Here is a 51,022-nt window from a genome sequence, read left to right on the forward strand (position 1 = left end):
ACACGAATGAGACGTTCTTGACCCGGCCGTCCACAGTCCAGATGGACACGGTCTGCTGGTCGTACTGCCAGCTCAAACACCGGTCGTCATACGGCCGCGCAGCCTGCGGCCGAAACGTGACCGGCTTGGACTCGGCCTTGCGGCGACGCTTAGAACCTTCCTTCGTCCGCCAGTAGGTTGGCCGCCACCAGCCCGTTGGGGCCAGCTCCGATCACCACCGCGTCAGGCATGGCCGCCGCCGGTGCTGTGAGCTGCTGACCTTTGCCCCCTGTGCAGGCCTTCCAGCTGTTCGGCCTCGGGTTGCGCCTCGCAGATCCGAGCGAGGCGGGCCAGCATTGCGCGATGCCGTAGTTGGATCAGCACCTCCACCGTTACGTTGTGGAGCAGTCCGCTCACTCCCTGCAGTGGGTGCTCGTCAGCGATGACCAGGCAGTACCTTCCCCAGGGGTGGAGCTCGATTGCGATCCGTGCCGTTCCCAGCGCGCCTGCCTTTGCCTCCAATCCGAGAACGGAGCCCTCTTCGCACTGTCGGACAACCGTCTCGTTGGTGAGCCGCAGAGGGCCCACGCGAACTTCGTAGCTGATCGCCGAGTCCACCTGTGGCCACTGCCCCCGCACCGGCTCGGAGGTCGACGTTCCTACTACCCACTCCGCGTATCGGCTGCCGTCCGAGAGGACGGACCAAACAGTCTGCGGAGTCACCTTGATCAGACGATGCCGTACCGCCACGCCGCACCTCCAGCGAGTTCGGCCCCAGTTCACAACCAAGTGCCCAGATCGATGCGGGTGAATCGGAAAATGGCTATGTCTTCGCAGCAGATCGGCCACTGAGGTGTGTCGGCAGTCAGGGTTGCCGTCCGGGGTCGGATCGACTGTTGGGTCGCTGCCCGCGGGACAAGTGGCTGCGGCGAAGCCGGGAATCGACTTACGACCTTGGGATCTATTAGCGGCGGGGAGGTCTGCTGCTTGAGGGGCGTGCCAGGTTACTCCTGGACCCCCAAGGCCGGGTGTCAGTGGCTCGTGCAAGGGTGCCTCCCATGGAGTCTTCAGGAGTGGTTGCGGCATTGTGGGATCGGATCCAGGCGCGCGATTGGTCAGCTGTCGCCGGTTTGGTCGCAGAGGACGTCGTGGTGGAGTGGCCGATCAGCGCGGAGCGCATCGTTGGCAACAAGAACTTCGTCGCGGTGAACAGCGAATACCCGGGAGGTTGGTCGATTCGGGTGCTGCGGATTGTGGCTGACGGCAACGAGGTGGTCTCCGAGGTCGAGGTGCCGCATGACGAGTTCGGCGTGTTCCGCGCAGCCTCATTCTGGACCGTCGAGCAGGGACAGATCGTGCGCGGCCGGGAGTACTGGACAAGCGTTGGGGCTGATCCGCGCCCGGAGTGGCGGGCGGCTCTGGTCGAACCCATGTGAGGTGGCTCTGTCGCTCGCATCGACGGCCCGGCTGATTTGGCCGTGACATGAGAAGGGCCGTGCGGGTTGGGCTGGTTGTGAAGCTGACCTGGGCTCGCACGGCCTGCTCCCATCTTGCCCTGTCCGGTGTTTCCCGCGCACACTTCGGCGAGTTGTTCGCCGAACTCGCCGCCCCGTGGGAAGCAGCGCGACAGTCTGCACTTCGCGAAGCCAGGGGCGGTGAACGCCGTAGGGCGCCGGGCGCAAGCCGAAGCTGATCCTCTGCGACCGGCTGCTTCTCACCCTGGTGCACCTGCGCCATCAGCTGCCGCACGAGGTTCTCGCCGAGCTGTACGACGTCGACCGCTCGACCGTTTCGACGGCGATCCGGCAGGTCCGCTCGTCGCTTGCGGCCCGTGGTTTCGCGGTGCCCGACCGACCCGGAATGCGTCTGCGGACACTGGAGGACCTCTTCGCTTACGCTGAGGCCGAAGGGGTCGAGCCTCGACTCGACGGCGCCGAGACCCAGGTCAGACGCCCACAGGCGGGCCGTCCTCGGGCGCCGGGCCTTCATCTCGGGCAAACGTCGGCAGAATATGATCAAGACCACCACGTTCAGCGACGGGCAGGGCCGAATGCTGCTGTCCGGGGTCGTGCGGCCCGGCCGGATGCACGACCAGACCGCCCTACGCACCGAGGGCATCGCCAAACAGCTCCGGCTCCACCCATCGGTGAAGTCTCAGGTCGACGCCGGGTATGCCGGGCTGGCCAAGGAGTTCCCCGACCAGGTCACCGCCCCGCCGAAGAAGCCGAAGGGCGAGGCGAGCGACGGTGACAAACGGGCCTGGAACGAAGCGCGGCGGCGCCAGTCCTCGGCCCGGATCTGTGTCGAGCACACCAACGCCGAGCTGCAGCAGTGGACACCCTTGCGACGCTTTACCGGACGCCGTGACACCTACGCCGAGACACATCTGGCGATCGCCAGCCTCGTCTCCGACCGGTCCGCACGGCGCCCCACCCAACGCCGGGCAAGCACCGAACTCGTCCTCGTCCGCAACAGCGCCTGCTGATCACACACCAGCCGAACCTTCAGGCCAACACGTCCAGACCTCAATTTTCCCCGAGGCCGATAGCCGAGAGAGTACGGCCGTGGGTCCGTCTGCAGGCTGCTGCGAAAGCGCGGGGAGGCGCATTCTGTGACTGGTCTCGGACCCCCGCTGTGCCTCGCGGGGCGTTGGTGCCCAGGCCTGGTGCCGTGAGGGATCACGTCCGGGCGACGCGGACAGCGCCCGCCGACCCCCGCCATGTTCTCGCCAGAAGGCCGCCCCATAAGCAGCGGTCTCATCGGCTTCGGCTGAGGGGCAACTGGATGACACGGCGCCGCCTACGTCGTGGCTCCTTTGCCCGTCGATTACAGGGGCGTACGAAGAGCAAGTGGGCCGGCCCGGTTCGGCGAAGACCGGGCCGGTACCTCCGCGGCCGGAGACCGGTGCGGACCACGTCACGGCCGCTCGAGAAACCATGCTGTGGAGCCGAGTGAGTAGCCTTCCGCGCTGAGGTGGAGGTGACGCCGGTGAAGCTGGCGCGGGTTACGTCATCTCATGCCTGTGCGGTGGAAGATGACAGTGCCGATAGTGCCGGGGAAGGCGAGGCAGTGCTCGGCTATACGCGCGCATCACACCGACCTGACCTCCTGGCCGACCGGCTAGCTCCCTCAATGGAGTGCATTGCGAGCAGGCTGCGGCTGTCTCCTGCATGCCTCGGGCAGGACTTTCGGTACAGGCGCCCGTCGGCCGTCACCCAGCCTTCGGGGACGGCCCCCTTCCACGAAAGGAGATCCCCATGACCGAAGTCCTCGGTCACGGCACGGATCCGGTCAGTGCCCTGATGCACCTGATCAGCGCGGACAACCAGCGATGGCTGAAGGAGCAGTCACTGTCGAAGCAGAAGGAGATCGCCGGGCGGTATTTCGACAGCACAGGCGTAGACGTGGCCGACGTCATGGGCGGCCTGGCGGACGAGCCGAGCTCGCAGCAGAAGGCCAACCAGCTCATCGAACAAGAGAGGAACGCCAAGCAGGGCTAGAGGCGTTTTCGAAACCTGCGGGCCAGATGAAGACACCCACGATGTTTCAGTGCGGCCAGGCCGCGCCATCGCTTCAGCTTGATGCACCGCTCCACAGAGTTGCCCGGTAGGCAGTTGTCGAAAGCAGGGATCCTGCCACCGACCGGCCATGGTTCTTGCGCCTGGCGAACTTGTCGGTGTGTGGGGACCTGGGCGGGAGAGATGTCTGATGCATGGGCGTCCGGTTCCCCGGCAGGGGCGCCTTCGGTCGGGGGCCCTGCCGGGGATGGTGGGCACGGGGGGATCGTGCAGTCGACGGCGTCGGCGCAGTCGCCTCGGAGTCGGCCTGGACGAGCAGAGCGGTGAACGTTCCTCCCAGGGGCCGTCAGCTGGCCACTTGCGCAGCCGGTTGTGAACGCCTTCCCTGACCCGAACGTCTTGGGCAGGGGGCGGTCCACGGCGTCCCGGGGCTGTGTTTGAGTGGAAGCGCGTCGATCACCTTTCGGTACCGGCGCCTCAACTCGCCTTGAGTGCGGGTCTATTGGGACCCGACGCGCCGGAGGTGCGGACCGTCGCCCGTGGCCTACCGGTGTTCGCGGCAAACCTGTCGCCCCGTATCAGAGACGGCGATCTCGCTCTTCGTCGATGAGGGAAGTGGACGATGGCACGACGACCCGCCTGCGTTTGGCGATGCTGGTGAAAGCCAGTACACCGATGACGCCGACGATCATCATGATCGTGCCGACCACATCGAGGTTGACGCTCCGCATCTGCCAGTCGGTGCCGAACGTGAGAATGGCGCCTGCGCCGATGAGCAGAATGCATCCGCCTAATCCCATGGGATTCGCCTCCAGTGTTGGATGGTGTCGGTCGCCTTCGGGTACCCGCTGCGTTCGCCGACATGCGTGATCCGGGGGTCTCTTGACGACCGCTCGGATGCGCGCATGCGCCGGGCCAGGAGAGGAACCCACGTGCACCGGAGTTCACCGCTGTTTCCGTTTCCGTGATTCCAGCCATGTGTGAACGGGTTTGTTTAGCGGCTGGGAGCTCGGACAGTCGGAGGGTGTCGCCGGACAGGACGCACGGTGCAGTCCGCACCGCCTGTGCGTGCGGCTGAAGTACGGAGGCACCCCAATGACCGAGAACATCTGGAGTTACCCGGCCAGTGCTGGTCACACTCAGGAAGCCGATCTGACGGGCTATGAGGTCGAGGCCACGGACGGGCACATCGGCAAGGTCGACAAGCACTCCAACGACGTCGGCTCGCAGTACATCGTGGTCGACACCGGCGTGTGGATCTTCGGCAAGGAGGTCCTGCTGCCGACGGACACCATCACCGGCATCGACGCCGAGGCGACGACGATTCAGGTCGCGCGTACCAAGGCCCAGATCAAGAGCGCGCCGGAGTTCGACAAGGACAAACACCTGGGCGACGCCGGCTGTCACGAGCAGGTCGGCAGGTACTACGACGCTCCGGGGACTCCGGGCGCGGGGCTGATGCCCCCTGGTCGCCCCACGATCTGACCAGACATCGGCACAGAACGGGGGCGTGTGGGTGGCCCCTCGCTGTGCCCACGACAGCAGTGACGCGGACTCGCCGGAGCCGCGGACCGGTTGGACGAGGACGACGAGGACCAATGACGCGTTTCGCAACGGTGGGGCTGTTGACGGCCTGCGCGCTGGGCAGTTCGCTTCTCGCTGTCTCGGCATCTCAGTGGTGGTGGTTCGCTGCGGCCCCTCTCACGGCCGTGGCACTGACCGGTGTGTACGACCTGGTCCAGCGTCGGCACTCTGTGCTGCGCAACTATCCCGTGCTCGGCCACCTGCGCTTCCTCATGGAGAGACTGCGCCCGGAACTGCAGCAGTACTTCGTGGAGCGCAACTACGACGGCAGGCCCTTCGACCGGGACACCCGCAGCATCGTCTACGAGCGGGCCAAGGGCGTCGCTGCCGAGGAACCGTTCGGCAGTGAGCGCGACATGAATGAGCGTGGCTACGAGTTCCTCGTGCCGTCCATGGCCCCGGTGGATGTGCCCGACACGCCGCCCCGCGTCGGGATCGGCGGCCCCGACTGCACGGATCCGTACGACATGGCCCTGCTCAATGTCTCGGCGATGAGCTTCGGCTCGCTCTCGGCAAACGCCGTCGTGGCTCTGAACACGGGTGCGGCACGCGGCGGGTTCGCACACGACACCGGCGAGGGAGGCCTGTCGACGTACCATCTGCGCCCCGGCGGCGACCTCGTCTGGGAGATCGGCACGGGTTACTTCGGCTGCCGCACCAGTGACGGGGACTTCGACGCGCGGCAGTTCGCCGAGAAGGCCGCCCATCCGTCCGTGCGCTGTGTGTCGCTCAAGCTGTCGCAGGGGGCCAAACCCGGGATCGGAGGTGTCCTCCCGGGCAGCAAGGTGAACGGCGAGATCGCTTCGGTGCGAGGTGTCCCCGAAGGCGAGACCGTCGTGTCGCCGCCGTACCACCGCGTCTTCTCCACTCCGCGCGAGCTCGTCCGGTTCCTGGCCCGGATGCGGGAACTGGCGAGGGGCAAACCGGTGGGTTTCAAGCTGTGCCCCGGATCCAGGACACAGTTCCTCGCCGTGTGCAAAGCCATGGGGGAGGAAGGGATCGCTCCGGACTTCATCGTGGTGGACGGCGCGGAGGGCGGCACCGGCGCGGCGCCGCTCGAATTCGCCGACCATCTCGGCATGCCGCTCACCGATGGCCTCTTCACCGTGCACAGCGCCCTGACCGGCACAGGGCTGAGGGAAGGGATCCGGATCGGTGCGAGCGGCAAGGTGGCGACGGGTTCCGACATCGTCAAGCGCCTGGCCATGGGCGCCGACTACACCAACGCGGCCCGGGCGATGATGTTCGCTGTCGGGTGCATCCAAGCCCAGCGCTGTCACACCAACCATTGCCCGACCGGTGTGACCACCCAGGATCCGCGCCGGGCCCGCGCCCTCGACGTCGTAGACAAGGCCGCGCGCGTCGCGCGCTACCAACAGGCCACCGTGGAAAGCGCGCTGCAGATCATGGCCGCGATGGGCGTACGGGACACCGCGGAACTGGGCCCTCGGCTGCTGCGGCGCCGAGAGGACCATGGTGGGTTCCGGTCCTACGCCGAACTGTACGAGTGGCTGTCCCCGGGCGAACTGCTCGCCGAACCGCCCGAGAGCTGGGCCGCTGACTGGCAGGCAGCGGATCCGGACACCTTTGCCTCCTGACGGCGATGTCCGAGGAAGCGTGGACGGCAACGCGCACCGATCATTCGAGTTTTTCGAGTCGTTCGAGAGGAGACACACCCGATGAGTCGAACCGTGGCCCGCGTCATGATCGACGCCTTGGAGGAACTCGGAGTACGCCATGTCTTCGGCGTGGTGGGGGATGCCCTCAATCCCCTCACCGATGCCATCCGCGCGTCCGGGTCCGTCGAATGGGTCGGATGTCGGCACGAGGAGGCCGCTGCGTTCGCCGCCGGGGCCCAGTCCCAGCTCACCGACACCCTAGGGGTCTGCATGGGCACCGTGGGACCTGGCTCCGTGCACCTGCTGAACGGTCTGTACGACGCGGCGAAGAGCGGAACCCCGGTGCTTGCCGTCGCCGGCCAGGTGCCTCTCGCGGAGGTGGGCACGGATTACTTCCAGGAGGTCGACAACGATCTGCTCTTCCGCGACGTCGCCGTGTTCCGCGCCACCGTCACGTCTGCGGAGCAGATGCCCGGTCTGCTGGAGATCGCGGTGCGGACCGCGATCGGGCGGCGCGGTGTGGCCGTGCTGACCGTCCCCGGCGACATCGGCGACCAGGAACTGCCGGCGGACCGGCCGGCCCGGCTCTCCGTGGCCGGTTCCGCCAACCGGCCCGACGATCCGGTACTGGACGAGGCGGCCGATGCCCTCCGCGACGGCGGCAAGGTCACGATGCTTGTCGGCCGCGGAGCGCGCGGTGCCCGCGAGGACGTTCTCGCCCTCGCCGAGCGGCTGGCCGCGCCCATGGTGCTCACGCTCAAGGCGAAGGAAGGCTTCGAGGGCGACAACCCGTACCAAGTCGGCCAGACCGGTCTGATCGGCAATCCGGCCGCCGCGCACGCGATGGACGCGGCGGACACCCTGTTGCTGCTCGGCACCGACTTTCCCTACCGGGAGTGGTACCCGCAGGGCAAGAACGTCGTCCAGGTCGATCGGGTCGCCGAGCACATCGGCCGACGTGTCCCGGTCGACGTGGCTCTCGCCGCCGACGTCGGTCCCACGGTGCGGGGGCTCCTGGAACGGCTGGAGCGGCGCACGGACCGCGAACACCTGGACGACGCGCGCGAGAAGTTCGGCACATGGCAGGAAGGACAGCAGCGGCTGGCAGCGCCAGGCCACGACCGCGGGCTGATCGGCAAGGTGCGGTCCGCCTTCGACAACCGCGACCACCTGGTACGCCCGGAGGCGCTGGCCGCCGCCGTGGACGCCCTGGCGGCCGACGACGCGGTCTTCACCTCGGACACCGGCATGGCCACCGTCTGGCTGTCACGCTTCGTCGAGATGCGTGGATCCCGCCGCCTGCTCGGCTCCTACAACCTCGGCTCGATGGCCAACGCGATGCCGCAGGCGATCGGCGCACAACTCCTGGACCCCGACCGGCAGGTCGTCGCCTTCTGCGGTGACGGCGGACTCGGGATGCTCCTCGGCGATCTCATGACCGTCCGCAGCCGGCGGCTGCCGGTGAAGCTCGTCGTCTTCGACAACCAGCGCCTCGGGATGGTGAAGCTGGAGCAGGAGCAGGCGGGCCTGCCGGAATTCGGGACGGAGCTCGACAACCCGGATTTCGCCGCGGTCGCCGAGGCGCTCGGCATCACCGGCATCCGGGTGAGCCGGGGCGAGGACCTGGCCGAGGGCGTCAGCCGGGCCTTCGCCACACAGGGACCGGTGCTCCTGGACGTCCTGACCAACCCGGAGGAGATCGCCGTGCCCGCCAAGGCGACCGTCCAGCAGGGCTGGGGCTTCGCCATCGCCAAGATCCGCGAGAACCTCACCAGTCCCGGCGGACGCTGACGTCAGCCCCGGGAAACCGGGCCCCGCACGTTTCGGCGGCATGGACGGGCCACTCGGATCCCGGCCGCCGAGAGATCACCCAGTAGGAGGCCGAGCAGGAAAAAGAGCCGAATAGGCGAAAAAGCCGCAGGCTGGATGTGAACCAGCACGCCCACGTATCTGCCGATCAGCCGCGAAACTGCCCTGCCGCGACCCTCCGTAGCAGCGGGCCCGACCTCGCGGCGCGACGGACACACCGATCGAAAGGCGCACGCAGCTCATGAACGACGTCACAGGCAAGGCGACCACCACGGATGCCGGCGTTCCGGTCGAGAGCGACGAGCACTCGCTCACCGTCGGTGCCGGTGGCCCGATCCTCCTGCAGGACTCCTATCTGATCGAGCAGATGGCGCAGTTCAACCGGGAGCGCATTCCTGAGCGGCAGCCGCACGCCAAGGGCAGCGGCGCCTTCGGCCACTTCGAAGTCACCGCAGACGTGAGCGCCTACACGAAGGCCGCCCTCTTCCAGCCGGGCACGCGCACCGATCTGGTGACCCGGTTCTCGACCGTCGCCGGCGAGCGCGGGAGCCCCGACACCTGGCGTGACCCGCGCGGATTCGCGGTGAAGTTCTACACCGCCGATGGCAACTACGACATGGTGGGGAACAACACCCCGGTCTTCTTCGTGAAGGATCCGATGAAGTTCCAGCACTTCATCCGCTCCCAGAAACGCCGTGCGGACAACAACCTCCGCGACCACGACATGCAGTGGGACTTCTGGACCCTCTCACCCGAGTCCGCGCACCAGGTCACCTGGCTCATGGGCGACCGGGGCATCCCGCGCACCTGGCGCCACATGAACGGCTACACCTCGCACACGTACATGTGGATCAACGCGCAGGGCGAGCGGTTCTGGGTGAAATACCACTTCAAGACCGACCAGGGCATCGAGTTCTTCACCCAGGACGAGGGTGACCAGATGTGTGCGGTCGACACCGACTACCACACCCGGGATCTCTTCGAGCACATCCGGGACGGCGAGTACCCGAGCTGGACGCTCAAGGTGCAGGTCATGCCGTACGACGACGCGGCCACCTACCGCTTCAACCCGTTCGACCTGACCAAGGTGTGGCCGCACAGCGACTACCCGCTGATCGAGGTCGGCCGGATGACCCTCGACCGCAACCCCACGGACCATCACGCCGAGATCGAACAGGCCGCGTTCCAGCCCAACAACCTCGTCCCCGGTATCGGCCCCAGCCCCGACCGCATGCTGCTGGCGCGACTCTTCTCGTACGCCGACGCGCACCGTCACCGCATTGGCGGCAACTACCAGCAGCTTCCGGTCAACGCTCCCATCGCGCCGCTGAACACATACTCCAAAGACGGAGCCATGGCCTACCGAAAGACCGAGGACCCGGTCTACGCCCCCAACTCCAAGGGCGGCCCGGCAGCCGACACGGGCCGCTACGCGCCGCCCAGCTGGCACGCGGACGGCGACATCACGCGCGCCGCGTACGTCGACCATGTCGATGACGACGACTGGGGTCAGGCGGGCACGTTGGTGCGCGAGGTCCTCGACGATGCCGCGCGCGAACGTCTCGTGGACAACGTCGTCGGGCACCTGCTCAACGGGGTGAGTGAACCCGTCCTCGCCAGGGCCCTGGAGTACTGGTCCAACATCGACAAGTCCCTCGGCGACCGCATCCAGCAGGGCGTGCGAGCCAAGGCGGACGACAAGGACCCCAAAGCGGCGGAGCAGGCCAACCCTGCCCGGAGCAGCATGCAGAGGAAAGCCTGAGCGGGCTTTGGGTGATCCTGTGACGCGCCCGTGTGAGCTGGAGGGACGGGGAGTGTGAACTACCAACGAAGCGCACCGGTTTGAGGCAAGGGTCGCGGAGCCTCCTTTGGCGGGCGGCGGGCGGCGGGCGGCGGGCGGATGGGCGGTGGCGGTGGACCGCCACCAGCCCGGGGGATCTCCGGTTTCGGATACCGGGGATCCCCCGCAATGGCGCCTGCATGCCGGCAAGGGACCTGATCGAATTGGCGCGCAGCTCTGGTCGAGCAGCTCCATCTGGTCGGCCAGGACGGCCTTGGAGAGGGCCATGTCCACGACATCGCGCGCGGTGAAGGCGGCCCGGATGTTCACCGACACCCCGGGATACCGGCCGCTGAACGCGCGGATCATCGTGGTCGGCGGCTCCACGGCCTGGGACGGCATCGCGGCGATGTCCAGTCGCCCCTGGCGCAGTTCGTGCACGGCCGCGACGCTGGCGCGAGCCGTCTGCAGGCTCCGCACAGCCGCCCGGGCCGGTTCGATCAACGCTGTCCCCGCCTCGGTGAGAACGGCCCGGCGGCCGATCCGATGGAACAGATTGCTGCCCAGATCCCGCTCCAGAGCCTGAACAGCCTGGGAAAGTGAAGGCTGAGAAATGTACAGAGCTGACGCCGCCCGGTTGAAACCCTCGTGATCAACAATCGCGAGGAAGTACTCAAGCTGCCGGATATCCATGACCACCATCCTCCACATCCTGAAGACCGCCTCGCCCCGGCTGCTCACCCGATGGCTTGTCGCACAGCCGTGGCCGCGCACGCGGTTCGTCTACGGAGGTGATGTAGGACGGGGGCAGGCTGCCATCGCCTTTGTGCAACTGTCGTCGACCAGCAGATGGCTGCAGGAGCGGACATCGACGAGCGGTTCGTCGCAGTCCTGGATAGTGATGCCGGCTACGCGCGGGTCGGACATCAGGGTGACGTTCAACTGCATCCCCTTGAGGGGCCCTTTGGGTACTTGGGCGCGGGGGGCACGGAGTGGATTCAGGCGAGGGCGCGCAGGAGGCCAGACCTGTAGGTTCGCATTCTCTGTGTCCCTGTCTCACAGGCGATGTCCCTTGCCCGGCCCAAAGGACACAGAAGTGAGACGAACGGCTGGGGTTTGACCTCGCGAGAGCGCAACGCTTCAGGCCGTCCCCGGACGTGCCCGTGGCGGGCTCACTATTGCACCTGCCCCGCCGCGAGCGCGTCCAGCTGCTCCTTCGATGACGAGAGGCTGCCGGCTCGCAGGTCTTCGACCACCGCGCGCACCCACTCCAGCTCTGCGGCCGTCACGGCCTGCAGGTACTCGGTCTCCAGACGGGTGATGCGCGGCAGCCCTTGATCTGTCTCTGCGGCCATGGCCGCTTCCAGTCCGTCGAGCTTCTCCGCGAGGGCGTCGGCCCGCCGCTCCAGTACGTCTGCCATCTCTTCGGGCGTGAGCAGCAGCAGATTCGAGAGGGCGGCCGGGAACTCCGGGAACTCCTGCTTGGGTGTGGAGAGCATCTCCTCCAGCCAGGCGTGGGCGATCTCGCGCCCCGTGTCAGTGACTTCGTACACGGTCCGCTCGGGGTACTGCTGATCGCGCCCGGTCTCGCGTACCGCGATCAGCCCGTCGCCATTGAGTCGCTCGATCGTGCGGTAGAGGCTCGCACGCTGCCTGACGTTGACGACTTGCTCCTTGCCCCAGTCCTTGACCAGGCGCTGGATGCCGTACGGGTGCAGCGGCTTGTAGTGCAGCAAAGCCAGGACGGTCAGGGCGAGCGGGGAGCTGCGGGGAGCAGATGTGGTCATGGACGTCATTTTAGCCCCAGCATAACTAGTTGACGAGAAACTAGTTTCAGTGCAACTATCGAATCGTCAGCGCAACACCGTCCAGAGAGGAACCACCGAGATGTCCCTCACCGAGCGCATCCACTCCGACCACGGCCTCGTCAAGCACCTGGGCAACTGGACCGAGGCCGGACACTTCGAGATCAAGGCCCGCCATGGCGCTGCCGTCCTCGACCTCCGTTCCCCCGACCTCCCCGACGACGTCGAGATTCACCTCGACATGGACCGGGCCATGGTCAAGCTGCTCGTCGACGACGGCACCGCCATCGACCACTGGAACCTGAGGTGGACCGCTCGCGGCAAGATCAAGGACTCCCAGTCCTCATCCGACGGCGACAAGGCGGCTGGCCGCCTTGTCCATCTGTCCGGCTCCGCGACGAACAGCGAGATCCGCATCCACCGCGGTGGCATCGCGCTCCTGTCGGCGATGTTCTCCCGTGCGTACGTCCAGGATGTGCGCCGTGCACACAAGACCGGCGACGTTCCGACGATCGACGACCCCGCGAGGGGGCACCAGTCATGACTCGCATCGGCAAAGCCCGCACCGCGCTCGTCATCGGCGGCGGTATCGCAGGCCCGGTCGCCGCCATGGCCCTCCGCCGTGCAGGCATTGAGGCCGTGGTCTACGAGGCGTACGACTCCACGGCCGATGGGGCCGGAGGCGGCATGACCATCGCCCCGAACGGCCAGAACGCCCTCGACGCGATCGGCGCGGGCGACATCGTCCGCGCCATCGGCACACCAGTCACCGAGATGGGTCTACGGAGCTGGACGGGTAAGCACCTCGCGCAGTTCGCCCCGCCCTCCCGCCTCCCGTCCCTGCAGTTCGTCTGGCGCGCCGATCTCTACCGTGCGCTCTACGACGAGGCGGAGCGCCGCTCCGTCCCCATCCACCACGGCAAGCGGCTGACCGGGACGACGGACACCGGCTCCGGCGTCACCGCGCACTTCGCGGACGGTACGCAGGCGAACGCCGATATCCTCATCGGCGCCGACGGCATCCGCTCCACGGTCCGCACCCTGATCGACCCGGCTGCACCAGAGCCGAACTACGCCGGCCTGGTCTGCTTCGGCGCGCGGATGCACCAATCAGGGATGCCCTCCACCAACGGCGTCATGTACATGTGTTTCGGCAAGCGTGCATTCTTCGGATACCAGATCTTCGACGACTCCTCGGCGGTATGGTTCGCGAACCTGCCTCACCGTGCCCCGATGACAGTCGCCGAGGCCCAGGTGTTCGGCGCGAACGAGTGGATGCGCACCCTGCTGACCGCCTTCGCCGACGACCGCACCCCGGCCCTCGAGATGATCAGCCGCACCGACGTCGGCCAGCTCCTCATCACCGGCCCGATGGAGAACATGCCGAGGGTTACGACCTGGACCCGCGGCCGCATGACCCTGATCGGCGACGCGGCCCATGCCGCGTCGTCCAGCTCCGGGCAGGGCGCCTCCATCGCCGCCGAAAGCGCCGTCGAACTGGCGCGCTGCCTGAGGGACCTGCCCTACAACCAGGCCTTCGCGGCCTACGAACAACTGCGCCGCCCCCGCGTCGAACGCATCATCAAGCTCGGCGCCCGCACGAACAGCAACAAGACCGCGGGCCCGGTCGGCCGTGTACTGCGCGACCTCGTGATGCCGGCGACCATGAAGCTGATCAACCCGGAGAAGATGGCCTGGCAGTTTGACCACCACATCGACTGGGTCGCGAAGGCAGCCCCGCTCACGTAACTCCAGCCCGTCCGCCGGGAACCGGCTGGCGCCCGTGCACAGGTCCGGCACCGCGCCTGGCACCTGCCGGGTGGGGTCCGATCGGTCACTGACCCGGGCTATGGCCGCGGCCGGCTCCCTTCGTTCGTCCGGACTCCCGCCGGAGAGCTCGGAAAAGAACACGGAAGTGAGACGAACGCGCGGGGGACCGCCCGTGAGACGCGAGCATCGGTGCTGGTCAGTGTCACGCTAGGGGACATCGGAAACGAGAACCTACAAGACCGCCGGAGGGGGCGTGGATGACGTAGGCCAGGGCGTCGCCGTCCGGGGCCGGCCGGGAAGCCAGGTTGTCCGTACAGATCGCGAACCGGCCTTCGTCGAGGGGTTGGGACAGCAGGAGTTCGGACCGGAGCCTGGTGATCTCGCCGGCGTCGGCGGGAGTGGCGAGTCGGGCGGTGGCCATGGAGTGCCCTCCTCGGCGGCGGTGGCACGGTCGGAGCTCGGGTCGGGGCGCTTCGTCATGATGCCGGTGTGGTGGCGAGGCTCAGGGTGCGCAACGGGGTGAGCACAAGCCGGATCGGCGGCAGGACGAGCAGGCAGGCGCCGATGGTCAAGATGGTGTGCAGGCTGATACCGGTGCTGGCGGCGCCGGCGAGAGGGGCCGCGACCGGGCGCAGACCGAAAGCGGTCCACTGCCCTGTGGCCTGCATCCGTCCTTGCATCTCTGCCGCGTAGGCGCGCTGGCGTACGGTCCGCTGGGTCAGGCCGTGCGTGACGGCACCGAAGAGCTGAACGAACAGACCACAGCCGATGGTCAGTTGGCCGGAAGGGCCGGGCCGTGCCATCAGCAGTGGGAGCTGGCCGGCAGGGGCGAGTGCGAGCGCGCTGATCATGACGGGACCGGCTCCGAGCCGATCGGTCAGGCGTTTGGCGACGAGGGAGGCGAGGAAGCCGCCGCTCGCGCCGATCGCCGTGACGACGGCGAATACCTGTGGGGACCAGTGGAGGTCGCGTAGCAGGTAGACGACCCAGATCGCGTTGGTGCCGGCCAGGACGGTCGAGGTGAGCATGTTCGTGGTGACCAGCGGTCCGATCGCGGGGTGTCGCCAGGTGTAGGAGAGCCCTTCGTGGATTTCCCGGCGCAGGGAGCGCCTGGTGGCCGTCGGTTGTGGTTCGGGATCGGGCGTGCGGATCCTGAAGGTGCACCAGGCGCTGACGATGTAGGAGGCGGCGTCGACGGCGACCGCGCGGGCGGCGCCGATGACGCCGATCAGCGCGCCGGCGAGAGCCGGGCCGCCGACGTCCGCCAGAGTGTTCGCGCTGGCCAACTTCGAGTGTGCCTGCAGTAGTTGGTCGGGGTACAGCAGGCCGGGGATGTCCGACAGGCTCGCCGCCATGCCGATGACCTGGCAGGACCCGATCGTGAACGCCACGAGCCACAGCTGCACCAGCGTGAGCCGGTCGGTCGCGGCGGCGAGCGGGATGGTGGCCATCGCCGCGGCGCAGCCGAGGTCCGCGGCGATCATCAACGGCCGTTTGCGGAGCCGGTCGGCCCAGGCGCCGGCCGGGAGGGAGAACAGCAGAGGCGGGGTCTTCTGCACGGCGGCGAGCACGGCCGCCTCCCAGGCGGTGGCGTGCAGGGTGACGACCGCGACCAGGGGGATGGCGACCGAGCTGAGCGATGACCCCCAGGACGTCGGTGGCCTGCCCGGTCCAGTAGAGACGGAAGTCGCGGTGCCGCCACAGACTCGTGTTCACGGACCGGCTCATGCACCCGCGGCTCTCGGGTCGGACGACGGCGTCGTGCGGTGGGCGTAGGGGGTGAAGTGGGCCGGGGGGTGGTCGATGGGCAGGCCGGGGCTCCATGCCGTGAGGATTTGCGCGCTGCACTCGAACAACTCGGAGGGTAGATCGTCGAGCGGCCACCAGTTCCAGTCGCCGACGCTTTCGTCCGGCTGCGTGGCGGGCTCGCCCTCCCAGGTGGTGACGACGGCGCCGATGGTGACACGTACGACATCGCCGACGTGATCGACGAGTGTGCCCAGGAGGATGACGTCCTCGGGGCGTGCGCTCAGTCCGGTCTCCTCGGCGAGTTCGCGCACGACCGTCTGCTCCGGGGCTTCGCCGGCTTCCAGGGTGCCGCCGGGCAGCTCGATGGTGCCGAGGCGGTGGCCCTGTTCGCCGAGGACGATGGCGCCCACGCCGACCGCCGCATGCGGGGCAGGAGGCCGTCGGGTGCGTGGCCGACTGGAGATCCGTGTACGCCGATCCGGTAGCCGCCGCGCACGGATGAGCTGATGGACTACCAGGTTGTCCGCTGCGGGTGCGGTCAGCAGGTTCATGACGTCGACCTGGAAGCCGTACGAGGTCAGCAGGTCTTCCCACAGGTGCGGGACGAGGACGAACATGTCGACGGGGATAGCCGGCGCCTTGCGTAGGAGGAGCTGCTGCTCGCGCGGTGCGACGGTGGTGGACGGCCCGTGGCCGTGCAGGTCGGTGTGGAGGACAGAGAAGACCAGGGGGGCGCCCGTGGCCAGGGCGTCACGGAGGGCGGGCAGCGATACGTGCGGATCGAGGTACGCGAGACTGCCGATCGCGTACGCGGCCTCGTACGGCTCGGCCGCCGTTCGCAGGTGTCCGATGACGTCCCCGTGCACCCAGTCGACACCTGTTTCGGCGCCGTAGTGGCGGGTGGCGCGGGCGTGCTGGGTGGCGGACAGTTCGATCGCGGTGACGCGGGCGCCGTGGGCGCGGGCCAGATGGACGGCGTGGTGGCCGGCACCGGATCCGATGTCCAGCACCCGCTTGCCGGCGAGGTCGCCGAGAATCTCGCTGCCCGGTCCGACGCCTTCCCACGGAGCCCACATGATGGCCTCGGGCACGGGTGGCATGTGGCCGCGGTCGAGCTGGCGTTGGCCGTACTCGGTCCAGGCTTGCTCGTTGCGGGCTTCAACGGACATGACGACTCCTGGGGTATGTGGTCGGGCTTCAGGTGCGGTTGGTGACGAGGTACTGCGGTCCGTGGCCGGTCCGAGCCCGCTCGACGGCCTCCAGGCGGGCGTACGGTCCCTCGCCCATCAGGTGCCGCCAGTTGTCAAGGTCGTGGACCGCCCACAGATCGTGCTCGGTCGGATCGAGGTGAATCTGCCGAAGCTGCTCGGAGGTGAGGGTTCCTCCGTCGAAGATGAAACCGATCTTGCCCATCGGGCGGCGGGGGCCAGGGTGGATGTAGTGCGACAACAGCAAGCGGGGCCGACCCCGGCCGAGGCGGAGTCCGGTCTCCTCCACCGCCTCGCGGCGTGCGGTCTCCAGGGGATCCTCGTTGGCGTCTGTGTTACCGCCGGGGAACTGCCAGAGCCGCCTGCCGTACACCGAGCGCAGCTGCACCGGACGGTCGTGCTCGTCGCGCACGTACAGGCACGCGTACACCGTGTGGTGAGGCAGTGTCTGCACGTACTCCTCGGCGGGCATCGGCATAGGGTGCCCCGCACGCGCCGGCCGGTGGTCGAACTCGATCGCGAGTGGCCCCAGTGCCTCCTTCTCGGGCGGATAGATCTGGCGCAGGTTGAGAAGCTGTTCCTCACGGGTGGCATCAGGATCGATCCGTGAGGGGTCTTCGGTGTTCAGCAGCTCCTCGAACGACGCGTATCGGGTGATGCGTTGGGCGATGGCGTCGAGCTCACGGCCGGAATCCTCGCCGTGGAAGATGAGGGCATCGTCAACGCGGATGTCGGCCTTCCGCGGCGTGTTCACCCGGATCTCCACGGTCTTGCGGCCGGACGCCATCTGCGCGTAGTACCGCTCCCGGAGGCCGAGGTGGTGTTCCCGTCCCGTACCACCGGGCATCGTGTCCTGGGGCGCCACCGCGAGGGGCGCACGCCGCAGGACGAGGAGTGCCAAGCCGGCGACGTCCGTGCGTTCGACGCGCGCCCAGTCGGCCCCCAGTTCGCGCAGTTCGTCCTCGTCGAGAGCGATGCCGCGGCGCTCTGCCGGAGTTTCGGCAGCGAGCGGAGTGATGACGACAAGGGCGCCGCCGGGACGCAGACGGTGCCCAAGGTCGCGCAGAATCCGCGTACGGCCTTCCAGGAATGCGGCTACGAGCCGGAGGGTGATCAGGTCGTACCCGGACGCGTGCAGCTGTCCCCAGTCGTCGCGCTCGACATCGAGTTTCAGCCACCGTTCCACCTCGGGGTGGTTTGCCGCGCCCTCGGCGAGAGCGTGCTCGGCCCAGTCAGCGGCGTCCACGGAGTAGCCCGACGAGACCAGGAACGCGGCGAGCTCGCCCACTCCGCACCCCACGTCGAGGGCCCTGCCCGTTGGCGGAGCGGGCACCTGCTGGGCGAGCCAGGTCCGCTCGGCATCGTCCAGGTTCCGGTAGCGGCGTCCGTCGGCGTAGCCGCGATTCCAGTCGTCCTGCGTGGTGAACAAGGGGACACACCCTTCTGCGAACACGGTGGTGAACCGGGGTCAGCGCCAGCCCATTTCGGAGTACGTCTCACCGCGGGCGATGGCCGCGAGCACCACGCGGGTGTACTCGACGAGCGACTCGGGCAGGGCATCCAGGGGCCACCACCGCCACTGCGTGCAGCGGTCCGGTTCCAGCACGCGTGGCTCGCCCACCCAGCGGGAGGCGGAGAAGAACAGTCCCATACGCGAGATGCTGCTGCCCGGATCGCGAAGGTCCAGTGTGTGAGCGAGCCGGAGATCCTTCTCCCTGATGGCCAGGCCGGTCTCCTCACCGACTTCACTCACGAGGCAGGCGCGCGTGGACTCGCCTTCTTCACGGTGCCCGGCAGGCAGATGCCAGGTGTCGGGGGCGAAGGCGCTGTCGGGATGACGCTTGCCGAGCAGGACCTTCCCGTCGCGGACCAGGACGAGGTGAGCGCCGATGATGCTCCGGTCCCGATGCGCGGCCGGTTCACGGACCTCCACGGTGGCGAGGGTGTCGTCTGCGTACTGGGGGTGCGGGTGCTGTTGGTGTTCGTGCAGGACCGCTGTGGTGCCGGGGTCCAACGCCATCTCGGCCATCTCGTCGGGGCGGGTCCAGCGCAGTTGAATGCCCTCGGTGAGTCGGATCTCGTGAGCCGGCGCATTGAGGGTGCCGGTGTACACGCGGACGCGGTCCTTGAAGGCACCTGTGGCCTCGAGCGTGTCCAACGTGACGAACGGGGCCAGGTCGGGGATCGTGAGGCCGGTCTCTTCGCGCAGTTCACGGGCGATGGCCTCGTCGCAGCCCTCCCCACGCTCGGTGTTGCCGCCGGGGAGGGCCCACATCCCCGGCCGCCAGATGGGCTTGTGCGCCGAGCGCAGGTGCAGCAGGTACTCGCCCCGGTCGTTCGTGAGGAGCGCGGCCGTACCGGGGATGATCGGCCAGCCGATCGACAGCCTCACGTGCTCCTTGTTCACGCGGTGCGCCGCGCTGTCGGTAGGGGAGACGGTGGTGTGGGGCTCGGCGGTGATCTTTGGGCACGCGGCGGCTCGGTGGTTACGCTGCCAGTGCAGGACCTGCTCGGCCATCTCCGTGGCGGCCCGCCGGCCGCCGGGGCCGTAGCCGTGGATGACGAACTCGTAGACGCCTTTGCCGCGTTCGTCGTCGCCGATCCGGTCGGTGACGAGCCGTGCCAGAGCCGTGCCGCGCACGATCGCGGCTCCGGGCCAGCGCGGCGGCGGCGGATCGAGGACTCCGCTGTGCTGGTCGGGATCGACGGACAGGCGGCAAAACCCGGGAAGCGCCCCGGACAGGTACAACGTGAGGTCGTCGAAGGGCTCTTCACTGCCGACGGCGACGTTCGTACGGACTTGTTGCGGGGCGTGGTCGAACGCTCCGGCGAGCTGGTCCACGGGCTGCGCCGGTCCGTCTTCGAAGGCCAGGCGGACGCCGGTGCCGGGCACGGTGTGCCACGGGGTGTGCCATGCGCCGGCCCCTTGCATCGGCACGAAGCCGCACGTGGTGAGCGGCTCGTCGCTGACGAGCACGCCGTCGCGTTTGGTGAAGCCGATGGACCAGACGTAGCCATGGATGCGGAGCGGGGCGACGAGACGTCCACCGTCCGCGACGAGGTCGAACCAGGGGAGATCCGTGGTCTCGACGGTGACGATCACAGCGTCGAAGCCGGTCTCCGGGACGACATCGGCCGGCAGATGGGCAGCATCCGCTGTGACGACGTGTACGCGGTCATATCCCGTGGTGGCGAGGAAACGTGTTGCGCGGTCGGTGACTGTGGGGTCGATGTCGACCGTGAGGACGGTGCCGGTGGCGCCGACGAGTTCAGCAGCGAGGGCGGCGTTGTAGCCGCCCGAGCCGATCTCCAGTACCCGGTTGCCGGGGCGGATGCGGGCGGTTTCCAGCATGTTGGCCTGCAGCCAGGGGGCGGAGACGGAGCTGGTGGCCCGTCCCTCACTGTTCTTGCGTACGCCCACGATGTCGTTGGCATAGGCGTCGGCCAATTCGGCCTCGGGCGCGAATTTGTGGCGAGGGACCTTTCGGAAGGCTGACTCGACGGCGGGCGTGCGGATCCAGCGGTCGGCGAGCAGTTGGTCGATGAGGGCGGTACGCAGCTGATCGGGGCTGGCGTCGGCGGGCATGTCGGTGGTGGGCACGGAGGTCACGGGGCTCCTCGGGGTGGGGCGTTCAGTTCGATTCGGCGGCGGTCGGCTGGTCGGGCCTGGGCACGATGCCCCTGGATTCGTACTGGGCTGCCTGAGTGCGGAACATGGCGGCGTAGCGGCCGTTGGCTGCGAGCAGCTCGGCGTGACTGCCCTGCTAGATCACCTGCCCCTTCTGCAGGACATAGATGAGGTCGGCCCGGCGCACTCCGGACATTCGGTGGGTGACCAGCACAACGGCGCGGTTGGGGGCGGTCAGATCACGGATGCGGTCGAACGCCTCGGTCTCACTCTCTGGGCCGAGCGCCGAGGTCGGTTCGTCGACGATGAGTACGCCGTGCGCGGTGCAGGTCTGCGTACGCCAGTGCGTGCGTGCCAAGCCGATCTTCTGCCACTCTCCGCCGGACAGTTCGCCGCCGCGGCGAAACTGCCGGGCCGGGAGCGTGTCCATTCCGGCAGGGAGTTTGTCGATGACCGGTGAGGCCGTGGCGTACTGCACGGAGGTGTCCAGCTCTTCTGGCGTCCCGGCATGATGCGGTCGGCCGATGCGGACGTTCATGGCCGCGGTGAACGGCCACCGCGGGAAGTCCTGGGTCAACTGGCTGAAGCGCTTGAACAGGCGGGCGCGGTCGAGGTCCTGTACGGGGGTGCCGCCCCAAGTCATGTAGCCGGACTGCGGGTTGATGAGCTCCAATGATCTTCATGAGGGTGGACTTGCCGCTGCCGTTCTCGTAGGCGATGTCGAGCAGTCGGCGGTAGGCGGGATCCTCGATCGCCTCCAACTCGGCTGCCTGCGCGCTCTCCAGGTACTCGACCGTGACGACGTGCTCGACCAGCGGCTCCAGGCGCCCGGCGCGCGATGTGGACAGGTTCCCAAGCACCGCGGCTGACACCGTGGGCTCCGCCATACGAGGGCGGCGCAGCGCCCTCATGTGACATCACCGGTCACGGTCGGGTCGGCGCTGATGACCCCGTACATCGAGCCTGCGACGAAGTGGCGTAGAACCCCCCGGGTGTAAGGGTGGCAGTCCTCGGGCGGATCACCCGGTTCCGCCCACAGCAACTCCGCGTGCTTCTGGGGCTCGTTGTTGATCGGAGTTCCCTGCCACGATCGGGTGACCCAGACCGTTCCGAGCCGCCGAGTCCCGTCGGCAGCGACGAACTGGAAGAGGCCGCAGAACTCCGCGTCGCGCTGGCTGATCTGAATGCCCAGCTCCTCCTCGGCTTCCCGGATCGCCCCCTCCAGGGGCGACTCGTCCTCCTCCAAATGGCCGCCCACAACGGTGAGTTGGCCTGCCGCATACTGACCCTGCGCGCGGCGCAGCAGCGGCATGCGTCCGTCCTCGCGGTACGGGAGCATGAGCACGTCGACGACGCTCGTGTAGCGCTCACTCACGCGAGCACCCCCTCGCGCACCCCTCCGGTCGTGCCGCGTACCGCGATGTCCGGGTGGGTTGGCTGCGACGTCTCCCCCGAGAACACCGCGTTCGCCGCGGTAGCACTTGCCGATTGCGCTGAGGTACGTGGACAGCAGCCATGGAGGGGAGGACCGAGAAGCGCAGACACGGGGCAATCGAGCGTGGTGTGCGCGCCAGGTGTGTTGTTGTGGCGGGGCATACGGCCTCCTCGGTGTGCGTGCTTCTCGGACAGGTGCTCGGAATAACGGTCCGTCGGGCCAGCTGTTCGGGGCAAGGAGGGGGTATTTCTTGGAACGCATGTGCTGTTCTGGCGGTTTGGCCAGGCGGCACCGCGTCCACCTGCGGCTGGCTGGCGCCTCTGTCACGCGTGTGGGGGGACGCCCGGCCCTGCCGTCGTGTCGGGGGTTGCGCCCACCAAAAGTGACGGCTTGTCAGAGATTAGCGAGGCCGGCCGCAGGGGGAAGGGAAGGCGGGGCGCGCTGCTGTACGGCAGGTGCTGGAATGAGGCCAGGTGACCCACATGATGATGTCTCGAGGCTCAACCGGACAGCGGCGGCCGCCACCGCCAGGCCGGGACGCGCACGTACACCGCCAGACCGGGACGCGCACGTACGCCGCAGGGCCTCCGCGTACGCGCGCGTCCCGTTTCCGGAAGTTCGGCGCTGTCAGGGCTTCTCGGTGGAACGATGAGTGGTACGAGTTCCGCAGCAACCCGAGCCGGTCCGGCGTACACGTCCTCGCCACCATCGACGAGTCCGGCTATGAGGGGGGCGGCATGGGCGGCGATCACCCCTTGGTGTGGTGCAGGGCGTTCGGCGACGGCCGCTCCTTCGGCACGGCACTGGGGCACGCGGCCGAGGCCTACACCGACCCGGGCTTCCGCCGCGCCCTGGCCCCGACGGGAGAGCGGGTATCCACAAGCGCGCCAGGTAACCAGCACCCGTCAGGCCGAGCGCTCCCGACGACAAGGGGCGCTCGCCGCCGTGAACAGCCCCTTTCAGGCCACCATCCATCTGCCCACCCCGAGACTTCAGTACCGAGCAGCTGATCTCCCCGTACTTCTCGTACCCGAACCATCTCGTCGGACGGTCGAGTCCGTCGCCGATAGGGTGAGGCGGCGCTGCGGTCAGGTCCGGTCGCGCGCAGCGGACCCTAGGTGCAGAGGTGTAGCGAGCGCATGAAGCGACCTGGACGGCTGTGGAAGATACCCGGAACGGGAAGCCGGTTGGCCGGGGCCCTCGCCAGGAGTCGTGCCGTGAGGGGGAACCCGACGACGGACCTGCTGCGCAGCATTGCGGGGCACGATGCGGTATGGCTGGCCGCCGCTACCGTACTCGGGATGGCAGGCGGCAGGAATGCCCGCAGGGCCGCGCTACGCGGCATCGGCTCCGTGGCGATCGTCGTGGCGATCGATCGCGCGCTGGCCAAACCAGCCGTCCGAAACACGCGCCCTGTCCTGAACGCGCTCCCTGGCTTTCCCCGCCCGAAGACCGTTTCCCTGCCCTCGAGTCCGATGGCGTCGGCCGCCGCTTTCGCGTCCGGGGTTGTCCTGGAGTCGCCCCGCTACGGGCTCGCGGTGCTGCCGTTCGCCGCAGGACTGACCTACGTACGCGGCCGTGAAGGTCTCGACCACCGAGGCCGTGCGGCAGTCGGCGTCATCGTAGGCGTGGGTGCCGCACTGCTCACGTGTCGCTGGTGGCCGGTGAAGCCGGAGGCTGCGGCCGCCGCAGCTCCTCCCCGCAGGCCGGCTCCGGCGCTCATGGCGGGCAAGGGCCTGCATCTGGTGGTCAATCCGTCGTCGGGCATCTCCTGGAACCAGGACACCGCCGAGACCCTGCGCGCCATGCTTCCCGAGGCAGCGATCACCGTATTCGAGCCGGGCGACGACCTCGTAGCGTTGCTCGACGAGGCGGCGACGCGCGCCGTCGCCGACGGTGGTGCGCTGGGGGTGTGTGGCGGGGACGGCACCGTCAACGCGGGCAGTGCGACGGCGGCCCGCCATCACGTTCCCCTGGCTGTCTTCCCTGGCGGCACGTTCAACCATTTCGCCGTGGACCTCGGGAATCAGACGCTGGAGGATGTGGCCCGCGCGATTCGGGCGGGCGACGCGGTCACCGCCGACGTGGGCCGGGCATCGTCACCCAAGAGCGCCCGCACGCGCCCCGAGACGGATGCTCCGGACGGTTCGGCCGACGACTCGGCCGGCGTCTTCCCGAGCGGTGGAGAACAGCAACTCTTCCTCAACACGTTCAGCATCGGGGTGTACTCGGAACTCGTCCATGCCAGGGAACGCATGGAGAAGCGCATCGGTAAATGGCCTGCGCTGGCCGTGGGCCTGGCGAAGGTCCTGGCCACGGGCACCCCGCTCTCCGTGGTCATCAACGGCCGCCCCCGCAGCATATGGCTGCTCTTCGCGGGTAACGGGATCTACCACCCGGCCGGTTTCGCCCCGACCTACCGCACCCAGCTCGACGACGGGCTCCTCGACGTCCGTGCGGTGGAGGCCGGTACCCCGCTGGCCCGCACACGGCTGCTCCTCGCCGTCCTGACCGGGACCCTGCACAACTCCCGGGTGCTGACGACAGCGCAGGTGCGTCGGCTGGACCTGGAGGTCCTGGAAGGCGAACCGCACTTCGCCTACGACGGCGAGGTCACGGACGCCACCTACCGGCGCTTGGTCCTTGACAAGATACCCAGGGCGGTCACCCTGTACCGCCCTGCTGACCAGGACCAGTGGCTGCGCTGACACCAGGCTCAAACGCAGGAAGGCGGCGGGGGCGACGGGATGATCCCGCCGCCCCCGCCGCCCTCGCGTACCGGGTGTGCTGCGTTCGTGTCTGTCAGAGCTTGCGCCAGCGGGCGTTGGCCCAGGAGAAGACACCGAAGGCCATGAGACCGAGCGCTATCAGCGCCAGCACCCAGCGACCGGCTGGAACATCGGCGAAGGAACGCAGGGTGTTGTCCATGCCCTTGGCTTTGCCGGGCTTGTGCTGGACGGCCGCCGCAATCGCGAAGGTACCCGCGACAGCGAAGACGACGCCACGGACCGTACCGCCGAAGACCCCGACGAAGTCGACAGCCTTACGCACCCTCCTGGACATCTCGGATACCCTCAGACGCTTCTGGAACTTGCGCATGAGTGCCCTGGCGGCGATCCACACGCCGATACCGGCCACGCCGGCGCCGGCGATTCCGACGATCCACTGCCCGCCGGGCCATTCCAGTACCTTCGCCGTGACGTCCCGGGAACTCCTGTCAGAACTTCCGCTTCCACTGCCCTTGTCCCCGGCCGCGTAGGACAGCACGGAGTACGAGACAAATCCGTAGAAGAGGCAACGGCCCGCGGCCATCGTCCTCTTACTCGCCTTCCGGCCGTCGGGCCCCGCCTGCCCGACGGCCGCTTCGGTCAGCCGCCACACGGCCATCCCCGCCAGGGCTGTTCCGAGCAGCCACAGCAGTACGGTGCCGAAGGGCCTGTGGGCTATCTCGGCGATCGCACCACCCCGATCCGCCTGCCCACCTCTGCTGCTGGAGAAGGCGATCCGCAAGGAGAGGACGCCGATCAGGCCGTAGATGACTCCGCGGGCGACGAAGCCCGCCCGGGCTCCCGCTGCGACTGCCGTGCTGTTCGCCGCGCGTCGGGCCTGCCCGCGTCCGCGTGCCACTGCCGCTCCACCAGTCATGTCATTCCGAATGCCCCCGGCAGGCGAAGCAATGCATTGGGCTGACTACTGGCCTTGTCTCCTGACCCGCCGCCCAGGTGGTCGCGGGCCCAACACACGTACAAAGAGCGCCACTGGAGAATTGCCCGACCACTGGTTCTTGCTCGCTTTGCCGGACCGTAAGTCACCGAAGTCCTCAGGCGTCCCTGAACGGTAGGACCTGACACACGGCGAGTGCATAGGCCCGAAGGTGCATGCGACGGTCGCTGCTTCAGCGCGTCGAGGAGGCGGCCGCACCGTCGATTCAATGCCTTGTCTTACCTGTCGGACTGGATGTGCGGACCGGGCCGTCCCTAGCCGTGGACCTGAATCTCGCCCAGGAACCAGCCGCTGACCTCGTCGAGTCCGATGCGGAACAGTCCGCCGTGTTCGGGGAAGGCGGCCCCGACGCTGACGACCTTGCCGCCGTTCAGCAGGATTTAGCGCGGAACCCGGGGCGTTCACGCCCGGGAGGAAGCGCTTCTCTGGACTGCTGTGATCCGCAGGTTCCCAGGGGTCCGCACGGTTGACCTCAGCCGGGACGTTTCTGGTTGTCGATGTACTCCTTGTTGATCGACAGCGGGGCGCCCCCGCACGAGGCGGCAAAGTACGAGGGCGACCAGAAGTGGTCGCCCCACAGGTACTTGCGGATATGTCCGGGAAACTCCTGCCGGCGCCTGCGGGCACAGACGCCTTTGAGGGAGCCGACCAGCTGGGATGGGGAGAGCTTCGGCGGGTAGTGCACCAGCAGGTGCACGTGATCGGTCTCGCCGTTGAACTCGACCAGCTCTGTTTCGAAGTCCGCGCAGACGGCGTGCATGACTTTCTCGCAGCGCCGGAGGATCTCGTCGGTGAACGGTCCGTGCCGGTATTTGGGTGTGAAGACCAGGTGGGTGTGGAGGGTGTGGACGACCGTGCGACCCCTGCGAATATGGGGGTTTGGCTCCCAGCGTGGTGACATACGTCGATACGATCACCCGCGTGAAGACCGTCGTGCAAGTGAAGCTGATGCCGCAGGCCGAGCAGGCCGCCGCGCTGTCGGTGACGCTGCACACGGTCAACGAGGCCGCGAACTGGGTGTCGGCGGTGGCGTTCGAGCACGGTGTCCCGCGTGAGTACGAGCTGCGCAAGCACACTTATGGCGAACTGCGGGCGCGGGGACTGGGGGCGCAGGCCGCCCAGCACATCATCAAGAAGACCCGCGATGCCTACACGACGCTCAAGGCCAACATCCGTGCCGGGAATCTCGGCAAGGAAGGCTCTCAGCGTCGCCGCAAGGCGGAGTCCAAGCCGATCACGTTTCGGCCCCGGGCTGCGCAGCCGTATGACGACCGGTGTTTGAGCTGGCAGTACGACGCGCAGACGGTGAGCATCTGGACAACCTCCGGGCGCATCAAGAATGTCCGCTTCGCCTGCTCGTCTGACGCACTCAAGACGCTCCGGGACCACCGGCAGGGCGAGTCGGACCTGATCGAACGCGACGGCGTGTTCTACCTGATCGCGACCTGCGACGTTGCTGAGGCCGAGCAGTACGAGCCCGGCCACTTCATCGGGGTGGACCTTGGAATTGCCAACATCGCCACCACATCCACCGGCCACAAATCTGCCGGGCGCGGCCTGAACCGCCACCGCAAGCGGCAACTCGACCTGCGCAGGAAACTCCAGGCCAAGGGCACCAAGTCCGCGAAGCGGCTGTTGAAGAAGCGCAACCGGCGCGAACAGCGCCACGCGAAGAACCAGAACCACATCATCGCCAAGACGATCGTGACCGAGGCTGAACGCACCTCGGCCGGAATCTCCCTGGAAGAACTCAGGGGAATCCGGCAGAGGGTACGGCTCCGCAAGCCCCAACGGGTCGCACTCCATTCCTGGGCCTTTGCCCAGCTCGCAGATTTCATCGTCTACAAGGCCCGCAGGGCCGGCGTCCACGTGGTCTTCGTCGATCCCGCCTACACCTCGCAGCAGTGCTGCGAGTGCGGCCACATCGACAAGAAGAACCGGGCAAGCCAGGCCCGCTTCACCTGCCGGAACTGCGGGGTCGTTGCCCACGCAGACCGGAACGCTTCCCACAACATCGCCCGCAAGGGCGAGGCTGTGTGGACTGCGGGGCGTGAGTCACGCGTCCCTGCCACCCCATAAGGGTGTCTGGACGGAGGAGCCCACCCAGCAGCCAGTCGGGCGCTACCTCCAAACCCGGTCCCTTCAGGGCCGGGTCAAGTTGACCAGGGGATCCACTTGGCTCATGCCTGGACAGTAGCCCGCTGTCAGCTACGGCGAGCCGTCGGTCCACGAACTGGCGTGCTCCAGCGACAGAGTTCCGCCCGCCTTCTGTTATGGCGCGGCGATGATGGCGTTCTACGGGCCGTTCACCTGCTGTCCAGGGGCACGGGAAGCTGATCGCTGCTCCGGCCAACGGGAGCCTCCCGTCGGTTGGTTCGAGGGTGGGGCTTGGCGTGGTCCGTGACCTTGTGGCCGACCGGTCGCCTTGGGCGAGGGGCCGCGCCCGGCACGGCGTCGTCCTGGCGTCCGGCGGTGTCTCCCACTACCCGGGACTACGGCGCCCGGTGATTCCTGCCAACTCGCGGGGGACAAGCAGCACTTCCCGCATCCTGCACGGCACTCTGATCAGGCTCCGCTGCGACGCGCTCGCCCCACCTGGCCCCTTGGCGGGTCAGGGCTGGAGACGCGGTGCGGGCGTCAATCCACAGCCTCGCACCGCGTTCTGCGTGCCTCGGTCACACGCTGAGGCGGCCGACTTCCTGCGGGTCCAAGTCCGCTTCCGATTCCTCTTTGGGCTGTTCCCGCCGAGTCGGGCTCCGCAGCTGTTCAGGCAGTGAGCAGGCGGTTGAAGAAGGACCGATAGTGGCGCAGCGCCATGCGCAGGTCTTCGGTGTCCGCCCGCTCGCCTCGGCTCCATTGCTCTTCGAGCTCCTGTTTGCGCTCGGCGAAGGTCGTGGCCAGGGTCTGCATGACGTCCGCGACCAAGGTGTCAGCGGAATGCACGGCGTCACGCGGATCATCCACGAACTTGCTCTGGATCTCTTGCCAGCGTGAGCGGAAGCCTTCCTCGTCCTCCGCGCTGAGGAGCTGGGTGGCTTCCTCCTCGGCCGGTGCGTTCGTTTCCGTTTTCTCGTCCTCGGTCTCGGAGCGTTCGGCCGACGGAACGGGGGTGCTCTCGCCGGGGAAGGCAGGCGCCTCGGTCCGCGCTTCTACGGCTTCGTCCTGTGATCGGTCGGTACGGTCCCGGGTCTGGGCGAGGTCCTCCGTTGACAGCCCGCTCGATCGGTCAGATTTGCCGTCGCTCTGCATGTCTCCTCCGTCGCTGGCCGCGTGGATGGCCGCATCTAACGAGGGTGAGGTCGTTCAGGTACGGGCGTGGCGGGCTTGGCCGCCGCCGTTGGAGAGCAACTCGTTGAACAGGGCGCGGTAGTGCACCATGGCGCCCCGCAGCTGCTCGGTGGTCGCCCTGTGCTCAGTGCTTTGTGCGTCGATTTCGTGGGCTGCCCGATAGTGCTCCAACGTGCGCCCGTGTTCGACCGAGAGATCCTTGAGCTGTTGGTCGAAGTCCTCGGTGGGGTAGCCGCGCTCGCGCATCAGGGAAGTCACCAGATGGTCCGCATCGTGCACCGCGTCCTCGGGCCGGTCCACGAACTCTTGCTGGACATTGGTCCAGTCCCGGCTGTATCGGTCTCGGACGCCCGTGTCCAAGGGCTTGATGTCCAGCGAGTCGTGGTGTTTCTCGCGTGCTCTGAGCTCGCTTTCGCCGGCCCTGCGACTGTCCGCGTCCTCGATCGTTCGCTCGTATTCCGGACCGAAGCGCTCGCGCAGACGGCGACGGCGCACAAGCAGAGAGCCCGCCACTGCGAGCAGCGCAAGCACCACCACGACGGGGATGATGATCGCCAGAAGTGTCCCAGTCGACATGAGGTTGAACCTTCCTCGATGCGCCAGTTGGGCCTATTTTAGCTGTTTCTCGTAATATGGGCGATGTGTGCATGTGGCGTGGCATTCGACTGCTGGCAGGCGGGGGTACGCCCGGCGAGTGCCACGACGTCGGGCCTACATGGGCGTGCGCGCCCTTGTCTTCGAGGGGAGCGATGAGGCCCTGTGATCCCGCTCGGCGATGTCCAGATCGTTGATTCACCTGGCCAGTAACGGCAGTCGCCGTCCACTGGCGGTTCTGATAACCCCCGGACAGAGGGGTGACGCCCCACGGCTGATCATGGTCTTGAATCGCATCCGTGTTCCTCGTCCGGCTGGTGGCTGTCCGCGTCAGCCCGGCGCGGGGCTGGTCGACTTCCTTCGTGAAACACGGAGGCGGCTTTCAGGATCTCGTTTGACCGCTTCAACTCGTCTATTTCTTGGCGGAGTTGGTTCGTTTCGGTCCGCCCTGTGTGCAGGAACTCCCAGATCGTGGATGGCGCGATCGGGTGGCCCAGGCGGGCGAGTTCGCCCTGGATTCGGCGGTGGCCTCAGGTGTTGTTATCCCGGGCCAGGCGCAGGATGAGCTGGAAGGTGGTGTGTGCGCTGGACGGTCTGCCGGGGTGGCGGTGCGGAGGGAACATCCACTGCGGCGCCGCGAGGGCCGCTTCCGCGTAATGAGTTGGCGGTGCCGGGCCGGCAGCGTGGTCGGCGTGACTGCGAATACGTGGCGCCGGTGTTTGCGTGGGAGCAGCCGGGAAGGGTGGAGAGTCAGATCCGGTCGGCGGGCACGTAGCGGACTCGGGCGATCTGGCGGCGCAGCACCGCGTTCTCGTCCCGTAACGCCAAGACTTCTGCGTCCTTGGCCACGCGGCACGGCAGCGGGCATCTTGATCAGGTTTCGGGCGGGCGCGGTGCCGATCGACAGTGGCATCGTCGGATCGTCCCAGGTGCTGTGCAGGTCGGTGCCCTGTGCGGAGAAGCTCTGGGACAGGTCTGGACTCGGATCCCGGGCGGGACAGGCTTCGCCGTCAACGCCGTGATGCCCGGCAACGTCGGCGAGATCGGCCTGGCCCGGTACAGGACATGGAGCCGATGGCCGCCGCGATGGCGGGTGAACTCGCGCTGCCGCCCGGCAAGGCCGTGCAGCAGAGTGCCGCGAACTCCGTCCTGATGGCCGCCTCGCCGGCGATCGAAGGCGTCCGCGGGCGCTACTGCCCTCGACCGGGGCAACGCGGCACGCCTGTGGGCCTTGTCCGCGGACCTCGTGCGCGCGGCGTAGGCCTCGTGGGCGGGCGAACCGTCTCGGCTACGGACCTCTCGCGCGGTGACCTTCTTGCTACCGAGCGAGGGTTGTCTTCGCGTGAAATCTATAGCATTCTTTCGGCCGAGCGCAGTTCCTATATGAAATGGATGGGCTGTGGGTGTGAGTGGAAGCGAGCCGAGCGGTTCGGATCCGGTCGCGATCGTCGGACCGGGAGCTGTCGGCCTCGCGCTGGCGGCGCGACTGGCACTGGAGGGGCATCCGGTCACACTGTGCGGGCGATCCGGCTCGGCAGCCGTAGCCGAAATCGAGCTGACCGACCATCAAGGCATCCGGACCGTGGCGGTCGACTGGCAGGACGACCCGGCACGGGTGAGCCCCTTCCGCTGGGTCGTCGTGGCGACCAAGCTGCATCAGCGCGACGCGGCACGCTCCTGGCTGGAGGGGCTGGTCGATCGCGGCACCGTGCTGGTCGTCGCGCAGAACGGTGTCGAGCACCGGGACTGGGTGTCGCCGCACGCCGCGGGCGGTCAAGTGGCGCCTGCCCTGGTCCACTTCAACGCCGAGCGGCTGGGCAGGGGCCGGGTGGAGGTCCGGCAGGACGGGGCGGGTCTGGTGATCGGTGACGACGCTCCCGGGCGCCGTGCTCACCCGCTCCTTGAGCGGACCGGGCTCGGCGTGCAGGTGGTCGCCGACTTCACCACCGCGGCCTGGCACAAGCTCATGGTCAACGCTGTCGCCAACCCCCTCACCGCCCTCACCTCCCGTCGCGTCGAGGTCTTCCGGGACTCGTCCGTACGGGACCTGGCGGCCGCCATGCTCGCTGAAGTGGCCGCTGTGGGCCGGGTCGAAGGCGCTCGGCTGCCCGACGACGCCGTCGACGACGTCCTGGCGTGGATCGATGCCCGTCCGCCCGGGGCCGGTTCGTCGATGCTCGCCGACCGCCTCGCCGGCCGGCCGATGGAGCACGACGGGCTCCTCGGGGCCGTGGTCCGCAAGGCGCGCACGCACGGGATCGCGGTCCCGCTGTGCGCGGCGGTCCTGGCGCTCGTCGCGGCGCTGGACGGCCCTGGACCACTGAGCCGCATCACGCCATGAGGGCGGGCAGGCGCGCCCCGCTCAGCCGTCGAGTGCCGAACGGGACAACCGCGGCAACGCGACGCAACGACTTCAAGTGACCGTAAGTACAAGGCTGGAGAGCAGCAGTGGCGAAAGTGATCAAGGCGGAGGCCTACCTCGTCGACATCGAGGTGGAGACGGTGCGCACCGACGCGTCCCAAGCCTTCCTCAAGCAGGAGACCCTCTTCGTCGAAGTGGCGACGGACGACGGCCTGACCGGCACCGGGTACTCGTACACGATCGGCAGCGGCGGCCGGGCGGTGCTCGCGATGCTGCGCGACCACCTGCTGCCCTCGCTCATCGGCCACGACTCCCGCGAGGTCGAGGGAGCCTGGCGGACGATGTACGACAGCACGCGCGCCACGATGGTCGGCGCGATCACCGCACTCGGTCTGGCCGCGGTGGACCTCGCCCTGTGGGACCTGCGCTGTCTGCGGGCCGGGGAGCCGCTGTGGCGCGTGGCGGGCGGGCACCGGTCGGCCACCCCTGTGTACGACACCGAGCGCGGCTGGCTCCAGCTCGACGAGGGCGAGTTGGTCGCGGGGGCCCTTGAGGCGCGTGACCAGGGGTTCTCGGGCGTGAAGATCAAGGTGGGCAAGCCGTCGGCGGGGGAGGACGCGGCCCGCATCCGGGCCGTGCGTGAGGCCGTCGGGCCCGGCATGGACATCATGGTGGACGCCAACCAGGCCTTCACCGCCGCCGAGGCCGTACGTCGCGCGGCGCTCCTCGAACCGTACGACGTGGGCTGGTTCGAGGAGCCGCTGCCCGCCGACGACGTGGCCGGGCACGAGCGTCTGGCCGCCTCGACGACCGTGCCGGTGGCGGTCGGCGAGTCCATGTACTCCCTCGGCCACTTCCGTGAGTACCTCCAGCGCGGGGCCGCCGGGATCGTGCAGCCCGACGTGTCCCGGATCGGGGGCATCACCCCGTGGCTCAAGGTCGCCCATCTCGCGGAGGCCTTCGGTGTGGAGGTCTGCCCGCACTTCCTGATGGAGATCCACGTCAGCCTCACCGCTGCCGTACCCAACGCCCGTTACGTCGAGTACATCCCGCAGCTCCGCGCGGTGACGAACCGTCAGGTACACATCGCCGACGGGCTCGCCCACGCCCCGTCCGAGCCCGGTCTCGGCATCGCCTGGAACCGCGACGCCATCGACGACCGGCGAGTCGCCTGACCCGCATCGACCCCTATTCGCCGCCCCCCCACGCCCAGCACGCCACCGGTCCCGTCCCGCTGCCCGCTTCAGCACACCGGAGGACGACGATGTCCATCCTGACCACAGTCAAGCCCGCCCACACGGCTGTTGCGCACCGCCGCAGAGTCCTGTTGGCCTCGCTCGTGGGCTCCGCCCTCGAGTGGTACGACTTCTACCTCTACGGCACCGCCGCCGCGCTCGTCTTCAACAAGATCATTTTTCCGTCCTTCGACGCCACGGCGTCGCTCCTCGCCTCGTTCGGCACGCTGGCCATCGGATACTTCGTGCGTCCGCTCGGTGGCGTCATCTTCGGCCGTCTGGGCGACCTGTTCGGCCGTAAACGCGTCCTGGTCCTCACCCTGCTGGTGATGGGGGCCTCGACCGTCGGCATGGCGCTCGTTCCGACATACGGGCAAGTGGGCGTGCTCGCCCCGATTCTGCTGGTCGTCCTGCGCGCCATCCAGGGGCTCGGAGCCGGCGCCGAGTACGGCGGAGCCGCCGTGCTGGCCGCGGAGTTCTCCGAGCCGCGACGGCGTGGCCTGTTCGGGTCGGCGCCCAGCATCGGCGTCTACATCGGCATTCTCATGGCGTCGGGCGCTTTCGCGCTGGTCACTCAGCTTCCCGAGGACCAGTTCCTGGCCTGGGGCTGGCGGATCCCGTTCGCTGCCAGCGTGCTGGTCATCGGCGTGGCTCTGGTCATCCGGCTGCGGCTGACGGAGAGTCCCGCGTTCGAGGCGGCGCAGGAGCGCTCCGAGGCGTCGGAGGTCTCGCCGGTGCGGGACGTCGTGCGCAAGGAGTGGAAGGCCGGCCTGGTCGTCTTCGGCCTGCAGACCGCGCAGAACGTCGTCGCGTACCTAAACCTGACGTTCCTGGCCGCCTACCTCACCGACACCCTCAAGCTGTCCAGCTCCACCGGACCCGTCGCGGTCACGGTGGGGGACAGCGGTGACGGCCCTGTCCCTGCCGTTCTTCGGCTGGCTCACCGACCGCGTCGGGCGCAAGCCGGTGGCCCTGGCCGGGACCGTCTTCTCCGCCGCCTTCGCCTTCCCGTACTTCTATGTGATCGACCACGCGCACACCTCGCTCGCCGTCACCCTGGTCGTCGTGGTGAGCATGGCCATCGGCGTGGGCTGCATGTTCGCCCCGCAGGCCGCCTACTACAGCGAGCTGTTCACGGCGCGCTCCCGCTTCACCGGCCTTGCCCTGTACCGGGAGATGGCCGGCGCCGTCACGGGCGGACTGACCCCGCTCATCGCCGTCGCCCTGGTCGCCGCGGCAGGGGGCCGCTCCTGGGGCGTCGCCCTGTTCGTCGTCGGCTCCTGCGTCGTCGGGGGCGTCGCGGTCGCCCTCGGACCCGAGACACGGGGCCGCGACCTGGCCGCCACGACCGTCGCCGAACTTCGTGCCTCGACCGGCACCTACCGCTGAACCAACTCTCGGGAAAGCGTCCTCAGGAAGGCTCCCAGGGAGACTTTCAGGAAGGCTTTCAGGAAAGGCAACATGCGTATCGCCCGCCTCGGCCGCCCAGGCCAGGAGATTCCCGTCGTCCTCGACGGCGACCGCGTACTCGATCTGCGCGCTGTGACCTCGGACGTGACACCGGAGTTCCTCGAACACGGCCTGCCCGCAATCGACGTGACCACCCTGCCGGAACTCCCGGACGCCGCAGGCCTGCGCTTCGGCCCGCCGGTCACCCGGCCCACCGCGGTCGTCTGCGTCGGCATGAACTACGCCAAGCACGCTGCGGAGTCCGGCGCCGAACCGCCCACCGAGCCGGTCGTGTTCCTCAAGCACCCCAACACGGTGGTCGGCCCGGACGATCCGGTCACCATCCCCCGGGGCAGCACCATGACGGACTGGGAGGTCGAGCTCGGCGTCGTGATCTCAAGGCGCACCAGCTACCTCGACTCGCCCGCTGACGCCCCCGCCCACATCGCCGGGTACGTCCTCGTCAACGACGTCTCCGAACGGGAGCTGCAACTGCACACCTCGGGCGGCCAGTGGTCCAAGGGCAAGTGCGCGCCCACGTTCACACCGGTCGGGCCGTGGCTGGTCACCGCTGACGTACTGGACCCGCCGGCCGTACAGCTGCGCAGCCGGGTCAACGGGGAGAAGCGCCAGGACTCCAGCACCGCCGACCTGATCTTCTCCGTGCCCGAAATCCTGTACCGGCTCAGCCAGTTCATGACTCTGGAGCCCGGCGACCTGATCCTCACCGGCACCCCCGAGGGCGTCGCCCTGTCCGGTCGCTTCCCCTACCTGAGTGCCGGGGACGTCGTGGAGCTGGAGGGCGAGGGGCTCGGAAGGCAGCGCCAGACCATGGCCGCCGAAGGAAACCGATGACCGACGAGAGGATGCCGATGACAGCGCCGACGCCGCACACCCCCGAGTACGCGGGCCTGGTCGCCGTGGTGACGGGCGGAGCGTCCGGGATCGGCCTGGCCACCGCGCGTGAACTGCACGCGCGGGGCGCCGAGGTGGCCGTGCTTGACCTGGCCGAATCGGACGGGCCGTTCCTGCATGTGCGCTGCGACGTGACGGACGACGCGGCCGTGCGTGCGGCCATCGACACGGTGACGGACCGCCTGGGTGGAGTGAACGTCCTGGTCAACAATGCGGGGATGGGCGCCCAGGGCACCGTCGAGGACAACGCCCCCGACGAGTGGCACCGGGTGCTCGACGTCAACGTCGTCGGCGTCGCCCGCGTGACAGCGGCGGCCCTGCCCGCCCTGCGCAAGGCGGCCGCCGGGGGAGAAGGACACGCGGCGATCGTCAACATGTGCTCGATCGCCGCGACCGCCGGACTGCCCCAGCGCGCTCTCTACTCGGCGAGCAAGGGCGCGGTCCTGGCCCTGACCCGCGCGATGGCCGCCGACCATCTGGGCGAGGGCATCCGCGTCACCTGCGTGAACCCCGGCACGGCGGACACGCCCTGGGTGAACCGTCTCCTGTCCGTGGCGGACGACCCGGAGGCCGAGCGCGCCGCCCTGGCCGCCCGCCAGCCCAGCGGCCGGCTGGTCAGCGCCGCCGAAGTCGCCCACGCGGTCGCCTACTTGGCCAGCCCGTTCTCCGGCGCCACGACCGGCACAGACCTTGCGGTGGACGGCGGCATGCAGGGACTGCGGCTGCGCCCACGGCAGTGACACCCGGCAATCCCGCGGCCGTGCGCCTCGTCCAGCAAGTGCCCTTCAGTGCTGCCCTTCAGTGCTGCCCTTCAGTGCTGCCCTTTAGGAGGTGCCCTTCAGGAGGTGCGCGCCCGCGGGTGCTGGGACGGGGCGTCCGGCCGGTGCCGTACGCGGCTGGAGCGCAGATGCGCCGCCATCGCCTCCGCGGCTCGTTCCGGATTGCGCCGCACCAGCGCCTCCAGGATCTGCTCGTGCTCATCGATCGTGGTGCCGGCCGCCCCCGGCGCGCTGGTGAGGCGGAACAGGTGCAGATGGGCATGGAGACGGTTCACCGCGTCCGCGAGCAACGGCCGCCCCGCCGCCCGCGCGAGCGTGTCATGAAACTCCTGGTCCAGCAGGGCGAAGCGATGGTAGACCGCGTAGCTCTCGCCGGTGTCGGGGTGCTGGCGCGTCTTCTCGACGATCTCCCGCAGCAGTTGAAGGTCCGCATCGGTCGCGTTCTCCGCGGCGAGCGACGCCGCTCGCGGCTCCAGAAGCAGCCGCATCTCGAACAGGTCGCGCAGGGCGTCCGGGTCGAGAAGGTCGGTCGCCCGGTAGCCGGCGTTCGGCCGCTTGACCACGAGACCCTCCGACTCGAGGCGTGCCAGAGCTTCCCTTACCGGGGTCGCCGACACATCGAGCTGACGGGCCAAGGCCTCGATGCCCACGCGGGCCCCCGGGGCGATGCCATGGTCCATGACCATCGCCTTGATGGCCTCATAGACCCGGCCGGTGGGCACATCCTGTTGAATCTTGTTCCCCATGCCTCCAATCATAGAGAATCCACCGATCAAGGGCGACGCCTTGCCGGCCTGACTGAACGGACCGAACTGAGCGCCCTGACCGAACCGACCGAACTGCCCATTTACGTAATCCGCAGCCGAGCGCATCCGTGACCGATCACATGCGCAACGAGACGAAGGGGCCACGATGCGTGTCGCGCTCTTCCTGACCTGTGTCAACGACACCCTGTACCCGGACACGGGCCGTGCCGTGGTGAAGCTCCTGACCAGGCTGGGCGTGGAGGTGGACTTCCCGGCCGCCCAGACCTGCTGCGGGCAGCCGCACTACAACACCGGCTACCGGCGTGAGGCCGAACCACTGGCCCGGCATTACTCCGATGTCTTCGGACCTGGACTCGCCTCCGGTGAGTACGACGCGATCGTGACGCCGTCGGGGTCGTGCGGGGCGATGGTGCGCGAGCTGTACCCGAGGATGGGCGAGCGGGCCCGGGCGGAGGGCCGGGGCGACGGGCTCGCGGAGACGCTGGCACCGGTGATCCCGAAGACGTACGAGCTGACCGAGTTCCTCGTGGACGTGCTCGGTGTGACGGACGTGGGTGCGTACTACCCGCACGCCGTCACCTACCACCCGACGTGCCACGGCCTGCGCTCCCTCGGGCTCGGCGACCGCCCGACTCAACTCCTCAAGGCGGTCAAGGGACTCGACCTCAAGGAGCTGCCGGGTGCGCAGGAGTGCTGCGGCTTCGGCGGCACCTTCGCCGTGAAGAACTCCGATGTCTCGGCGGCCATGGGCGAGGACAAGGTCCGCAACGCCGCCTCGACCGGGGCCGACGTGCTGTGCGCGGCGGACAACTCGTGCCTGATGCACCTCGGCGGCACGATGTCCCGCCTGCACACCGCGATGCGCCCGGTCCACATCGCGGAGATCCTGGCGAGCACGGAAGAGGAGCCCCTGTCATGAGCGGCACATTTGTCGGGATGCCGGCCTTCCCGAAGGCCGCGCACGACGCCGTACGGAACACGACCCTGCGCGCCAACCTGAAGCACGCCACACACACCATCCGCGACAAACGGGCCAAGGCCGTCGCGGAGCTCGACGACTGGGCGCTCCTGCGCGAGGCCGGCAAGCAGATCAAGGACCACACGCTCCGCCATCTCGACACCTACCTCGTGCAGTTGGAGGAGGCCGTCACCGCGGCGGGCGGCATCGTCCACTGGGCGGCCGACGCCGACGAGGCCAACCGGATCGTCACCCGCCTGGTCAAGGAGACCGGCGAGTCGGAAGTGGTCAAGGTCAAGTCGATGGCCACCCAGGAGATCGGGCTCAACGAAGCACTCGAAGAAGCCGGGATCGCCGCCTACGAGACCGACCTCGCCGAACTGATCGTGCAGCTCGGCCACGACCGCCCCTCCCACATCCTCGTCCCGGCCATCCACCGCAACCGCGCCGAGATCCGCGACATCTTCGCCAAGGAGATGGGCCAGTGGGGCCGTCCGGCCCCCGAAGGCCTCACCGACACCCCCGCCGAGCTGGCCGAGGCCGCCCGCCTGCACCTGCGCGAGAAGTTCCTGCGCGCCAAGGTCGGCATCTCCGGGGCGAACTTCATGGTCGCCGAGACCGGCACCCTGGTCGTCGTCGAGTCCGAGGGCAACGGCCGCATGTGCCTCACTCTGCCCGAAACGCTGATCTCCGTCGTCGGCATCGAGAAGATCGTCCCCACCTGGCGCGACCTCGAGGTCTTCCTCCAGACACTCCCGCGCTCCTCGACGGCCGAGCGCATGAACCCGTACACCTCGATGTGGACCGGCACCACCGACACCGACGGCCCGCAGACGTTCCACCTCGTCCTGATCGACAACGGCCGCACCGACACCCTCGCCGACGAAGTCGGCCGCCAGGCCCTGCGCTGCATCCGCTGCTCGGCCTGCCTGAACGTCTGCCCGGTCTACGAGCGGGCCGGCGGCCACGCCTACGGCTCCGTCTACCCCGGCCCCATCGGCGCCATCCTCACCCCCCAACTCCGCGGCACCGCAAGCGAGATCGACGCCTCACTCCCCTACGCCTCCAGCCTCTGCGGCGCCTGCTACGAAGTCTGCCCCGTCGCCATCGACATCCCCGAGGTGCTGGTCCACCTGCGCGAGCGGGTCGTACAGGGCGGCGAAGTGACCAGGCGCGGCGCCAAGGTCACGCTCAAACCCGCCAAGGGACACGCCGGCGAACGCGCCGCGATGCGCGCCGCCCGCTGGGCCTTCACCCACCCGGCCGCCCTCGCCACCGGCCAGCGCCTGGCCGCACGCACCCGCCGCTTCCACCCGCGTACGCTGCCCGGCCCCGGCAAGGCCTGGACCGCGACACGGGATCTCCCGAAGGTCCCGGCGGAATCCTTCCGCGACTGGTGGCAGCGGACCAACGGCGGAAAGGACTCCGAGAAGTGAGCAGCAGGGACGTCATCCTGGGCCGGGTGCGGAGAGCGCTCGGCGGCCCGCCCGGGGCCCCGACGACGTACGACACGGACATCGACCGCGACTACCTGCACGAACACGGCGACCGCACCACCACACAGACCGTGGAGCTCCTCGCCGAGAACCTCGCCGACTACCGGGCGAACGTGCACCGGTGCACCGCGGGCGAACTGGCCGCGACCGTGGCCCGGCTGCTCGCCGAGCACGGCTCCCGGTCGGTAGTGATCCCAGGTGGGCTGCACGAGGAGTGGCTGGCACAGACCGGCCTGCCCTGGGTGGCCGACGACGCGCAAAGCACCCCCGCCGCTCTCGACCAGGTCGACAGCGTCGTCACCGCCTGCGCCGTCGCCATCGCCGAGACCGGCACCATCGTCCTCGACGGCAGCCCGGACCAGGGCCGCCGCCGCATCACCCTGATCCCCGACCACCACATCTGCGTCGTCCACGTCCCCGACCAGGTCGTCTCCTCCGTCCCCCAGGCTCTCGAACGGCTCGACCCGACTTGCCCGCTGACCTGGATCTCGGGACCCTCCGCGACCAGCGACATCGAGCTCGACCGTGTCGAAGGGGTACACGGCCCACGCACCCTTGAAGTGATCCTGTTGAGCGGATGAGGGAAGGGAGCGGCGCCGGATGAACTCGGACCGACTGACCGACCGACCAACCGGCCAACCGTCGCGGAGCAAGAACGAGTGATCCGAAGCCGGGAACGTCAGGCCCAGCCGGTTTCCTCAGGAGCGGCCGGGATCCCGTAGACGCGTTGCGCCGTGCCCGCCCACACCTCCCGCTGCTCGGCCTCGGTGAGGGCGGCGGTGAGCGCGCGGGTGGCGGACACGACGTCGCCGTAGCTCGCGGCGAGCGTGCTCACCGGTCAGTCGGAGCCGAACATGAGCCGTCGTGGGCCGAACGCCGCGATGACTGTGTCCGCGTACGGCCGTAGTCCGTCGACCGTCCACGACGCCCGGTCCGCCTCGGTCACCATGCCGGACAGCTTGCACACTGTGTTCGGCAGGGCCGCCAGGTCACGGATGTGCCCGGCCTACGGCTCCAGTCCCGCCGGACACGAGTCGATCGGCGGCTTGCCCAAGTGGTCCAGCACAAAGGTGAGTTCGGGCACCGCCCTCGCGGCGCGGATCGCGGCGGGCAGCTGGTGTGGCAGGACCACGAGATCGTAGACGAGCCCGGCATCGGCGATCGCGCGTAGCCCGCGCAGCACCTGCGGCCGGGTCAGCCACTGCGGGTCCGGTTCGCCCTGCACCTGGTGGCGGATGCCGCGCAGGAACGTGCCGCCGTGCAGGGTGCACAGCCGAGCCAGCTCGTCGGCGAGACCGGGCGAGGTGAGGTCCGCCCAGCCGACGACCGCGCCGATCAGGTCGCTGTCGGTCGCGAGGGCGAGAAGCTCGGGCGTCTCCTCGGGCACGGTCACGGTCTGCACCACGACCGTGGCCGTGACGCCCGCCTTGCGGGTCTCCGCCTCAAGGTCGGGGAGGTGAACGAGCGGCGGATGGGGGCGAGTTCGGGGCCGGTGATCCAGGCCTGGTCACGTACGGTGAGGTCCCACAGGTGGTGGTGGGCGTCGATGACGGTCATCGCGAGCTCTCTTCGCCAGTGGGTACGTCGGTGGGTACGTCGGTGGGTACGGGAACGTGTTCGGGCAGCAGGCCCTCCGTGCGCAAGCCGGCCCACACGTCGTCGGGCAGTCGCAGCCTCAACTGCGCCTCGGCATCGTGGACTTCGTCCGCCGACCGCGCGCCGACCAGCACGGAGGCGACCGTCGGATGCCCGAAGGGGAAACGGAGAGCGGCGGCGCGCAGCGGCACCCCGTGCGCCTCCGCCGTCTCCCGCATCCGTACGGCCCGGCGGAGGACCTCCTCGGGGGCCGCGGCGTAGTCGTACCTCGCGCCCGGCCTGGGGTCGGTGAGGAGCCCGGAGTTGAAGACGCCGCCGATGATCACGCTCTTGCCGGCCTGCTGCGCCGCGGGCAACAGGGCGTCCAGGGCGCCCTGTTCGAGGAGGGTGTACCGGCCCGCGCACAGCACGGCGTCGACGTCCGTGTCGGTCAGAAAGCGGGTCAGCATCTGGGTCTGGTTCATGCCCGCGCCGATTGCGCGGACCACTCCCTGCGACCGCAGCTCCTCAAGTGCCGGATAGGCCTCGCGGAACGCCTGCTCCTCGTGGTCGTCGGGGTCGTGCAGCAGGACGAGGTCGATGTGGTCGAGGCCGAGGCGGGTGAGACTGTCGTCCAGGGAGCGGCGTATGCCGTCGGCGCTGAAGTCCCAGCGGCGCCGGAGCGTGGCCGGTGCGGCGAAGCCGTGGCCGAGGTCGTCCCCGTGGCCGTCGGCGGGTTCGAGGACACGGCCGACCTTGGTGGACAGGACATAGCTGTCGCGGGGGCGGGAGCGCAAGGCCGCCCCGATTCGGCGTTCGGCCAGGCCGAGGCCGTAGTGCGGCGCGGTGTCGAAGTAGCGGATGCCCGCTGTCCAGGCCGCATCCACGGTGGCCGCCGCCTCGTCCTCGGCCACGGGCTCGTACAGGCCGCCGATCGAGGCGCCACCGAAACCGAGCGTGGTGACGGGGACGCCGCTGTGACCGAGGGTGCGGACGGCCAGAGGCGATCGGTCCGTCGGGGGCGCGGGTGTGGCCGCGGGCGTGGGCGGGGGCTGCACGTGGAGATCCTTAGGTCTACGGACGGGCTATATGGATGGGCTATACGGACGGGCTCTACGTACGGGCGCCGGGCGGTGTGCGCCGGCTACTCCATGAGGAACACCTGCTCCGTGGCAGCCCACCACTCGCCGGGCGCGGCCTCGGTGACGGGCCGCTGGCAGGGATCGGTCAGCTTCCACCAGGCTTGGGTGGCCGGGTCCGCGGCCATCGCGGCCATGTCCGCGGCGAAGTCGTCGCCGTGATACTCGAAGTAGCTGAACAGGCGGTCGCCGAGCAAGTGGATGGAGTAGTTGGCGATATGGCGGCGTCTCAGCTGTTCGAGCACCGGCTCGGGCACCGCCCGGTGGAGCGCGCGGTACTCGTCGAGCCTTTCCGGTCGTACGTGGATGACTTGCGCGACGCGTTTCATGCGGCGCCTTCCTGTGCCGGCACGGCCGACGGGGCGCGGTCGTGGATGATGCGGATGATCTGCGAGCTCATGCGGTCGTAGTCGTGGTCACCCCGCACTTCGCCGCGGATCCGGTGTCCGGCCATGACCAGGACCCGGTCGGCCAGCGTGATCATCTCGGCGAGGTCGCTGGTGATCAGGAGGATGGGCAGGCCCTCGCGGGCGAGGTCCCAGAGCAGTTCGTGGAAGGCATGCTTGGTGCGTACGTCCACGCCGACCGTCGGCTCGTCGACGATCAGCAGCCGGGTGTCGGCGGCCAGCCACTTGGCGAGACTGACCTTCTGCTGGTTGCCGCCGGACAGGTCACCCGCGTTCTGGTCCGGACCGGAGACGCGGATGCCGAGGCGTTCGATCAGGTTCTCGGCGATCTCCCGCTCCCGACGGGACGAGATGTCGCCGAAAGCGCGGGCGATCCTCTTCCACACGGTGACCGTGATGTTGCGCAGGACGGGCTGCTCCAGGAAGACGCCTTCCTCCTTGCGGTTCTCCGTCAGGTAGCCGATGCCGTAGTGGTGCAGGGCCTCGCGCGGGGAGCGGATCCGCGCCCGTTCGCCGAATACGCGGATCTCGCCTGCCGTGAGGCGCTCCATGCCGAGGACGGCCTTGACGAGTTCGCTGCGGCCCGCGCCCACCAGCCCGTAGAGGCCGACGATCTCACCGGGGCGCACGTCGAGCGAGATGTCCTCGTGTCCCGCGGCCGTGGCCAGGCCGTCGAGGGAGAGCGCCGGGGCCGCGGCGCTGTCCACGGTGCGCGGGGGCATGTCCTTAGCCGTGTGGGCGCGGCCCACCATGAGGGTGACGACGTCGTCCTGGGTGTGCGCGGCGAGCGGCGCCGAGGCGAGGACGGAGCGGCCGTCGCGCAGCACGGTGACGGTGTCGCAGATCGCGAAGACCTCCTCCAGCTTGTGGCTGACGAACACGACGCAGGTGCCGCGCGCGGTGAGCCGCCGTACGACGTCGAAGAGACGCTCGGCCTCCTGCGGGGACAGGGAAGCGGTCGGCTCGTCGAGGAGGAGGACGCGGCTCTCCGTGTAGAGCGCCTTGGCGATCTCCACCAACTGCTGCTGTGCTACGGAGAGTTCGTGCACCGGTTGGTGAGGGTCGAGGTCCAGGCCCAGCTCGGCCAGGCAGCGCAGCGCGGGGGCGGTCATCGCCTCCCGGTCGATGAGGCCGCGACGCGAGGGCGGCGCCTGCAGGGTGATGTTCTCGGCGACGGAGAAACCGGAGATCAGGTTGCGCTCCTGGTGGACGACGCCGATCCCGGCGCGCGTGGCGTCCAGCGGGGAGCGCAGCTGCAACTCCTCGCCGTCGCGCAGCAGTCGGCCCCCGTCGGGGGCGTGCACGCCGGTGATCACCTTGATCAGCGTGGACTTGCCCGCGCCGTTCTCGCCGAGCAGCGCGTGCACGGACCCGGCGGTGAGCTTCAGGCCGACGCCGTCGAGGGCGCGTACGCCGGGGAACACCTTGACGATGTCCTCGCACTCGAGGAGGGGCTCGGTCATCGGGAACCTTCCGGTGTCGGCAGGGCAGTGGCGGCAGGGGCCTTGGCCGCCCCTGATCCGGTGCCCTTCTTCTCGATGCGGGTCTGGTGGAAGCGGCCGCCGACGACTGTGCCGAGGACGACGAGGCCGATGAGGAAGTTGACCCAGCTGGGGTCGAGAGAGAACTCCGCGCGCGCGGAGTCAATGAGTCGCATCAGGAAGGCGGCGAGCACGGTCCCGAGGATCGCCACCGAGCCGCCGGTCAGCGCGACACCCCCGATGATGGGCGCCGCGAAACTGGGCAGCAGCCAGTCGCCGCCGACGCTGCGGTTGACTCCCGGCAGCGAGGCCGTGGCGGCCACCGCGGCGATGCCGACGAGCAGCCCGGACAGGGTGTGGGCGAGGACGATCTGCCGGTCGCTGGAGATGCCCGACAGCCGGGCGGCCAGGGGGTTTCCGCCGGCGGCGAGCAGTCGGCGCCCGGCCACCGTGCGGTACATGAAGGCCCCGAGCAGCCCCGCCGCGACGAGCGCGGTGACGAAGACGAGCGGGATGTTCAGCGGGGCGGCCCGGCCGAGGTCGCGCAGGATTGCGGAGTAGCCGTCGACGGTGCGGGTCCCGGACAGTCGGTACTGCGCGCCGAGCAGGATCGTCATGGTGCCGAGCGTGACGATGAAGCCGTTGATACGGGTGGCGACGATGAACACGCCGGTGGCAAGCCCGGTCAGCGTCGCGACGGCCACGCCGATCAGCACGGCGACCCCCGCGGGCACCCCGCTGTCCGCCATGAGGACGCCCATCAGGCAGGCGCTGAAGCCGCCGAGCGCGCCGACGGCGAGGTTGAGCTGTCCGACGCACAGGGCCACCATCTGCGCCAGCCCGATCAGGACCGGGGTGGCGAGGTACTGCAGGAACGTACGCACGGAGGCACCCTCGAAGAACGCCCCGGACGACGCGATACCCAGGGCCGCATAGCCCAGCACCACCGAGCACAGCAGGATCATGGTCGTGGAGCGGGAGAAGCGCCGCAGCGCCAGGAGCGCGGCCGCAGCGAGCTCGTTGAGCGTGGTCATCAGGTTTCCTTCGTGGATACGCCCGGCTTCTGCCGGGTGAGGAAACGAAGTTTCCGCGTGAGCGGGGCGGGGAGAGCGGATTGGTCGGCAAGGTGGATCGGCGTCCTCCCTGTGACGGGGTGAGGTAGCCCGCAGTGATCAAGTGCTCTCAACTGTCAGTCCTCCTGGGTAGGTTCGGGTGCATGACGGCATCAGCGAGGGCGGAGAGCGCCGGGCATGCCCGGTACACGTACCGTGTGCGCCTGTCGAAGACGGCCCGGGGTGCGCTCGAAGCTGAGTGGGACCGGTGCCGGTGGCTCTGGAACGAATGTGTGGCCAAGTCCAAGGCTGTGTACCTGCACAACAAGGCCACCGGTGAGAGGCAGACGTGCGGGCCGGTACAGCTCGCGGCCATGCTGACGCAGGCGCGTGCCCGCACGGCGTGGCTGCGTGAGGGCGCATGCGTTCCCCAGCAGCAGCTGATACGCGACTTCGGCAAGTCCCGCGCCAAGGCGCTCAAGGACATCAAGGCCCGGATGCCGATGCGGCAGCGCGCCGGGATGCCGAAGTACAAGAAGAAACGCGATGCACTTCCGTCCCTCGAATACACCCGGCGTGGCTTCCGGATCAAGAACGGCCGTCTGCACCTGGCGGGCGGGATTGTGTTGAGGGTGGTGTGGTCGCGGGATCTGCCGGCTGAACCGTCCAGTGTCCGCGTCTACCAGGACAGCACCGGAGCGTGGTACGCCTCCTTCGTCGTCCCTGCCAGGACCGAGCACTTGCCGCAAACCGGCGCGGTGATCGGGATCGACTGGGGCGTGAGGGAGACCGCAACCACCACCAGCGACGACCACGACCTTGTCCACGCCGAGCACGGCCGCACCGCCGCGCACAGACTCGCCCGCTACCAGCGGATGATGGCCCGGCGTCAGCCCAAGCGTGGTCAGGCCGCCTCGAAGGGCTACCGCGCAGTGCAGCGGCAGACGGCGAAGCTGCACAAGAAGGTCGCCCGGCAGCGACAGGACACCGGCCGTAAGTGGGCCAAGCGCGTGGTGCGTGACCACGACGCTTTGGCCGTGGAGGACTTCCGCCCGAAGTTCCTCGCCAAGACCACGATGGCCCGTAAGGCTGCCGACGCCGCGATCAGCGCGACGAAGACGGCTCTGATCGAGATGGGCCGCAAGCATGGCCGGGCGGTGCACCTGGTGCACCCTGCCCACACCACCATGGAGTGTGCGCGGTGCGGAGCGAGAACCAAGCACGCACTGCCTCTTTCCGAACGAACGTATGCCTGCACCGCGTGCGGAGCCGTATCCCCCAGGGATAAGAACTCCGCGCGCGTGATGCTGGTCCGGGCTGGTCTTCAACCCGGCTAGCGCTGATCGTGTAAGACCTGACGGCCCGCCGGGCCGCAGGCGACGTGAGCTAGGAATCCCCCACGTTTGTTTACGAGGGGGAGGTGTCAAGTGGAGCGCACCACCTTGCGATAGGACACGACGGTGCGCACCCGGTCCGCGGACAGGGCGAGCAGGAGTACGCAGCCGAGATAGATGTTGAGGCTTTCCAGGCCGACACCGAGCAGATCGAGGCCCTTGCGGATGACGCCTACCAGCGCCGTGCCGAGCAGAGTGCCGAGGACGGAGACGACGCCGCCGGTGAGCAGCGTGCCGCCGAGCACCGCGCCGAGGAACGACGGCAGCATGAAGTCCCCGCCGATGGAGGCACGGAACGTGCCCGTGCCGACGGCGGCCATGAATCCGGCGAGCGCGGCCAGCAGCCCGGACAGTGCGTGCGCCAGGACGACACGGCGGCCCGCGGGGATGCCGGAGAGCTCGGCGGCTGCCGGGTTGGCGCCGGTGAGCAGCAGTTCGCGGCCCATCCGGGTGCGTGCGTACAGGAAGCCGAGGCCGACCAGGGCGAACAGGGTGAACTGAGTCATCTGTGGAATGGCGGCGGAGCCGCACAGCCGCCCGACGCAGATGTCGGCGAGCGAGAACGAGCGTAGATCCGCCAGCCCGGCGGGCTGAGCTGTGAAGGCTGCGTTGTCGGTGAGGCCCGAGTACAGAAGGGAGACCAGACCGAGCAGCGCGAAGTCCATCGCCAGGGTCACCACGAACGAGCTCACCCCGGTCCTGGCGATGATCCATCCGGTGAGCGCCCCGATGCCGCAGCCGGCGGCCAGGCACAGCAACAGGCCTAGTGAGAGCGGTAGTTGGAGCTTGTCGTAGCCGAACCCGGCGAAGAAGGCGCCGAACGCGGCCATGCGTCCCACGGCCAGGTTCATGTGGCCGACGGACAGCACGACCATCTGCGCGAGGGCGACCACGGTCAGCGTCGCGATGTCCCGCACCAGAGGGAAGAGGACGAGCCGTTCGTCGAAGAACGCCGGGCGTGCCGTGCCGAAGACGGCGGCCAGGGCGACGACGAGCACCAGCAGGCCGAGGCGCTGGTTGACCCAGAAGGGCAGCCGATGCGCGGGGCGCGCCCCGTCGGCGGGGCGGTCGGCCGCACGGTCGGGCGGGGAAGTGGCAGTGGTGGTCTTCATGCCACCCTCCGGTCACCGAGGACGTCGTTGTCCCGGTCGCTGCCGGTGCCCGGCTCGGCGAGTGCGAGTGCGAGTGCGAGCGCGATGCCGACGAGCCGGGCGGTGCCGTGCGTGATGAGGCTCATGTGGTGTTCCGGCCTTCTGTGTCCATGGCTGCTGGTGGCGACGGCTGCCGGGGTGCCGACCGTCGGGTCGACGAACGTCCGGGCTCAGCCGCAGGACAGGAGCCTGTCGGCGAACTGCTTCTTCAGATCGGCGGTCTTGTCCTGCCGGAGGGCGTCGTAGCCGGCGACGTTCTTCTTGGTGACGATGAAGGAACCGGAGTCGACGATCGCGCCCGGTTTCGCCATCGTGCATTGCCCGGACCGCAACAGGGCGAGAGCCCAGATGCCGATCTGCGCCTGACCGCGCGGGTTCTGCACGACGGTCGCGCTCACGGAGCCGTCCCTGACAGAGGAGAGGATCTTGGCGTCGTCGTCGATGGCCACGACTTTCGCCTTCGAACCGGACTCGCGCACGGCGTCGGCGGCCGCGACCGCCGGGTTGTACGCGGTGGAGACGATGCCCTGGATCTTCGAGCCCTTGGCCGCGAGCAGGTCGGACACCGCCTTCTGCGCGGTCTGGAGATCCGTGTCGATGTCGGTGATGGTCTGCAGCAGCTTGACCTTGCCGCCGCTCTCCGCGACCGCCTTCTCGACGCCCTTCATCCGGCGCTGCGTGTTCGCGTCGACGTCGGCGCCGGTGAGGTGGACGAGGGAGCCCTTGCCGCCCATCGCTTCGATCGTGGCCTTCGCCGCCTTGTACGCGGCGAGTTCGACGTCCGTGGACAGGCAGAAGTCGGCCTCGTTCTTCTTGCCCGCGGGACACGAACCGAGCGAAGCGGTCGCGAAGCCTTGGGACTTGAGGTCGGCGAAAGTGGTGTTGATGTCGGTGGGTGATACGCCGAAGAGGCCGAAGGCGTTGAAGCCGCGGGCGGCGAGCGTCGAGACCAGGTTGTTCTGCTTCTGCTGATCCCACTCGGAGGTCTCGTCGTACGTGACATCACCGAGCCCGAGATCCGCCTTGGCCCGGCCCCCGGCCTTCTTCCACGGCTGGAAGTACGGGTGGGCGCCGCCGGGCACGAGGGCGACCTTCACCTCGGATCCGTCGGCGAGTTCGGACGACCCACTGCCCGCCTTGGCGACGGCGGCGCCCGGCTTCCCGGAGCTGTCCGAGGTCTTGATGGTGCAGCCCGTCGAGGCTCCGGCAAGCAGGACGAGGGTGATGGCGGCCGATACCTTTGCTTTGTGTTGGAACATGCTCCCGACCCGTAAAATCAGATAGGATTTTGTCGTCCGTGATACTGGGCGAGGTTCCGGTGCCTCGTCAACCCCCATGTGGGAGCCGCCACTTCTCCAAGCCGGTTTGAGGGAGCGGAGCTGGCTGATGCCGAATCGGATAGGATCCACTGCTTCGCACATGTCCCATGCCTGAACGACGGGCGGGACGCAGCCGCCCGGGGGACTGCTCTGGGGAAAGCGCCCGCAGACCTGGGCTTCCTCGGCCTGGACGACGACGGGGACGATCCCGTGGTCGTCGCCGGCTTCAAGGCCACCCGCGCCCGCAGGCTCACATCCGCCGAGAAGGAGGCCAACCGGGTCCTGGCCGCCGGACGCGTCCCCGTCGAACGCGGCTCTGCCCACCCGAAGAACTGGCGGATCCTCACCAAGCTCTGCACTGACCCCGCCCGCGCCACCCACCTGTTTCGCGCGTTACTCGTCCTGACGGACATCGAGGCCACTACTGACAATTGATCTCTACCGCAGGTAGCCCACGATCAGCACATGCCCCCGGAACAGCGTCACCGGCCCGGGATCGGCTGAGTGAGGTTCACCGGGTTGCCGTCGGGGTCCTGGATGTGGGCGACGCGCTGTCCCCACGGCATGTCGTTGGGGCCGCCGCGGACCGAGCCGCCCAGCGCCTCCACCCGGCCGAGCGTCTCGTCGACGTCGTCGACACCGATGCTGAGCAGGATCCGCGACGCCGCCCCGGTCCCCGGGTTCGCCTTGGCCACCAGCCCGAGGTCGGTGTCGCCGATGCGCAAGCCGAGGTAGAAGGCCGGGCCTTCCGCCGGTACCCGGAAGATCTCCTCAGCGCCGAACAATTTCGTATAGAAGCCGAGCAGAACGTCTTGGTCGGCAGTCACGATCACTGGCTGGATGGTGGACATGGCACTCCTGTCGAGAACGATCGTGTCGCTGGGTAGACCGTTCGAGGACGGTGAACTCATCGGCAGAACCACCCCGCCGGACGATCTACAGCACAGACTGCCGCCCACGACCAGCACGAGCACCCCGAAACGAGGCCACGCCACCGGCTGACCGGCCACTTCAAGATGGCGGAGCTTCAATGAACAGCGACTGCAGGATGTACGCGGGGCGGTGCGGGGCGGTACGGGCGGTGCGGGTCGGGTGAGGCTCGGCATTCGAGATGGCGCCATCCGAGTGTGCTGCGGCTGTGTCGGGCCGCGATCGCGGGACCGATTGACCATGCTGAGCCCGGACCAGCACCGTGCCCAGTGAAGGGTGTTCAGCATGCCGAACGACTCAGTGGCACGCTTCCTGGCGGCCCTGTCGCCCGAGGACAGAGAGACCGTCGTGGCCGGGCCCGGGGAGGAGCTGGAGCGGCTCGCCGCAGCCTGGGAACGGGAGTTGGAGGGCGATGACGAGCTTGATGTCCTCGACGAGGTGTCCCCGCCCGCAGCCGAGGCCGAGGCGGCTCGCCGCGTCCTTCGACAGAAGTCGGACTGACCCGTGTGATGGGTCGTCGTGCGGTGGTGAGTCGCAGATCGGTACTCGTTTCGACCGCCCCTGCGATGAGTCCCGGCAGCGATCAGGCCCTCTGTGATGCAGCCTCGTGGTCATGAGGCGTACTGGGCTCACGGCCGAGCGGGCCGTTTCGGAGCGGTTCAGAGCCAGGGCGACGGCACAGGGTGACGCAGCAGCATCCTGGTCTTCTCTTCGAGTAGAGCCACGGCGAGGAGCTCGCCCGTCCACCGGTCCGTAGTGCTCGAGTGCGTCTTCGTGGGCCGGCGGACGGCGTCCGCGGTGGTGTGAAGCGTGCCGAACGGCGTAAGACCTCCGGGAGCGCTGCTCCCGGAGGCCGCCCGAGTCAGGAATCCCCCTCATCCATGACTCCGTTGGGAAATGCGTAAACCAGCTTCGCTGGCTTGCTGAGTTCGGCATGATCGTTGTGTTCGTCGGAGCGAGGGGTGTGGCTGGGTGTCGCTGGAGTCTCGGGACGATGGTGGGGTGCCGGAGCTGACCGCTCGGGTGGTTGGGGCGTCGTTCCCGAAGGGGACGTTGGCAGTCCGGGTGCGTGAGGCGCTCGGTCCGCTGTTCTCGGACGGATCCTTCGCTGAGGCGTTCTCGGC

Annotated in this window: 44 protein-coding genes and 9 pseudogenes; 27 read left to right on the forward strand and 26 right to left on the reverse strand. The window is 68.6% G+C overall.

All coding sequences use genetic code 11. From position 1 onward, the window contains the following. Together ACWFR4_RS43670 and ACWFR4_RS43675 are read right to left on the reverse strand one after the other, a co-directional pair. A pseudogene (locus ACWFR4_RS43670) lies at positions 1-163 on the reverse strand (RNA-guided endonuclease TnpB family protein); the annotation flags it as partial. Positions 164-222: 59 nt separating this feature from the next. After that, positions 223-729, reverse strand: a complete 507-nt coding sequence (locus ACWFR4_RS43675) for an SRPBCC family protein (RefSeq protein ID WP_453657034.1) — start codon at positions 727-729, stop codon at positions 223-225. A 308-nt stretch (positions 730-1,037) separates the two neighbouring features. Between ACWFR4_RS43675 and ACWFR4_RS43680 the strand changes: the two genes are divergently transcribed. The 4 genes and pseudogenes from ACWFR4_RS43680 (at position 1,038) to ACWFR4_RS43695 (ending at position 3,479) form a co-directional block, all read left to right on the forward strand. Next, on the forward strand, positions 1,038-1,415 hold the full coding sequence (locus tag ACWFR4_RS43680) for a nuclear transport factor 2 family protein (protein ID WP_453657036.1): 378 nt from the start codon (positions 1,038-1,040) through the stop codon (positions 1,413-1,415). A 286-nt stretch (positions 1,416-1,701) separates the two neighbouring features. Then, positions 1,702-1,755, forward strand: a pseudogene (locus ACWFR4_RS43685) (hypothetical protein); the annotation flags it as partial. A 55-nt stretch (positions 1,756-1,810) separates the two neighbouring features. Beyond that, entirely contained in the window at positions 1,811-2,464 is a 654-nt protein-coding gene (locus ACWFR4_RS43690; RefSeq protein ID WP_453657038.1) for a transposase family protein, read from the forward strand. Positions 2,465-3,236: 772 nt separating this feature from the next. Further along, positions 3,237-3,479 (forward strand): hypothetical protein, encoded by a 243-nt coding sequence (locus ACWFR4_RS43695; RefSeq protein ID WP_453461347.1) that lies wholly within the window; start codon positions 3,237-3,239, stop codon positions 3,477-3,479. 596 nt (positions 3,480-4,075) lie between these two features. Here the strand turns inward: ACWFR4_RS43695 and ACWFR4_RS43700 are convergent. Then, on the reverse strand, positions 4,076-4,297 hold the full coding sequence (locus ACWFR4_RS43700; RefSeq protein ID WP_453461350.1) for a hypothetical protein: 222 nt from the start codon (positions 4,295-4,297) through the stop codon (positions 4,076-4,078). A gap of 295 nt (positions 4,298-4,592) precedes the next feature. Between ACWFR4_RS43700 and ACWFR4_RS43705 the strand changes: the two genes are divergently transcribed. From ACWFR4_RS43705 to ACWFR4_RS43720, 4 genes are all read left to right on the forward strand, one after another. After that, positions 4,593-4,982: a PRC-barrel domain-containing protein gene (locus ACWFR4_RS43705; RefSeq protein WP_453461353.1), complete on the forward strand. Its 390-nt coding sequence runs from the start codon at positions 4,593-4,595 to the stop codon at positions 4,980-4,982. 113 nt (positions 4,983-5,095) lie between these two features. Continuing rightward, positions 5,096-6,679: an FMN-binding glutamate synthase family protein gene (locus tag ACWFR4_RS43710; RefSeq protein ID WP_453657040.1), complete on the forward strand. Its 1,584-nt coding sequence runs from the start codon at positions 5,096-5,098 to the stop codon at positions 6,677-6,679. Between the two features lie 81 nt (positions 6,680-6,760). Continuing rightward, entirely contained in the window at positions 6,761-8,491 is a 1,731-nt protein-coding gene (locus tag ACWFR4_RS43715) for a thiamine pyrophosphate-dependent enzyme (protein WP_453657042.1), read from the forward strand. Between the two features lie 259 nt (positions 8,492-8,750). After that, entirely contained in the window at positions 8,751-10,271 is a 1,521-nt protein-coding gene (locus ACWFR4_RS43720; protein WP_453657044.1) for a catalase, read from the forward strand. Positions 10,272-10,556: 285 nt separating this feature from the next. Here ACWFR4_RS43720 and ACWFR4_RS43725 read toward each other — a convergent pair. Both ACWFR4_RS43725 and ACWFR4_RS43730 read right to left on the reverse strand, forming a co-directional pair. Continuing rightward, positions 10,557-10,982 (reverse strand): annotated as a pseudogene (locus ACWFR4_RS43725) (LysR family transcriptional regulator); the annotation flags it as partial. 482 nt (positions 10,983-11,464) lie between these two features. After that, positions 11,465-12,076, reverse strand: coding sequence for a PadR family transcriptional regulator (locus tag ACWFR4_RS43730; RefSeq protein WP_453461371.1), 612 nt, complete (start codon positions 12,074-12,076; stop codon positions 11,465-11,467). A 100-nt stretch (positions 12,077-12,176) separates the two neighbouring features. On the opposite strand from ACWFR4_RS43730, the gene ACWFR4_RS43735 reads away from it, so the two are divergent. Further along, on the forward strand, positions 12,177-12,638 hold the full coding sequence (locus ACWFR4_RS43735; protein ID WP_453657046.1) for a hypothetical protein: 462 nt from the start codon (positions 12,177-12,179) through the stop codon (positions 12,636-12,638). Then, positions 12,635-13,843, forward strand: a complete 1,209-nt coding sequence (locus tag ACWFR4_RS43740; protein WP_453657048.1) for an FAD-dependent oxidoreductase — start codon at positions 12,635-12,637, stop codon at positions 13,841-13,843. Before ACWFR4_RS43735 ends, ACWFR4_RS43740 begins: the two co-directional genes overlap by 4 nt. Positions 13,844-14,066: 223 nt before the next feature. Here the strand turns inward: ACWFR4_RS43740 and ACWFR4_RS43745 are convergent, their stop codons facing one another. The 6 genes and pseudogenes from ACWFR4_RS43745 to ACWFR4_RS43770 form a co-directional block, all read right to left on the reverse strand. Further along, a complete protein-coding gene (locus ACWFR4_RS43745) occupies positions 14,067-14,285 on the reverse strand; it encodes a hypothetical protein (protein WP_453657050.1) in 219 nt (72 codons plus the stop codon). 55 nt (positions 14,286-14,340) lie between these two features. Beyond that, positions 14,341-15,501, reverse strand: a pseudogene (locus ACWFR4_RS43750) (MFS transporter); the annotation flags it as partial. 87 nt (positions 15,502-15,588) lie between these two features. Beyond that, positions 15,589-16,782: a bifunctional class I SAM-dependent methyltransferase/NUDIX hydrolase gene (locus tag ACWFR4_RS43755; RefSeq protein ID WP_453657052.1), complete on the reverse strand. Its 1,194-nt coding sequence runs from the start codon at positions 16,780-16,782 to the stop codon at positions 15,589-15,591. 28 nt (positions 16,783-16,810) lie between these two features. Next, the gene (locus ACWFR4_RS43760; protein WP_453657054.1) at positions 16,811-18,250 is read right to left on the reverse strand and encodes an NUDIX domain-containing protein; all 1,440 of its coding nucleotides are present in this window, start codon (positions 18,248-18,250) and stop codon (positions 16,811-16,813) included. A 39-nt stretch (positions 18,251-18,289) separates the two neighbouring features. Further along, positions 18,290-20,431, reverse strand: a complete 2,142-nt coding sequence (fxlM, locus tag ACWFR4_RS43765) for a methyltransferase, FxLD system (protein WP_453657056.1) — start codon at positions 20,429-20,431, stop codon at positions 18,290-18,292. Between the two features lie 154 nt (positions 20,432-20,585). Further along, the gene (locus ACWFR4_RS43770) at positions 20,586-21,122 is read right to left on the reverse strand and encodes an ATP-binding cassette domain-containing protein (RefSeq protein ID WP_453657058.1); all 537 of its coding nucleotides are present in this window, start codon (positions 21,120-21,122) and stop codon (positions 20,586-20,588) included. On the opposite strand from ACWFR4_RS43770, the gene ACWFR4_RS43775 reads away from it, so the two are divergent. Then, positions 21,112-21,318 carry a hypothetical protein gene (locus ACWFR4_RS43775; protein ID WP_453657060.1) on the forward strand — a complete coding sequence of 69 codons (207 nt, stop codon included), beginning with the start codon at positions 21,112-21,114 and terminating at the stop codon, positions 21,316-21,318. The genes ACWFR4_RS43770 and ACWFR4_RS43775 overlap by 11 nt on opposite strands. Before the next feature lie 38 nt (positions 21,319-21,356). On the opposite strand, the gene ACWFR4_RS43780 is transcribed toward ACWFR4_RS43775, so the two are convergent. Continuing rightward, positions 21,357-21,824 carry an NUDIX domain-containing protein gene (locus ACWFR4_RS43780; protein WP_453657062.1) on the reverse strand — a complete coding sequence of 156 codons (468 nt, stop codon included), beginning with the start codon at positions 21,822-21,824 and terminating at the stop codon, positions 21,357-21,359. Positions 21,825-22,525: 701 nt separating this feature from the next. Between ACWFR4_RS43780 and ACWFR4_RS43785 the strand changes: the two are divergent. Continuing rightward, positions 22,526-22,738: pseudogene (locus ACWFR4_RS43785) on the forward strand (ThuA domain-containing protein); the annotation flags it as partial. A 363-nt stretch (positions 22,739-23,101) separates the two neighbouring features. Beyond that, complete coding sequence (locus ACWFR4_RS43790; RefSeq protein ID WP_453657064.1) at positions 23,102-24,592, forward strand: diacylglycerol/lipid kinase family protein; 1,491 nt, start codon at positions 23,102-23,104, stop codon at positions 24,590-24,592. A 94-nt stretch (positions 24,593-24,686) separates the two neighbouring features. Here ACWFR4_RS43790 and ACWFR4_RS43795 read toward each other — a convergent pair whose 3' ends face one another. After that, positions 24,687-25,529, reverse strand: coding sequence for a DUF1206 domain-containing protein (locus ACWFR4_RS43795; protein ID WP_453657066.1), 843 nt, complete (start codon positions 25,527-25,529; stop codon positions 24,687-24,689). 550 nt (positions 25,530-26,079) lie between these two features. Then, a complete protein-coding gene (gene tnpA / locus ACWFR4_RS43800; RefSeq protein WP_453657068.1) occupies positions 26,080-26,508 on the reverse strand; it encodes an IS200/IS605 family transposase in 429 nt (142 codons plus the stop codon). A gap of 20 nt (positions 26,509-26,528) precedes the next feature. Between tnpA and ACWFR4_RS43805 the strand changes: the two genes are divergently transcribed. Beyond that, the gene (locus tag ACWFR4_RS43805; protein WP_453657070.1) at positions 26,529-27,686 is read left to right on the forward strand and encodes an RNA-guided endonuclease InsQ/TnpB family protein; all 1,158 of its coding nucleotides are present in this window, start codon (positions 26,529-26,531) and stop codon (positions 27,684-27,686) included. 687 nt (positions 27,687-28,373) lie between these two features. Here the strand turns inward: ACWFR4_RS43805 and ACWFR4_RS43810 are convergent. Both ACWFR4_RS43810 and ACWFR4_RS43815 read right to left on the reverse strand, forming a co-directional pair. Next, entirely contained in the window at positions 28,374-28,856 is a 483-nt protein-coding gene (locus ACWFR4_RS43810) for a hypothetical protein (protein ID WP_453657072.1), read from the reverse strand. Positions 28,857-28,910: 54 nt separating this feature from the next. Then, complete coding sequence (locus ACWFR4_RS43815; protein ID WP_453657074.1) at positions 28,911-29,471, reverse strand: hypothetical protein; 561 nt, start codon at positions 29,469-29,471, stop codon at positions 28,911-28,913. A 214-nt stretch (positions 29,472-29,685) separates the two neighbouring features. Here ACWFR4_RS43815 and ACWFR4_RS43820 point away from each other — a divergent pair. The 7 genes and pseudogenes from ACWFR4_RS43820 to ACWFR4_RS43850 form a co-directional block, all read left to right on the forward strand. Beyond that, positions 29,686-29,820, forward strand: a pseudogene (locus tag ACWFR4_RS43820) (IS5/IS1182 family transposase); the annotation flags it as partial. A 1,074-nt stretch (positions 29,821-30,894) separates the two neighbouring features. Next, on the forward strand, positions 30,895-31,830 hold the full coding sequence (locus tag ACWFR4_RS43825) for a 2-dehydropantoate 2-reductase (protein WP_453657076.1): 936 nt from the start codon (positions 30,895-30,897) through the stop codon (positions 31,828-31,830). 107 nt (positions 31,831-31,937) lie between these two features. Next, positions 31,938-33,026 (forward strand): mandelate racemase/muconate lactonizing enzyme family protein, encoded by a 1,089-nt coding sequence (locus ACWFR4_RS43830; RefSeq protein ID WP_453657078.1) that lies wholly within the window; start codon positions 31,938-31,940, stop codon positions 33,024-33,026. A gap of 89 nt (positions 33,027-33,115) precedes the next feature. After that, positions 33,116-33,907: pseudogene (locus tag ACWFR4_RS43835) on the forward strand (MFS transporter); the annotation flags it as partial. A gap of 85 nt (positions 33,908-33,992) precedes the next feature. Next, positions 33,993-34,475, forward strand: a complete 483-nt coding sequence (locus ACWFR4_RS43840) for an MFS transporter (RefSeq protein ID WP_453657080.1) — start codon at positions 33,993-33,995, stop codon at positions 34,473-34,475. Between the two features lie 72 nt (positions 34,476-34,547). Beyond that, positions 34,548-35,390 carry a fumarylacetoacetate hydrolase family protein gene (locus ACWFR4_RS43845; RefSeq protein WP_453657082.1) on the forward strand — a complete coding sequence of 281 codons (843 nt, stop codon included), beginning with the start codon at positions 34,548-34,550 and terminating at the stop codon, positions 35,388-35,390. Beyond that, positions 35,387-36,190: an SDR family NAD(P)-dependent oxidoreductase gene (locus tag ACWFR4_RS43850; protein ID WP_453657084.1), complete on the forward strand. Its 804-nt coding sequence runs from the start codon at positions 35,387-35,389 to the stop codon at positions 36,188-36,190. Before ACWFR4_RS43845 ends, ACWFR4_RS43850 begins: the two co-directional genes overlap by 4 nt. Positions 36,191-36,288: 98 nt before the next feature. Here ACWFR4_RS43850 and ACWFR4_RS43855 read toward each other — a convergent pair whose 3' ends face one another. Beyond that, positions 36,289-36,975 carry a GntR family transcriptional regulator gene (locus ACWFR4_RS43855; protein WP_453468211.1) on the reverse strand — a complete coding sequence of 229 codons (687 nt, stop codon included), beginning with the start codon at positions 36,973-36,975 and terminating at the stop codon, positions 36,289-36,291. A gap of 166 nt (positions 36,976-37,141) precedes the next feature. Here ACWFR4_RS43855 and ACWFR4_RS43860 point away from each other — a divergent pair, with 166 nt between their 5' ends. Genes ACWFR4_RS43860 through ACWFR4_RS43870 form a run of 3 tightly spaced genes read left to right on the forward strand, consistent with a single transcriptional unit; the run spans position 37,142 to position 40,031 of the window. Then, positions 37,142-37,915, forward strand: coding sequence for a (Fe-S)-binding protein (locus tag ACWFR4_RS43860; RefSeq protein ID WP_453657086.1), 774 nt, complete (start codon positions 37,142-37,144; stop codon positions 37,913-37,915). After that, a complete protein-coding gene (locus ACWFR4_RS43865; RefSeq protein WP_453657088.1) occupies positions 37,912-39,390 on the forward strand; it encodes a LutB/LldF family L-lactate oxidation iron-sulfur protein in 1,479 nt (492 codons plus the stop codon). Before ACWFR4_RS43860 ends, ACWFR4_RS43865 begins: the two co-directional genes overlap by 4 nt. Beyond that, entirely contained in the window at positions 39,387-40,031 is a 645-nt protein-coding gene (locus ACWFR4_RS43870; RefSeq protein WP_453657090.1) for a LutC/YkgG family protein, read from the forward strand. The genes ACWFR4_RS43865 and ACWFR4_RS43870 overlap by 4 nt, the downstream gene beginning before the upstream one ends. A gap of 98 nt (positions 40,032-40,129) precedes the next feature. Here ACWFR4_RS43870 and ACWFR4_RS43875 read toward each other — a convergent pair. The 5 genes and pseudogenes from ACWFR4_RS43875 to ACWFR4_RS43895 form a co-directional block, all read right to left on the reverse strand. Then, positions 40,130-41,007: pseudogene (locus ACWFR4_RS43875) on the reverse strand (amidohydrolase family protein). Continuing rightward, positions 41,004-42,026, reverse strand: coding sequence for an aldo/keto reductase (locus ACWFR4_RS43880; protein WP_453657098.1), 1,023 nt, complete (start codon positions 42,024-42,026; stop codon positions 41,004-41,006). Before ACWFR4_RS43880 ends, ACWFR4_RS43875 begins: the two are co-directional and overlap by 4 nt. Before the next feature lie 143 nt (positions 42,027-42,169). After that, positions 42,170-42,493, reverse strand: coding sequence for an L-rhamnose mutarotase (locus ACWFR4_RS43885; protein WP_453464957.1), 324 nt, complete (start codon positions 42,491-42,493; stop codon positions 42,170-42,172). Beyond that, positions 42,490-44,034, reverse strand: coding sequence for a sugar ABC transporter ATP-binding protein (locus tag ACWFR4_RS43890; protein ID WP_453657092.1), 1,545 nt, complete (start codon positions 44,032-44,034; stop codon positions 42,490-42,492). The genes ACWFR4_RS43885 and ACWFR4_RS43890 overlap by 4 nt, the downstream gene beginning before the upstream one ends. Then, complete coding sequence (locus ACWFR4_RS43895) at positions 44,031-45,086, reverse strand: ABC transporter permease (RefSeq protein ID WP_453657094.1); 1,056 nt, start codon at positions 45,084-45,086, stop codon at positions 44,031-44,033. Before ACWFR4_RS43895 ends, ACWFR4_RS43890 begins: the two co-directional genes overlap by 4 nt. 182 nt (positions 45,087-45,268) lie before the next feature. Here ACWFR4_RS43895 and ACWFR4_RS43900 point away from each other — a divergent pair. After that, positions 45,269-46,472 (forward strand): annotated as a pseudogene (locus tag ACWFR4_RS43900) (RNA-guided endonuclease InsQ/TnpB family protein); the annotation flags it as partial. 55 nt (positions 46,473-46,527) lie between these two features. On the opposite strand, the gene ACWFR4_RS43905 reads toward ACWFR4_RS43900, so the two are convergent. The 3 genes from ACWFR4_RS43905 to ACWFR4_RS43915 form a co-directional block, all read right to left on the reverse strand. Beyond that, complete coding sequence (locus tag ACWFR4_RS43905; protein ID WP_453464948.1) at positions 46,528-47,610, reverse strand: ABC transporter permease; 1,083 nt, start codon at positions 47,608-47,610, stop codon at positions 46,528-46,530. Continuing rightward, positions 47,607-47,735, reverse strand: coding sequence for a hypothetical protein (locus tag ACWFR4_RS43910; protein ID WP_453464945.1), 129 nt, complete (start codon positions 47,733-47,735; stop codon positions 47,607-47,609). The genes ACWFR4_RS43905 and ACWFR4_RS43910 overlap by 4 nt, the downstream gene beginning before the upstream one ends. A gap of 84 nt (positions 47,736-47,819) precedes the next feature. Beyond that, the gene (locus ACWFR4_RS43915; protein ID WP_453464942.1) at positions 47,820-48,908 is read right to left on the reverse strand and encodes a sugar ABC transporter substrate-binding protein; all 1,089 of its coding nucleotides are present in this window, start codon (positions 48,906-48,908) and stop codon (positions 47,820-47,822) included. A 270-nt stretch (positions 48,909-49,178) separates the two neighbouring features. On the opposite strand from ACWFR4_RS43915, the gene ACWFR4_RS43920 reads away from it, so the two are divergent. Further along, the gene (locus ACWFR4_RS43920) at positions 49,179-49,403 is read left to right on the forward strand and encodes a hypothetical protein (RefSeq protein ID WP_453464939.1); all 225 of its coding nucleotides are present in this window, start codon (positions 49,179-49,181) and stop codon (positions 49,401-49,403) included. A 47-nt stretch (positions 49,404-49,450) separates the two neighbouring features. Here the strand turns inward: ACWFR4_RS43920 and ACWFR4_RS43925 are convergent, their stop codons facing one another. After that, positions 49,451-49,819: a VOC family protein gene (locus ACWFR4_RS43925; RefSeq protein WP_453464936.1), complete on the reverse strand. Its 369-nt coding sequence runs from the start codon at positions 49,817-49,819 to the stop codon at positions 49,451-49,453. 364 nt (positions 49,820-50,183) lie between these two features. On the opposite strand from ACWFR4_RS43925, the gene ACWFR4_RS43930 reads away from it, so the two are divergent. Further along, positions 50,184-50,399, forward strand: coding sequence for a hypothetical protein (locus ACWFR4_RS43930; RefSeq protein ID WP_453657096.1), 216 nt, complete (start codon positions 50,184-50,186; stop codon positions 50,397-50,399). Positions 50,400-51,022 lie beyond the last annotated feature (623 nt).

Source organism: Streptomyces sp. NPDC055140 (assembly GCF_053607285.1).

Bases quoted from the DNA above. Each gene is read 5' to 3' on its own strand.
- ACWFR4_RS43680 (WP_453657036.1), top strand. From the start codon at position 1,038: ATGGAGTCTTCAGGAGTGGTTGCGGCATTGTGGGATCGGATCCAGGCG.
- ACWFR4_RS43695 (WP_453461347.1), top strand. From the start codon at position 3,237: ATGACCGAAGTCCTCGGTCACGGCACGGATCCGGTCAGTGCCCTGATG.
- ACWFR4_RS43700 (WP_453461350.1), bottom strand. From the start codon at position 4,297: ATGGGATTAGGCGGATGCATTCTGCTCATCGGCGCAGGCGCCATTCTC.
- ACWFR4_RS43705 (WP_453461353.1), top strand. From the start codon at position 4,593: ATGACCGAGAACATCTGGAGTTACCCGGCCAGTGCTGGTCACACTCAG.
- ACWFR4_RS43710 (WP_453657040.1), top strand. From the start codon at position 5,096: ATGACGCGTTTCGCAACGGTGGGGCTGTTGACGGCCTGCGCGCTGGGC.
- ACWFR4_RS43715 (WP_453657042.1), top strand. From the start codon at position 6,761: ATGAGTCGAACCGTGGCCCGCGTCATGATCGACGCCTTGGAGGAACTC.
- ACWFR4_RS43720 (WP_453657044.1), top strand. From the start codon at position 8,751: ATGAACGACGTCACAGGCAAGGCGACCACCACGGATGCCGGCGTTCCG.
- ACWFR4_RS43730 (WP_453461371.1), bottom strand. From the start codon at position 12,076: ATGACCACATCTGCTCCCCGCAGCTCCCCGCTCGCCCTGACCGTCCTG.
- ACWFR4_RS43735 (WP_453657046.1), top strand. From the start codon at position 12,177: ATGTCCCTCACCGAGCGCATCCACTCCGACCACGGCCTCGTCAAGCAC.
- ACWFR4_RS43740 (WP_453657048.1), top strand. From the start codon at position 12,635: ATGACTCGCATCGGCAAAGCCCGCACCGCGCTCGTCATCGGCGGCGGT.
- ACWFR4_RS43745 (WP_453657050.1), bottom strand. From the start codon at position 14,285: ATGGCCACCGCCCGACTCGCCACTCCCGCCGACGCCGGCGAGATCACC.
- ACWFR4_RS43755 (WP_453657052.1), bottom strand. From the start codon at position 16,782: ATGTCCGTTGAAGCCCGCAACGAGCAAGCCTGGACCGAGTACGGCCAA.
- ACWFR4_RS43775 (WP_453657060.1), top strand. From the start codon at position 21,112: ATGAGCTCCAATGATCTTCATGAGGGTGGACTTGCCGCTGCCGTTCTC.
- ACWFR4_RS43795 (WP_453657066.1), bottom strand. From the start codon at position 25,529: ATGACTGGTGGAGCGGCAGTGGCACGCGGACGCGGGCAGGCCCGACGC.
- tnpA (WP_453657068.1), bottom strand. From the start codon at position 26,508: ATGTCACCACGCTGGGAGCCAAACCCCCATATTCGCAGGGGTCGCACG.
- ACWFR4_RS43810 (WP_453657072.1), bottom strand. From the start codon at position 28,856: ATGCAGAGCGACGGCAAATCTGACCGATCGAGCGGGCTGTCAACGGAG.
- ACWFR4_RS43815 (WP_453657074.1), bottom strand. From the start codon at position 29,471: ATGTCGACTGGGACACTTCTGGCGATCATCATCCCCGTCGTGGTGGTG.
- ACWFR4_RS43845 (WP_453657082.1), top strand. From the start codon at position 34,548: ATGCGTATCGCCCGCCTCGGCCGCCCAGGCCAGGAGATTCCCGTCGTC.
- ACWFR4_RS43850 (WP_453657084.1), top strand. From the start codon at position 35,387: ATGACCGACGAGAGGATGCCGATGACAGCGCCGACGCCGCACACCCCC.
- ACWFR4_RS43855 (WP_453468211.1), bottom strand. From the start codon at position 36,975: ATGGGGAACAAGATTCAACAGGATGTGCCCACCGGCCGGGTCTATGAG.
- ACWFR4_RS43860 (WP_453657086.1), top strand. From the start codon at position 37,142: ATGCGTGTCGCGCTCTTCCTGACCTGTGTCAACGACACCCTGTACCCG.
- ACWFR4_RS43865 (WP_453657088.1), top strand. From the start codon at position 37,912: ATGAGCGGCACATTTGTCGGGATGCCGGCCTTCCCGAAGGCCGCGCAC.
- ACWFR4_RS43885 (WP_453464957.1), bottom strand. From the start codon at position 42,493: ATGAAACGCGTCGCGCAAGTCATCCACGTACGACCGGAAAGGCTCGAC.
- ACWFR4_RS43890 (WP_453657092.1), bottom strand. From the start codon at position 44,034: ATGACCGAGCCCCTCCTCGAGTGCGAGGACATCGTCAAGGTGTTCCCC.
- ACWFR4_RS43895 (WP_453657094.1), bottom strand. From the start codon at position 45,086: ATGACCACGCTCAACGAGCTCGCTGCGGCCGCGCTCCTGGCGCTGCGG.
- ACWFR4_RS43905 (WP_453464948.1), bottom strand. From the start codon at position 47,610: ATGAAGACCACCACTGCCACTTCCCCGCCCGACCGTGCGGCCGACCGC.
- ACWFR4_RS43910 (WP_453464945.1), bottom strand. From the start codon at position 47,735: ATGAGCCTCATCACGCACGGCACCGCCCGGCTCGTCGGCATCGCGCTC.
- ACWFR4_RS43915 (WP_453464942.1), bottom strand. From the start codon at position 48,908: ATGTTCCAACACAAAGCAAAGGTATCGGCCGCCATCACCCTCGTCCTG.
- ACWFR4_RS43925 (WP_453464936.1), bottom strand. From the start codon at position 49,819: ATGTCCACCATCCAGCCAGTGATCGTGACTGCCGACCAAGACGTTCTG.
- ACWFR4_RS43930 (WP_453657096.1), top strand. From the start codon at position 50,184: ATGCCGAACGACTCAGTGGCACGCTTCCTGGCGGCCCTGTCGCCCGAG.